Source organism: Aminobacter sp. MDW-2 (genome assembly GCF_014250155.1).
Classification (GTDB): Bacteria; Pseudomonadota; Alphaproteobacteria; order Rhizobiales; family Rhizobiaceae; genus Aminobacter; species Aminobacter ciceronei.
The window spans coordinates 4,538,416-4,596,086 of sequence record NZ_CP060197.1 but is presented as its reverse complement, the minus strand read 5'-3'; the positions used below and the strand labels follow the sequence as shown (position 1 = coordinate 4,596,086).

Sequence of the window (57,671 nt, the reverse complement as noted above, 5' to 3'; positions counted from 1 at the left end):
CCCGACCAGAAGGCCTACACCTTCAAGCTCACTGATACCAAGTGGCACGACGGCAAGCCGTTTACCGCAAAGGACGTGAAGTTCACCATCGAGCTCGCCAAGAACGACAAGGCAGGCTCGGTCTTTGCCGCCCGCCTCGGCGCCATTGAAACCGTCGAGACCCCCGACGACCGCACCGTGATCGTCAAGCTGAGCTCCGCCACGCCGAGCATGCTCGACACGCTGACCAAGCTGATGATGCTGCCCGAGCATGCGCTCGCCGCCATCCCTGTGGAACAGATCGCCAAGAATGCCTGGTGGTCGACGCAGCCTGTCGGCACCGGACCGTTCAAGTTCACCAAATATGTCGCCGACCAGTATGTCGAGCTCGCCGCCAACCCCGATTTTCACGGCGGCAAGCCGGCGGCGGAAAAACTGATCAACCGCTATTTCGCCAATCCGGCAGCGGCCATCGCAGCGCTCCGCGCCGGCGAGATCCAGTTCACCTATGTCGATTCCAACGACGTCTCGACCTTCACCGGCGACAACGCCTTCACCGTCATCGAGGGCGATTCCTATGTCGTCAACTATGTCGGCTTCAACCAGGAAGTGCCTTTGTGGAAGGACCTCAAGGTCCGCCAGGCCTTCATGCATGCCATCAACCGCGACGCCATCATCCAGAGCCTCTATGGCGGCGCCGCAAAACCGGCCAACTGCGTCTATGTCGCCGACCGCCTGGTGCCCCAGGGCATCGACCAATACGCCTATGATCCCGAGAAGGCCAAGCAGCTGCTCGCCGAGGCCGGCTGGGACAAGATCAACGGCGACAAGCCGATCACCATCCTGACCTATTACACCTCGCCGCTCGCCACCAACGTGCTCGCCGCCATGCAGGCGATGCTGGCCCAGGTCGGCATCAACATCGTGCCGCGCGCCGTCGACACGCCGACCTACAATTCGGTCGTCTACCAGCAGTCGGGCAATGCCGGCGACTTCCCGCTGATCTATGCCGGCCTGCAGAACGGCCCCGACGCCTCCAACATCAACATCGGCCTCAACGAAAAGCAGATCCCGCCGGCCGGCGCCAATCTGATGCGCATCCGCATGCCCGAGGTGACCAACGCGCTCGATGCAGCCCTTGCCGAGACGGATGCCGCCAAGCGCGACGCCCGCTACCAGGACGTCTGCAAGGCGACCAACGCCAACCTGCCCTGGGGCACGATGTGGGTCGCCAACCGCTACGGCGTGGCGTCGAGCAAGCTGAAGGACTTCGTCTGGACGCCGGCGCCTGCCGGTGGTCCTTACCAGGCCCACCCGGAAAAGTGGTCGATCGCCGACTAGGCCAACTCCTCCCTCGGGGGGCGGCCATCCCAGTGGCCGTCCTCCCATTTTTTCCGGACGCTTTTTGCTCCCGGAAGCTTGTTCCCCCCGGACGCCAGCTTCTTGCTGGAGCCCGTTTCTTGCTGGATGCCCGTTTCTTGCTGGATACTTGCCGCCGCTGGCCTGGCTATCCCTAGACAGAGAGCCCCAATGCTCCGCTATTGCCTCAATCGCCTGTTGATCGGGCTCGGCATGCTGCTCGCACTGACAGTGCTGATCTTCGTCTTGCTGCAGCTGACGCCGGGCGATCCGATCGACGCCTATATCGACCCCAACGTCGCCATGTCGAAGGAGGCGATGGACGCGCTTCGTGCGCAGCTCGGCCTCGACCGGCCGCTGCCGGTGCAATATCTCGCCTGGCTGTCGCAGGCCGTGCAGGGCAATCTCGGCCACTCGCTGCAGCGTTTCAACGAGACGGTGTCAGGCCTGATCGTCTCGCGCATCGGCCCGACGCTGCTTCTGATGGGCGCCGGCTTGGCGATCGCCATCGTTGTCGGCATCGCCTCGGGCATCGTCAGTGCCGTGCGCCGCAACTCCTTGCCCGACTATTCCTTTTCGGTGCTGGCGCTGCTCGGCATTTCGAGCCCCGCCTTCCTGACCGCCTTCCTTGGCCTGTACCTGTTTTCGGTCAGGCTGAAATGGGCGCCCTCCGGCGGCATGCTGACGCCGGCCAGCGATTTCTCGATCGCCGACCTGTTGCACCACCTGATCCTGCCGGCCTGCGTTCTGTCCATCGGCCATGCCGCGCTGATCATGCGCTACATGCGCGCCTCGATGCTCGAAGTGCTGAACCAGGACTATGTCAGGACGGCCCGCGCCAAGGGCGTCAAGGAGTTCTGGGTGGTGACCAAGCATGCCTTGCGCAACGCGCTGCTGCCCGTCGTCACGCTGATCGGCTCGACGATCGGCCTTGCCGTCGGCGGCGCCATCTTCATCGAAAGCGTGTTCAACTGGCCGGGCATGGGCCTGCTTCTGATTAGCGCCGTCGAAACCCGCGACTATCCCGTCATCATGGGCGCCACCTTGGTCATCGGCGCCTGCGTCATCGTGGTCAACATCCTGACCGACCTTGCCTATGCGGTCATCGACCCGCGCATCCAGGTGGCCTGACATGAGCGTTCTGACCCTGTCCTCGACCGGCCCGATGGCCCGTGCCTATAACCGCTTCACCCAGAACCGGGCGGCCCTGTTCGGCGCGGCGCTGCTTCTGCCGATGCTCGTTGCCGTGCTCACCTATCCGCTGTGGCTGCCCTACAAGCCCAACGACATCGACCTTCTGGCGATGAACGGCGCCCCGTCGTGGAAACACTGGTTCGGCAGCGACGGCGTCGGCCGCGACGTGCTGGCGCGCACGCTGGAGGGCGGCCGCATCTCGCTTCTGGTGGCGGTCTCCTCGGTCGTGCTGTCGACTGCCATCGGCTTCCTCGTCGGCGCGATCTCTGCCTTTGGCGGCCGCTGGGCCGACGCGCTGGCCATGCGCTCGGTCGACCTCGCCATGACGCTGCCGCCTGTCATCTTTCTGCTCGTGCTCGCCTCCATCGTCGGCTCGGGCATCTGGTCGACCGTCGTGGTCATCGCCCTTCTGTCCTGGCCGGTGCTGGCGCGCATGATCCGCGCCCGGCTGCTCGAACTGCGTGAGCGCGAATTTGTCATGGCCTCGCGCGGCATGGGGGCGGGCCTCGGCCATCTCCTGTTCCGCCACGGCCTGCCCAACTCGATCGACATCCTCGTCGTCTACGCCACGCTGCAGGTCGCCAACGCCATCCTGCTCGAAGCCGGCCTGTCTTTCCTCGGCCTCGGCGTGCCGCCGCCGGCCGCCAGCTGGGGCAACATGCTGAACGCCGCGCGCTCGACGGCGGTGCTCGAACAATTCCCCTGGCAATGGCTGTTCCCCGGCGCAGCACTGGTCCTTGTCGTGCTTGCCATCAACTTCATCGGCGACGGGCTGCGAGACGCCTTCGACCCCCGCGCCGACCTCAACTAACCCTCTGGAAGAGAAACAAAAAATGTCCAAATTCTTCGGTGTCGTTCCTCCCGTCGTCACCCCGCTTTACGACGATTTCACAGTCGACTACGCGTCCTACACACGTGTCCTCGAATACCTCATCGACAATGGCTGCCACGGTCTGTTCCCGTTGGGGTCGACAAGCGAGGTGGTGTTTTATGACGATGCCGAGCGCCGCAAGATCCTCGAACACACCGTCAAGGTCGCCAATGGCCGGGTGCCGGTCATTGCCGGCGTCATCGACCCGACCACCGATCGCGTCATCCGCCACGCCCGGACTGCCAAAGACGTCGGCGCCGACGCCGTTGTCGTCACCGCCCCTTTCTACACCATCACCAGCCAGGCTGAGACGCTCGACCACTTCCGCATCATCCGCGACGCCGTCGACATTCCTCTGATTGCCTATGACATTCCGGTCTGCGTCCACACCAAGCTCGCCCGCCAGACGGTGGTGACGCTGGCGAGAGAAGGCACCATCATCGGCCTCAAGGATTCTTCCGGCGACGACGGCAATTTCCGCTACGCACTCAGCGACCTTGCCGACACCAAGGACGTGTTCCTGATGACCGGCTCCGAGATCGTCGTCGACAATGCCTTGCAGATGGGCGCGCATGGCGTCGTGCCCGGCCTCGCCAATGTCGATCCGGCAGGTTATGTCCGCCTGTGGAACCACGCCCAGAAGGGCGACTGGGAAGCCGCGCGCAAGGAGCAGGAGCGGCTCTGCCGCCTGTTCGAGATCGTCTGGGTCGCTGCCGGCCGCGTCAGCGGTGGCGCCACCGGCGTCGGCGGCTTCAAGACCGCCATGCGCAGCCTCGGCGTGATTTCGACCAATGTCATGGCCCGCCCGCGCGCCGCCCTCAACGACGCGGAGACCGCCCGGATCGACGAGATCCTGCGCTCGGTCGGCCTGCTCAACTGAGGTTTCAGATGCGCACCGAACCCATCCTCGAGATCAAGGGCCTGAGAACCGTCTTCCGGGTGCGCGGCCGCGAGATCGCCGCCGTCAACGGCATCGATCTTGTCGTGCATGCCGGCGAGACGGTGGCGCTCGTCGGGGAATCGGGTTCGGGCAAGTCGGTCACCAGCCTGTCGGTGATGCGGCTTTTGGCCCGCGGCATCGGCGCGATCGATGCCGGCGAGATGCTGTTCCGCGGCAAGGACGGCAATGTCCGCGACCTCGTCAGCCTCGACGAGGAAGCAATGCGGCGCATCCGTGGCAACGACATCGGCATGGTTTTCCAGGAGCCGATGACCAGCCTCAACCCGGTCTACAGCATCGGCGACCAGATCTCGGAATCGCTGCGGGTGCATCGCGGCACCGGCCGCAGCGCAGCCCTGGAGGCGGCGGTCGCCCTGCTCGACAAGGTCGGCATTCCCGATGCCCGCCGCCGTGCCGGCCAGTATCCGCATGAGCTGTCGGGCGGCATGCGCCAGCGCGCCACCATCGCCATGGCGCTGGCCTGCGACCCGACACTTCTGATCGCCGACGAACCGACGACGGCGCTCGACGTCACCATTCAGGCGCAGATCCTCGAGCTGCTGCAGGGCCTGCAGCGCGAGCGCGGCATGGGCGTTCTGTTCGTCACCCACAATCTCGGCGTCGTCGCCGAGATCGCCGACCGCGTGGCTGTGATGTATGCCGGCCGCATCGTCGAGTTCGGCCCGGTGACCGAGGTGTTCCGCAACCCGCGCCACCCCTATACGCTTGGCCTGTTGAACTCGATGCCGCGGCTGGGGGCCGCCAGCGCCATGAAGCGCGCCGGCGAGAAGCTGAACGCCATTCCCGGCATGGTGCCGAGCCTCGCCGACATGCCCGCCGGCTGTGCCTTTGCGCCGCGCTGCAGCTTTGCCGTGGCGGCGTGCCGCGACAAAATTCCGGAACTCGAAAGCGTCGCTGCCGGCCATGGCAGCCGCTGCATCCGCTGGCAGGAGATCGCCCGATGACGTCTCAGCCGCTTCTTTCGGTCCGTGGCCTCGCCAAACATTACCAGACGCGCAGCACGACCCTTAAGATCCTCGAAAACATCTCCTTCGACGTCGCCAAGGGCGAGGTTGTCGGCCTCGTCGGCGAGTCCGGCAGCGGCAAGACCACCATCGGCCGCTCGGTGCTCCGGCTGATCGAGCCGACGGCGGGCGAGGTCAGTTTTGACGGCACCGACATCACAAAACTGTCCAGCGCCGAGATGCGGCGCCGGCGGCCGCGCATGCAATACATCTTCCAGGACCCTTACGCCTCCTTGTCACCGCGCATGACCATCGGCGAGATTCTGACCGAGGGGCTGAAAATCCAGGGCATCGGCACCAGGGCGGAGCGGCTGGAGCGGGCGAAGAAAGCGCTCGAACAGGTCGAGCTGCCGGCAGATGCCATCAATCGTTATGCCCATGAATTCTCCGGCGGCCAGCGCCAGCGCATCGGCATCGCCCGGGCGCTGACGCTGGCGCCCGAATTCATCGTCGCCGACGAGCCGGTCTCGGCGCTCGACGTGTCGATCCAGGCGCAGGTGGTCAATCTGTTGCGCGACCTGCAGCAGCGGCTCGGCCTGACGATGCTGTTCATCTCGCACGACCTCGCCGTGGTCGAATATATCTGCGACCGCGTCATCGTGCTTTATCTCGGCCGCATCATGGAGATCGCCACGACGGAGGATCTCTACGCCAGGCCCGAGCACCCCTACACCAGGGCGCTGATGTCGGCGATCCCGTCGCCGGACCCGGAAGCGAAGAAGACGCGCGAGATTCTCAAGGGCGACATTCCGAGCCCGGCCAATCCGCCCAGCGGCTGTGTCTTCCGCACCCGCTGCCCCAGCGCACTCGACGCTTGTGCAACAGCAGCACCCGAGCTGCGCGAGGTCAGGCCGGGGCATTTCAAGGCCTGCATCCGCGATGATCTCTAGCGCAGGACATCGGGCGGCGCTTTTCCCTAGGAGTTGCGCAAAGACAAATGCGCAATTCCAGGAAAACTGTGCGGCGGTTTTGCCAAGGAAGTGCGCAAAAACAAAAGGTTAGACAGGTGTCTGAACCCGTTTCCATCAGCTGTCCAGCGGCTGCCTTGAGCCGCCGTGCTGGGCCGGTATCCCGGGTCGCGCCGTCGCGTCGGTCGTTTCAAAATTGGGGTCTCCGATGAAATTGTGCTTCCTGGGTGTCGGCCATTGGCATGCGACGATGCATGGCGACGCGGCGCTCGCCGCGGGCGCCGAGATTGCATGCGCCTGGGACCCCGCGCCGGAAGCGGCGGCCGGTTTCGCCGAGACATTCGGCTGCCCTGTCGCGCCGAGCCCGCAGGCTGCGCTGGAAGGTGCCGATCTGGCCGTCGTCATGGGCCGGCCGTTCGAAATCGTCGAACGCGGTCTTGAGGTCATCGAGGCCGGTGTACCGCTTCTGCTCGAAAAACCCCTGGGCATTTCGGCTGAAGCCGCCGACGCCCTGATCGCGGCGGCACAGCGCAAGGGTGTGTTTGCCGCGATGGCCTTGCCGCACGGCATGGCGATGCTGGCGGCACTCGGCGATCTCGACGCCGCCGGGCGGCGCGGGCCGATCTCGCATTCGCATTTCCGCCTGATCAACGGGCCGCCGCAACGTTATGTCGACGACGGCGTCGCCTGGGTGCTGGATGCGAAAATCGGCGGCGGCGGCGCGCTCAGGAATCTCGGCATCCACGGCATCAATGCCTTCCTGATGCTGGCGGCCGGGCAGGAGGTCGAGATAACAAGCGCCTCCTTCGGGCGCCCGCTTCACGGCACCGAGGTCGAAGACTATGCGGCCATCGTCTTGCGCGCCGCCGACGGCATGCTCGGGCTGGTCGAAGCCGGCTACACCTACGCCTCGATGAAACGCGGCCTGTTCGAATGGCGGGTGTCCACGGGGAATGCCACGCTGAGCGACCTGGGCGACCGGCTGGCGCTGGCGACCCTCGATGACGAGGGACAGACGGAGCTGCCGGCGACGCCGATCGCCCGCCGGTATCACGACGTCATGGCTGATGCGCTGCAGCGGCTGGCCGACGGCCGGCCGCCAGCGGTGTCGCTTCTCGACGCCAGGCGCGCCATGGCCATCATCGACCGCTGCTACGCGCTGCAAGGAGCGTGACCATGGCTGCCATATCTAGGGGAGGCAAAAATATGCTCGGGATCGGCATCATCGGCGCCGGCCATTTCGGCGCGGCGCATGCGCGTGCCTTGCGTGACGTCGAGGGCGCGCGCCTCGTTGCCTCCTGCCGCAACGATGCCGACGGGCTCGCCGCCTTCACCCAAGAATTCGGCGGCAAGGGCCATCTCGACTATCGCGCGCTTTTGGCCGATCCTGACGTCGACGCCGTGGTGGTGGCGCTGCCGCACCATCTGCACACCGAGGTCGCCATCGCCTGCGCTCAGGCCGGCAAACACATCATGGTCGAAAAGCCGATGGCGCCGACGGTCGCCGAGTGCCGGCGCATCATGGAAGCGGCCAATGTCGCCGGCGTCGTGCTGATGCCCGGCCACACCATGCGCTTCACCTTGCCCTATCTCGCCGCACGGCAGGTCATCGACGAGCGCGGCCTGGGGGCGATGCGTTATGGCTCGAGCCGCATGGTCAAGCTCTGGATGGAAGGCAACCGCCGCGACTGGCACCTCGACCCGGCGACCGGCGGCGGCATGCTGTTCACCGCCGGCATTCACGCGCTCGACCGGCTGCTGGCCTTTGCCGGCCGCCCCGCCACCCATGTCAGCGCCATTGCGGCAACCGCCTTCCACCAGCAGAAGGCCGACGATGTGGCCCTTCTGCTGCTCCGCTTCGGCGACGACGCCGTCGGCCAGGTCGCCAGCATCGGTTACGCCGACGGCGCCTTCATCTCGGGCGACGAACTGGCCTTCGATCGCGGCGTGCTCACTGTCGATTTCTTCAACGGCGTGACCCTCGGCCGCGACCTCACATGGCAGCCGGTCGAAAACTCGATCGAGAGGGATGTCGCCGGCCGCGGCCTCGTCCGCCAGTGGCAGGCCTTTATCAAGGCCATAAGCGACGGCACCACGCCGCCCGTGACAGCCGAAGACGGCCTCCACGTCGTCGCCTGCATCGAGGCCGCCTTCAAGGCCTCGCGCGAACGCCGGGAGGTGGCGGTGGAGTAGGGGGCGTCGAAGCGGTCGGCGCTCCCCTCATGTTCGCGCTGCCATCCGGTCGTCGTGCCACTGGGGCGGCTACGCATAGCGATCGTGGCGGCGCACCCAGTCCATTCCCTCGGCTTCGTTGCGCCCCTTCGGCGTGAGATCGAGCATGTTGTAGGTGCCCATCATCACCTCGACGCCGCGGCCGTAGGTGGAGTAGGTGCGAAAGATCTCGCCCGAACCGTCCTTGTAGAAGGCGCTGACGCCGGGCCATTCCGCGCCGGTTTCCCGCCATTCGCCGAAATTGTAGTCTATGTGTCCGCTGGCGACCTCCTCGGCCGTGAAGCTGACGCGGAAGTCGAAGTTGAAGTCGTTGCCTAGGGATGACACCCATTTGAACTGCCAGCCCATGCGTTTGCGGTAGCGCTCGATCTCGGCAAGCGGCGCGCGCGAGACGGCGATCATGGTGACGTCGTGATGCGCCAGATGCCTGTTCATGCCATCGGTGTGATCGGCCATGTAGGAGCAGCTCGGGCAACCTTCCTTCCATCCCGGCGCGAACATGAAATGCTGCACCAGAAGCTGCGACCGGCCGTCGAAGAGATCGGCCAGCCTGCGCGGACCCTCCGGCGTGTCGAACACATAGTCCTTGTCGATGCGCACCCAGGGCAAAGAGAGCCGCTCGCGGGCGACCTTGTCGCGAAGACGCGTGAGCTCCTTCTCCGCTTTCAACAGGTCTCGGCGGGCAGTCAGCCAGTCATCGTGCGAAACAACAGCGTGTTGCACAGAGTGTTGCATTGTCAGTCTCCTTCGGTTTGGGTGACGGGTGTAGTGGTGTGCTGCGAACGGGCGGAAAGGAACTTCAGCCACGGCGACAGGTGAAACAGGCTCATCAGCACATACATGAGGGCCATGTCGTTGATCGGCGCGAAGGCCGAGGCTGCCGAGCACATCGTCATGCCGGGCGAGCCGACAGCGGAAATCCAGGCCATCAGCGCGCAGGTCGGCGCGACGGCGAGACCAAGCCAACCGGCAGCGTCGATCGTTGCCCTCGGCGACGAAGCGGCCTTTTCTGGTGCTGCGCGCATCGTCATGACAGGTCCTCTCATCCAATTCGCCGGTTCAGCGGTTGCGATACGAACAGGCTAGCGCGGGCACGGGGCAGGTGAGAGTTACAAAGGTGACGGGATTTTTATGGACCAGCTGATCACTGCCGCCGCACAGGCGCTCTCGGCTGGCGACCCTCTCGCTGCGCTGAAACGGGTCGCCTTGCGCGATGACCCGCCGGCGCTGGCGTTGCGTGGCATCGCCATGGCGCAACTCGGCGACCTCGCGCGCGCCAGGGAGCTTCTGCGCAGCGCGGCGCGTGGCTTCGGCCCGAAAGAGCCTTTGGCCCGTGCGCGTTGTGCCTTGGCCGAAGCCGAAATCGCGCTTGTGTCGCGTGATCTCGGCCGATCCCTGCAAACGCTCGATGCGGCACGGACGGTGCTCGAAGCATCAGGTGACCGCAGGAACGCAGCCCATGCCGGCTATCTCCAGGCCCGGCACCTTCTGCTGATCGGCCGCCTGGATGACGCCGAAAGGGTGCTCGCTGCGTTCGACGCCGCTGCCCTGCCGCCGGCGTCGCGGGTCGGGCGCGAACTGGTGGTGGCGGGCATAGCCATCCGGCGCATCGAGACCGGGCCGGCGAGAAACGCTCTGGACCGGGCAAGGCGGGCGGCGGAGGACGCGCGCATTCCGGCGCTCGCGGCCGAGGTCGACCAGGCGGTGCGGGCATTCGCAGCACCCGCGGCGCGCCTGGTCAGCCGCGGCGTCGGGCGGCTCCTCGATCTCGAAGAGGTCGAAAATTTATTGGCCTCCGATATGCTTGTCGTCGACGCCTGCCGCAACGTGGTGCGCAGAGGAACAAAGCTGGTTCCGCTCGCCAGCCGTCCCGTCTTGCTCGCTCTCATGCGTCCGCTCGCCGAGGCATGGCCGGACGATGTTGCGCGCGAAACGCTGCTCAGACGCGCGTTCGGGGCACGGCATGCCGACGAGACGCACCGTGCGCGGCTGCGCGTCGAAATCGCCCGGCTGCGCGAGGCGATCAGGCCGCTGGCGGCGCTGAGCGCGACGCGGGACGGTTTCGTCCTGCGGCCCAGGGCCGATGTCGCCGTGCTGGCGCCGCCCGTCGAAAGCGATCACGGCCAAGTGCTCGCTCTGCTCGGCGACGGCGAGGCCTGGTCGAGTTCGGCATTGGCGCTGGCCTTGAGCGTGAGCCCGCGCACGGTGCAGCGGGCGCTCGAAGAGCTTGCCCATGACGGCAAGGTCGAGGCCTTCGGACGCGGGCGGGCCTGCCGTTGGATCGCCTCAAGCGTGCCCGGATTCCCGACAAGCTTGTTGCTCCCCGCCACCGGCATTTCCGGCTAGTATGAGGACATGAAACATTCGACCGCCGAAATCATCCGGGAATATGGTCCCTTTGCCGATGTGGACGACGTCGCCGGGGTCAGCTTCGACGGCAATCAGGTCTGGTTCGCAAGCGGCGACAAGCTGAATGCCCTCGATCCCGAAAGCGGCGAGATCCTGCGATCGCTTGACGTCGCAGCCCATGCCGGAACCGCATTCGACGGCGAGCACCTGTACCAGATCGGCGATGCCGTGATCCGCAAGATCGATCCCAGGACCGGCGCGGTGATCGCCACGATCCCGGCGCCCGGGGAGGGCGGCGACTCGGGCCTGGCCTGGGCGGAGGGCTCGCTCTGGGTCGGGCAGCATCGTGGCCGCAGGATCCATCAGCTCGACCCCGTAACCGGAAACGTGCTGCGCACGATCGAATCCGATCGCTTCGTCACCGGCGTCACCTGGGTCGACGGCGAGCTATGGCATGGCTCCTGGCAAGACAGCGGCAGCGATCTCCGCCGCATCGACCCCGAAACGGGCGACGTGCTCGAGCAACTCGACATGCCTGCCGGCGTCGGCGTTTCCGGGCTTGAATCCGATGGCGGCGACCGCTTTTTCTGCGGCGGCGGCAACAGCGGAAAAGTAAGAGCCGTTCGCCGGCCAAGGTAGGGTCCCAATCACTACCGTTGACGACCCTGATTACATCGCCGGACTGCAGGCGAAAACTAAATTGCCCGACCACATCGCGCAGCCGTTGTAGTTAGGCGCACGATGTGGTCGGAAGATATTTCGTGATAAATTTGGCCGCTTGACTAGGTCGGCTGACAAAGCGCGTTTATCTTTTTGTTAGTAAGGCTTAGGCGCGACGCAATTGTCCCCTCAGTTGCTTGACTGCCGAGGAAATGGGCAGTCAATCTGGGCGCATGGCTTATGATTTCTCGAGTTTGTCTCATAACGAGTTTGAGGACTTGGCCCGCGACCTCGTAGGTCGCGAGATCGGCAAGCGTTTCGAGGCCTTTGCCGAGGGACCGGACGACGCGATGGACGGGCGACACGCCCTCGCCGACGGCGATATTGTGCTGCAGGCAAAGCACTATCACCGATCGGGTTTCTCGTCGCTGAAATCCAAGATGAAGAGCGAGCGCACGGCCATCGATGGCATGGCGCCCTCGCGCTATATCCTCGTCACGTCGGCTTCGCTCACGCCAAAAAACAAAACGGCATTGGCGGAGATCGTCGGGCCTGCGCTGCAAGGTCCCGGCGACATATTCGGGCCTGGCGATCTCAATGCGTTGCTGCGCAAATATCCGGAGGTCGAGGAGGCTCATCAGAAGCTCTGGGCGCAAAGCACCCCCGTTCTGAAATTGGTGATCAAGGAAGCGTTCGAAGAGGCGCTAGGAAAGCCGGCACCGGTACCTCCTGTCCTCGCCAATCTGCTGCCGCCGGCGCAAGGGACCGCGCCTGATGCGGGTGCCGCGCCGGCGGTGCGCGACACGATCTTTCTGCTCAAGGCCACGCCAATCGACGACGAATTTGCGCTGTGGCTAGGCCCCAAGCTCGAAGCCGAAGGCTATCGCGTTTTCGCCGACATTCTGACGCTGCAGCCGGGCGACAAATTGCGACGGCAGATGAACCAGGCCCTGCAGCACCGTGCGGCGAAAGTCCTCCTCGTCTGGCGCGATGCGACCCTCGCCGACCAGAACGTGCAGGACGAACTCGACATTGCGTTGGACGTAGCGAAGGAAACCGACGATCCGCGCTTCATCATTCCGCTGCGTCTCGAACAGGGGAAGAAGGTCAAAGGTCTCGGTGATGCGGTGCCGGTCGATTTCGTCCGTGGTTGGGGAGAAGGCGTCACCAGCCTGCTCGATACCCTTCAAAGGCAGAAGGTGCCGCGATCCGGCGGTCCGGCCGTGATCGATCCGAATTGGGAAATCTTCCGCCGGCGTGGCGCGGTCCCGCTCGTCGACGAAGCTGAACGCCTGACATCGAACTGGCTGCGCGCCGCGGAGGCCCCTGACGTCATTCGCTACTACGAGAGCAGTGGAGCGATCGACAGCCGGTTGCTTAGTCGGGCAATCGAGCAGTTCAAGTATCCATGCGCCCTGCAGGGCGCGGGCTTTATCACCTTTGCGGACCAGGCCGAGGTCAACGTCGCGTTCGCATCGGCTGGCCGTTTTCAGATAAGGCACAATATCCCGCTGCTGGATTTCGTCGACAGCGGATTTCCGAAACTTGGCATCGAGCGACAGGTCGCATCGAACCTGGTTATTGCGATGATCAAACAGGCGTGGTTCTCGTTCTGCAGGGAGAAAGGATTCGTCGAATATCACTATTCCAACGCTGTTGGCTTCCACGCATCGGCCACGCAGGTGCGGACCGGCCAACGCATTCCGTGGGGCAGGCAAGGGGTCCAGCGGTCCTCGATGCTGCGCAACGTGGCCAAGGGACATATCTGGCAGTTCGGCGTCACCGCGATGCCCTATTTCTGGCCGTTCTGGCATCTGAAACTAAAGGCGCGGGTGTTGTTCAGCCTGGACAACAACACGCCGGCGGGACTCGAGATCGACGATCCCAAGAAGCTACATCGCCTGCGACGCAGCGTCTGCAAGGGATGGCGCAACAAGCAATGGCACGGCCGCATGCTTGCCTTCCTTGAACTCCTGTCCGGTGACAGCGCGAACATCCGCTTGGCGCTCGCGCAGGATGCCGAGCTGGTGATCGAGGCGGCGCCGATGCTGTTTACGTCGCCGGTGAGCACTGTACTTCCTGATGTTCTCGATGCCGAGGAAGAAGAAGCCGACGTCAGCACGTTGGGTCGCCCGGATAACGATGATGAGACCGACGAATGAAGTTTTCCGAGAAATCGCTCCAGGTTGAACATTTCAACGAGCCGCCACTGGAATTCGCCTACGCACAGCGCAGTCCTCACCCGAAGGATGGTCTGTTCCTTTATGGACCTCACGCTAGAGCGAAGAAAACGCGCGAAATCCGTGTTGGGGTGGTCGGCACCAGCGACGGCATCGGGCATTTTCGCACTTGGGCGCGCAAGCTGAAGTCTGTCGTTCCGGTTCCACCGCCCGGAAAGGGTGAGAAGGCAGAGCGCCTGCATCTGGCGAACTTCCCGGGTCTCGAGGAAGCCTTCGGGATATCGTTCGATCCAGATGAATGCAGCGCGCTGTCGATCCAGCTGAAGGACATTGAGCGCGCCACGCGCATCTTCAATCTCAATGAGGCAGTCGATAAGGTCGCCCGCCTCTACATCGATCGTGTCGAGCAGCATCGCCGCAACGACGAGCGATCAATCGACGTCTGGGTGCTCGTCCTGCCGGACATCGTCTATGAGCGCTGCCGGCCGCAATCTAAGCGCACCGGCCTTGCGATGGAGCTGGGCGACTTTAAGAAGCGGCAAAGAGCGAAAGAAAATCTGCCGCTCCTGTCCGCCGTGGGCGCCATCGATCAGACCGACGAAGCGATCTTCGAGGATGTTCCCGACTTCCATCGCAGGATCAAGGCCGAGTTCCTGAGGATCGCACCGACGCAGCTGGTGCGTGAGACGACGCTTGCGCCCGGTGCCTTCCTCAACAAGGCGAACTATCCCGTCCGCAAGACGCAGGATGCGGCAACGGTCGCATGGAATCTCGCCACCGGGCTCTACTATAAGACGCAGCCGAAACCGCCATGGCGGTTGGCGGACGTGCGGCCCGGCGTTTGCTACATCGGCATGGTCTACAAGAGCCTGCCGAACGATCCTGACGGGCACGCCTGCTGCGCAGCTCAGATGTTCCTCAACGAGGGTGACGGCGTCGTTTTCCGCGGCGCCAATGGTCCTTGGAAGACCGGCGACTACGAGTATCATCTCAAAGCACCAGCGGCGAAGGACTTGCTCGAACTCGTTCTGAAAACCTACAGCGAAGAGCACGGCGGTCCCCCGAAGGAGCTGTTCATTCACGGACAGACCTATTTTAACGATGAAGAGTGGAATGCTTTCGTCGCGGCTGCGCCGAAGGAGACAAACGTCGTCGGCGTGAGGATCCGACCAACGGGGGGCGAGACCAAGCTCTTTCGGGATGGCGACTATCCGGTGCTGCGCGGCACAGCGCTCTTGCTCGACGATCAGACGGCGTATCTGTGGACGACAGGCTACGTCCCGCAGCTCGACACCTACATTGGGCCCGAGACGCCCAATCCGCTGCACATCACGGTGATGCGGTCCAAGAAATCCAAACCGAAAATCAGCACCGTGCTGGAAGACATCATGGGTCTCACCAAGATCAACTACAACTCGTGCAACTTCAACGACGGGATGCCGGTCACGGTTCGCTTTGCGAAGATGGTTGGTGATGTCCTGACAATGGGGTCTGCCAAAGGCGAGCAACGCCAACCGTTCAAGTTTTACGTCTGAGAACATAATTCGAAGCTTCAAAACCCGAAGCGCTCCGGGCGTTCAGCGGACGAGGATATACTAACGCAGCACGCGAGGCCTGGTCTACCGACGCTCCTGCGCCGTTTTCGCTGCGTTGTTGCCCGCAGCCCAGGTTCGATAAATCAGACCATCGTCCGCGAGGAAGAACTCACCACCCAGCACCTCCGCCCCATCTTCGACGAGGCGCTTCTTCATGGCGTCTTCGCCGGCAATGGCAACGTCTGCGTTGGCGTATGGTGCGGTGTCGGGCTGAGGGCTGGGCTTGAAGACTTCCCAATTGAAAGCCCCCCTAGGGTAAGCGCTCTGGATCTGATCGCGTCGCGCCTGGGGGCTCTTCGAGAAGCCGACCTTGATGATGTGCTTGTCTTCGAGTTCGTCAATTCGGCGCCCGAGATAAGCAGCGATGTCGCCCGCAAGGCGGAGGATGTACAGGTGCTTTGGACCGTCCGTCTCGCCCACCCAATAAGGCTGTGAGGCCGGCCTCACAGCGCGGCTTGGGCTGAGCGCAGATTCCAGCGTCTGGATTGTGGGGTCGACCGGGTTGGTCTGCCCATAGACAGGAACTTCGTAGACGTCCAGCTCATAGAGCTTTGCCGCCTCGTCTGTCGAGAGCGGTACTCCGCTGGCGCCGATAAACTCAGGGTGGGAGCTGCCGTAGGCTTGCGGAAACAAGTCCTCGACCTGACGCCAATCCTCCGGAATGATCCTCCACGCTCTCGTTGCCTTCACTGCAAAAAGCCACTTCCCACGGGAGTCGGGGTCGCGCTCCTTCTCTGCCCAACGATCCCCGGAAATGAAATCGCGCGCGTGGCCTATCTCGTGGGATATCTCGAGCACCCCGACGACCTTGCCGCGCATGTTTTCCGGGCCTTTTCCCTTGGTCACGTAGATCGCGACCAGCGTCCCCGGCTTCGAGTTGCTCAGGTAGCGCGTCCGTCGGGTCTCGTCGGCGAAGCCGATGCATCCCCAGCTGGCTGGATCGAAGCCCCAGAACGACGTCAACCAGACCTGCCGTCCGTCGGGCAGCGTGTCTGCAGTTGGGGCAAGTTCGGGAACCGACGCCCAATCGAATGCGAACACTTCCTGCTGAGCGGCCTCGATGTCGATGGCTCCGAGCACGCCTCGAATGTATGTCATCGCGTCATCAGCCGGATGCCGCTCCCCCTTCTTCACCAGGATCGTGGTGAGAGGCGGCAGACCGCGATCCGCCAGTTCGTGCAGAATGACTTCGAGATTTCGTCCCAGGCCACGACCTGTTGGATGGTTCCAGCCTACTGCCTCGCCGACCTGCTGATAGGTCGTCCGACGTTTCTGCAGAGCCTTAGCAGCCAGAAATCGAGCGATGGAGAATTGAAGTGCATCCATGCGCTATCCAACTTCCGGAGGCGTGAGGAGCGTGTTCAATTCATCCTCGCCAGTGGGTGCTGATGTACCGATCGATTTCCTCGTTCTTCAGTTGCTTCGTCAGATTGCTCGTCCGAACGTAGAATTCCTGTGTGTCTCCGTCTTTCAGGTAGGCAGGCTTCGGGGCCCGCTCCCTGACGTCGACGATGGCCACCATCTTCTCTTCGTGCGTCGCAAAGCGAACTTCATACAGCGGGGCAAACTCGCTGCCGATCTGTTCGTTGATCAGATTGACCAGGGTCTGCTGGAACCATTCCTTGGTCCTCTTCTCCGGAGACATGGTTGAGAAATCTGGCTCGAGGCCGACGATCTCTTTCTCGTCGGAGACCCCTATCACTAGCGAGCCTTTGCCCGAATTGAGGAAGGCCACGATCGTCTTCAACGCGGCCTTTCGGACCAGCTTGGACTTCGTCGCCTCCTTCAGATCGAACTGCAACGTGCTCTTGTACTCCAGCTCCTGGCCTTCGTCGGCCTTGATGATCTGCTCGATTGTCGGCGGCGGCGGCGGTGGCACGTAAAACGCATCGGGCCATCCCCCGTGCCGATCGATGACCGCATCTATCTCATCCATCAGACGACGGGTTTCAGTCAGGGCGGTGACAACGCGGCGGTAGTGCAGGATGTCGTCCTCGGTCAGGACGCGCCCAAGGCTGGGGTTCTTGCCGCCCTTTCCGGCCCGGTCCTTCAGCCACTTCTCGCAGACCTGATAGCCGCCGACATGGAACTCCCATGTAGCCTTGGGAACGTCTTCAAACCAGCGGCTGGCGTTTATCATTACCTTCCCGTTTTTGTATTCCGGATAACCCTTCTGCACTCTAGCCTCTCCGCTTCCTGCAAAGCGAATTTCTGGGGACTGAACGAGAGGTGTTTGCGCCGGATCTAGTGTATGCAGGGCGATCAATTTTCTCCCTAGAGCGACTGCTTCGCGTAACACGTCGAGTGTTGCCGGGAGGAGAACAATTGGGAAGCCTCGAGATAGGGCCGCACTGAGGCGCGCCCGGTACACAGGCGCATGAAATAGGAAGTACAACCAGGACAGGACATCGTCTGGACCCACCGTTTCGCGTAAGTCACCACTTCCAAGAGCTACAAATTTGAGACCAACTATTTCCTTCCATTTGGCAATGAACTCGGTGCTGAGATTGTTCTGCCTCTCCGCGTCTCCGGCCAGTATTTTGCCGTAGCTGTAAAGAGGGAACAAAGTTGTCCCTCGGTCATGCGTGCCCGTCTTCATCTCGATAAGGTCTTCCGAGATTGACACGCTGAACCGCTCGGGGGATGTCCAAGTGCTGGACGCGACGAGTCCGATGTTTGCACCCTCGATCATATGCTTCATCGTCGGCATGGACCGACTTTTTACAGCATCTTTATGGTAGAATATCTTTCTTACGTCGAACGGTCTGTAAAGAATGTCAAAAATTGGCGAAATACTATCACCTGTAATTTTTACACCGAAATCACCAAGCCTGACGCTATTGACCAATTCATTTTCATTATAGAATATGACGTTAGCGTCATTGTTTGTCTTAATTCCAGCTCCAAACTGCACAAATACATCATCTAAACGCGTATCAAAAAATACGCCGTCATCGTCAGCACCGGAGAAGGACAATGTTTCATCGTCGGGTATAATCTTATCCCATAGAAGGCTGTTGAAATTTTCGTTCAGTAGGATTTCGTATTTCGATTCCCGGCTGCCCAGTAATTCCGTGTTATGGATGGCCGACGGCCGCCTCGCCGACCAGCGCGAATAGCGGTGGATCGCGACCATCTGTGCAATATCAAAAACGTTCTCATCCTCCGCGGCGCCACTAAACTTCTCGTTCGTTCCGCCGTGAAGATTAAGCTCGAATATCGAATCGAAATTCGCAAACAGGTTCTCTCGAACACCTCGAAGGGAAGTCGAAGAAAGTATTACGCCGTTCGTTATATATGAGACTACGCCTGCATCTGATCTCTCCAGGATTGACTGTGCAAGTGAAAGAAATTTTACGTAATCGTCTTGTATGTTGCGCTCAAACTGAAGAGGGTTCCTGTCGCGTATCCGCTCCCCCCGGAAATGCCGATACCGATCCACCAGAGAGCGTGCCGTCTCTCCCAGATTGGCAGAGTAATTTGCGTAAGGTGGATTTCCGACCACAACAGTAAAGGGCGATAGCTTCTTGGCTGTGTTTGAGGCCCGCGCCTCATGCGCCAACGCCTCTGAGATAAAGCCAAGTTCAGAACCCAAATCTCGTGCAGGTTCCAGTGCGTTAGTGAGGAAGATCCGAGCACGCTGTTCAGAGCCAAAATTGTACCCCGTTTCCGACAGCTTCAGCCCAACCTTCATGTGCGCGATGGTGTAAGGTGCCATCATCAGCTCAAATGCAGTCAGCCGTGGCAGCAAATGTGCGGGGACATAGTCGTTCCAGGCGACCTTGATTTCGTCTGCCGACTTGCCCTGCTCTTTCCAGTGCTCTTCCATCCGTTTGTGGATCAGCTCGATGACCTCGACTAGAAAAGTGCCGGTGCCGGTAGCCGGATCGAGGATCTGGACGAAAGGCGCGTCAGGCTTGACATGCTCGGGAATTAAGATGCGGTTGTTCCGCGCTGCGACTTCGGCCCAAGTGCTGGTATCGGCCAGCCCGAGGCGCAGTCCGAACTCGGTGCGAAGGATTTCGTCGACACCGCGGACAATGAAGTTCACCACCGGCCGAGGGGTGTAGAACACGCCGCGCTGCATTCGTTTCTGTGGGTCGTATTCCTTCAGGAAGAGCTCGTAGAAGTGGATGACAGGGTCTTCCTTGGGATTGCGGTCCCCGAAGTCACGCAGGACAGCTTCCATGTTGGCGGCATTCAGCATGTCGACGACATCGCGCACGCCCAACTCGTCGAAATCCATCCCATGCCGCTTGTCGCGACCGCCAAGCTTGAGGAAGCTCTCGAAGAGCTCCTTCAAAAATGGGTTTGTCTTAGGAACCATATCGGCCAGATTGTCTGCTACGAGCAGAGCGCCGGGCCGAGAGATACGTGCAGCTAACATGCCGTAGGCAATCGTCTGGGCGAACATGTCGGCGAAGCCGTCGTTGTCCAGGTCCTGGATCAGACTCTTGCGGAAAGCCTGGAGCATCGTGCGCATCGGTCCCGCATCAGTTTCCGCGCCCAGAAGCTCATTAACCCGGGCACGTATCTCCGAAGCGAGCGCTGCAAGGCGTACTGCCAGCTCCTTCGCAGTCCGGATCGTCTCGTTGAGACGAAGTTCGAAGGCGCCGGACCAGTCCTTTCGCCACATATCCGAATCCTGCTGATCCTCCGGCCAGCGAAGCTTAGACGTCAGAGTCTGGCCGACGTGATCGTTGTGCAGACCGGTGTCCTTCGCATTCCAACCGAGCACCTTCATCACCGGGAGATCGTTGGATGCAACGCCATCGGAAAAATGAACGAACGCAAGCTCCCGATCACCTGAGCGGCCAAAATTTGCAGCAAAGATCAGATCGCTTTTTTCCCACGCCTGCCGATCCGAGGGCTGTGTACCGGCGCGTTTCTTGACCACTAGGCTACGCAGAATACGACGCAGGACGGTGACCGAGAGCGCCTTGTCTTCGAAGGACACGAAGAAGATGCCCCATGGCTGGTTCCTCGCAAGAGGTCGCAGCTGGTGGATCTCCCTGATCTTCGCCGTTTCCTCAGGCTTCAGCCCCAGTTCGCGGGCCTCGTATTCGAACACGACTTCATCGAACCCGTAGTCCTCCCCAATTGGCCAATCCAGATGATCGCGCAAAACATCGATCAGCTTTGGGAAGCTGTTGATCCTGGCCAGTTCCCCCGCAGGAATTCCCATACTTCCGTCCCCCTCAGTTCAGTTCCATCCACGTCTTCAGCACCGGGCCAACGCCGACAGGCGCCTGGACCTTACGAAGGAACGTCTTGGTAATGTGCTTTTCCACCGCCGCCCGGACATCCGACAACTGCAGCCGTTCCATCTCAAGATTTCTCGGAGTCTCAGGCGTCGAGCGTATCGCGTCGACGATGGGTGGGGCATCCTCGACGATCCGCCCGCTCCCGACGTCATAGAGATACCACTGGACGTCGCCGGCCTCAGTCGTCCAGATGTCCTCGCCTGCTTGGTCCGAAGCCGCCCTGTCAAAAGCGGGCCGCGCGTAGCAAAAGAAGACGGCTCGCGTGCCAGGCCTGATGTTTTCCTTGCCGGAGAAGATCGCGTTGGGGAAGCCGTTCAGCATCTCCTCGAGGCCTGGATGTTGCCGCACGAGATCCTGCCATTCGAGGTGGAGCTGCTCGTCCGGACTTTGCTGTCCCTCATATTGCTCATTGAAATTGCGCAGGTCTTCGTATTCGTCGTCCTCACGCAGGAGCTTCCGTCCCTCGATGCCGAGCGTTTTCGAGATTCTCAGAGTCTTGTGAGCAACGCGGCCGTAGAGGCGCAGCAGATCCTCCAGGTCATCCGGCGGCAGGAAATTCCAATAAGCCACGGTGCCCCGCAGCTGTTCCTGGTCCGGGTGATCCTTCAGGATCTTGGCCTCGATCTGAGGATTCATTCGACGATCGACACGGCCAATCCGCTGCATCAGCCGAACCGGGTTCCAGTGAAGGTCGTAGTTGATCAGGCGAGTGGCGTCCTGAAGGTTAAGACCTTCCGATAGAACATCAGTGGAGATCAGCACCCTGATCTCGCGATCTCCCTGCTCCTTGCTCGTGCTCTCGTTATAGTAAGGAGAAAATCGCTGGATGACCTTCGATCGATCGCCCTTGGTGCCGCTGTCGATTTGTTCAACGCCCTCAACCCCCGCTTCGCGGAGCTGGGCGGAAATGTAGCGCGCGGTGTCTCCGAACTCGGTGAAGAGCAGCACCTTGTGCTTTGATAGAACTGGGTCCCTGGTGAGGAGCTGGATGAGCTTCTTCAGCTTGAGGTCCTGGCTCGGCTTGAACTTCTCGAGTTCGTAGAGGAAATCGGCTAGCTGCTCGACGTCGGCAAGTGAGTCCGCGATGATCTCGTCGACCTTGAAGTCCTTGCGATCAAGTCTGTCCTTTTCGACCTCTTCGATCAATTCAGGTGAAATCAGGTCCTCGTCCGCTTCCGGGTCGAACAGATCCTTGTCAGGCTTGTATCCTAGCAGCTTGGCGTGCTTTCGCTTGCATCGCTCAAGCTGGGCCCTTTCGTGCTCGGTTTCGCAATGGACCTCGAGCCAGGCGAGCAACTTGTGAAGCAGACGCCAGCAGGAGAGCCGGAAGGCCTCCGCCGAACTCTCGAAGCGTTTCAAGAAGCTGGTACGAATGAGGGCCACGACCTGCTTGAGGCGACCACGCTCCAGCGCCGTTGCCGCCTCCTCGGTGTCCCCTTTGTAGTAGGCGTACGGGTTGTAGATGCCGAGCACGAAAAGCGGTTCGCGCTTGTTGAATGCATTCGCGACCATTTCCAGAAGTTTGCCGTAGGTCTGTCGAACAGAGTACTCCGCGACCGTGGGCTTGCGCGGCTCTGGGAACATGACCTCCCCGTCGCCCTCGCGCTTCATACTCTCCTTGACGTAGCTCCTGCTGCGCTGGACCACGAGGGAGTCGAACAGAGGGTCCGCGTATAGCCGTTTGGCTACATCCGCGGTATTCAGTTCCAGCTGTTCATCTTCGATCTTGCCGTAGATTTCATTTTCGATCTGCTTTTCCAGCTGCCGAATGTATCCAGGCAGAGAGTGGATGCCGAGCGTACCGCCCGCGAAATAGTCGGGTTCATGGCGCGAGAACAGCTCGACCATGTGCTGAAAGTCGGTCAAACGATTGTTGATCGGAGTGGCCGTGAGCAGAAACACCTGCTTCCCTTGAGTCACATCATAGAGGCGCCAATAGCGCGATTTCCGGCCCTCACTCTCAAGGCCACGGATGCCGGTGTTACGAAAATGATGTGCTTCGTCGATGATGACGACGTCAGCTTGTCCCGCGATCTGATCGAGCTCGTCCTGCATCGACGAACGCATTAGATCAGTGTGGCTGTAGATGCGCAGATTAGCGAAGCCCTTGAAGAGGTGAGGGAGTCGCTTCTTCAGCTCCCGTTCCCAGACAGGCTCTTTTGCGGCCTTGGGAACGAAAAGCGCAACGTTCTTCCCCTCATGAACTACAAAGCGCTCGATCAACATCAAGCCCACAAAGGTTTTTCCCAGGCCCACTCCGTCACATAAAAAGGCGCCTCCATACTTCTCCGCCCGCTTGAGAAGACCTGCATATCCGTCGCGCTGATACTTGGCCAAAACCGGGAAGATATGGGAACTGCGCTTTTCCCATTCGCCGGCTGTCTCCTCATGGCCGAGAAAGTATTGTTGGAGGGAACGCGCATATGTCTCGAACGGCTGATAGTCTCGCGTGTGCCTTTCAACAACTTGGAGCAGTTCCGGAGTGACGTCTTCAGCATCCTCCCAGTGCTCCTCGAACCATTCTTGGAGAACGGCGACGGGCGTGCCGGTGATCTGGACGTTCAGTTCAACGTTCTCGGTCATCCCGGGAAACGTGAAATTCGAAGACCCAACCAGTGCCGATGAGCCGACCACGTCTAGCCGTGCGTGCGTGATGTAGGCCTTCGCGTGGAATTTATCTTTGCGATAGACCCGGCACTCAATGCGCCGATCTCGGATGGCTTCGCTGATCGCGCCGACGCCGCTAAGGAAGTGATTCTTGTTCTTTTCACGATCCAGACTCTCGTCGAGCTTCGACCGAATCTCGACTAGCCCACGTTCGAAGGCCTTCTTCGTCCGTCGGGACACTTGGTCCCCCATTAGAATGCGGATCTTATCGACCTTCTGCCATTCGTCCTGAAGGGCAAGAAGAGAGCCGATCTCAAAATAAGCGGTCGCTATGTCGAAGGCTTTGGAAAGACCGCACCAGTCGCGCAAATAACGCAGGACGCGCCAGTCATCGGTACTATTGTCTACGATAAATAGTTCACTGCCAACCTTGTGGCTTGATCTCTTCGGCACAGCGTCACCTACAATAAGTGGTATCCTGTAATATCCGTATGGGGCTCCGTTTCAAGCCCGGTGCAGATAGCTTCGCTGTCATCCACCACTTTGCCGACGTGCGGCAGTACGCCAAAAGCTAGGAACCACCACGAGAACTGCGGCGTTGTGCGGTGCTATCGGGGGAATGTCGGCTATCGGGCGATGCTCAAAGTCACATGACGAAAGAATGGAACGCATTGCCGCCAAACGACCCGCTCTACGACATGGCCGCACGTTTCCGCGCCGCCCGCCCGCAACCCTTCATCGCAGGACAGCTGCACAACCCTATACCTCCACCCCACCCTTGCCCTGGACGTCGAACATCCACAAGCCACCATCGTCGAGGTGCGGCGGATGATAGGACCGGTCCGCCGGGATCGTTTCGAGCCGCACGCCGGTTTCGTCGGCGAGGTAGTCGCAACCGATGGCCTGGTCGCGGCGGTGCGGGTCGAGGAGGAGGTCGCGGCGCGCGCTGCGCCGGGCCGGGTCGATCATCTTGAGATGATAGAGATTGAGCCCGCTGCGCAATTCCTTGAACCCGGCATTTTTGGGGTGCCACAGATTATGCAGGCCGGTGTCGACCAGGCCAGCTCGGTCTCGCCAGGGTTGATGGAGATCGGCGAGAACTGGACGAGATCGTTCAGCGGCGTGCCGGCGGAACTGGTGACCAATGTGCCTTGCGGCGCCTGGTTGCGTCCGGGGCGGCCGGAGTTGCTGAAGACGGCCCGACAGTCCGCTTCGCCGGCAGGCCTTGGCGCCTTCATTTGCAATCACCCGGCCAAACCTGCGACCCCGGCCGGATCCGCTCAAAAACTCATCGCAAACCCCACCGTTCCCTTGACGCCATAGCTGCCGGCGAAGCTGGTGGAGGCGAGGGCTTCGCCGTGCAGCGTGCCGCCGGCCCAGCGATAGGTTCCGCCGAAGCCGAGTTCGGCGCCGAAACGCTGCGCGGCAAAAGCCGTGTCGAGGCCTGAGACCATGACGCTAGTGCCGTCGCCGAACTGGTAGGTCAGGTTGGCGATGCCGTGGAGCTGGGTTCCGGCCGCTTCATGGTTTGCGGCGATGCCGATGCGGCCCTTCAGGCTGTCGCCGTCCTTGAGCGAGACGACGGCGCCGAACCGGTCGGTGAAGCTGTCGAAGTCGACCGAGGACCAGGCAAGCTGCGCCTGCGGCGTCAGCGACCAGCCGTCGCCGAGCGCGATGTTACGGCCGGCCTCCAGGCTGAGCGATTGGCCGCTGCCGTGAATGTCGTCGCCGACCCTGCCGATGCCCGTGGCATCGAGGTCGCTGCGCAACAGGGCCATCTGCACTTGCCCGTCGACATAAAAGCCGTTTTCGCCAAACCAGCTCAGCGTAGCCCCGATGCCGTAGCTGGTGGTGGCGCTGGATCCGTCGCCGATGCCGGAGAAGATGTCGGCGCCGGCGCGGCCATATTGCACGGTCAGCCCGCCTATCCACATGCCCTGGGCGTTGGCCGCCAGCTGGCCGTCGAGGCCGGCCTGCAACAGCAAGCCGTTGGTGTCGAAGCCGGCGTCGCCGCTGCGCGAACTGGCAGAGATAACGCGGCCATGCGCGCCCTCGATGCGCGCCCAGATCGCGCCCGGCGCGGCGCTATCCGAAGTCGTGCCGCCGATCAGCGCGGCACCGTCCAGCGCCATGTCGTAGCGGGCGCCGACGCGCTGTTTGAGGGTGGGCAGCTCGACCATGCCGAGCAGCAATTGCGGATAGGTTTCGTAGACAGGCAAGGTCGGCGCCAGGCCGGACGAGCGCAGATACCAGTCGCCGTCGGCCGGGTCGGCAATGCCGTTGTGGTACAGGCCATAACGATAGGCGCCGGCGATGGCCGGCCCGGCGAGCGCGAAGGCAGCCGCATCGGAGGTGCCATCGACCTGGATGATGCGGATGCCGTCGGCGGTGGTCAGGCCACCCGTGCCGCCGACATTGACGACGCTGACCAGCGTGCTGCCGCTGCTGTTGCCGCCGATGACGAGCAGGTCCGTCGGCGCGGTGTCGGTGCCGAGTTCGGTGGCGATCTCGAGCGTGCCGCCATGACCGGCATAGTCGCCGGCAACCGTCAGCGTGGTGCCCGGTGTGCGGCCGAACGTCACCCGCCCGGCATTGTTGAGCGACGCGACAGACTGGTCGAAGCCGTCGAGTGCAAGCGTGGCGCCGCCGAGAACCATATGCGCCGAGCCGGCACTGAAGACATTGGCAGCGCCCGCGGCCAGCACGCCTGACGCAACCGTCGTGGCGCCGGCATAGCTGTTGGCGCCGTAGAGGGTCAGCCTGCCCAGGCCATCCTTGGTCAGGCCGCCCGCGCCGGTCATTTCGGGGGCGATGCCGATATCGTGGCCATTGGTGTCGACGATGCCGCCGGCAGTGCCAAGGCTGATCTGTTGAGCGCCGTAGTTGCGGAAGAAGGTCGCGTTATCGGCGATGGCGCGGATGATGCCGCCGTCGAGCGTGACATGTGCCGTGCCCATGCCGCCCCGGAAGCCGCTGGTTTCCACGACCCCGCGGGCACCTGGGGTGCCCAGCACGTCAAGCGTGCCGCTTGCCGCCGCATCCGACATGCCGAGATAGACGCCGCCCTGAGCAAAAACCCGGCCGCCGTCTGCGATGGTCATGGCGCCTATGCCGTAATTGCCCAGGGTGAGATTGGAGCCGGTCATCTCCCAGCTCGACCCCGCACCCGTCACGGTGACGGAGCCGTCGCCACCGGCATTGGCGCCGACATAACCCTGGTTGCTGCTCACCCGGGCGCCGCCCTCGATGCGCAGGACGCCCTGGGCGCCCAGGCCGACAGTCAGCTGGTCGGTCATGGTCCAGGACCCGGCCGATGTCAGCAGCGCCTCGCCATATCCGGCGACGCCGATGATCGCGTCGTGGCTCGAGACGGTGGCGCCGTCCGAGATGGCAATTTCGCCCTGGCCGTAAGTGCCGATGTTGATGCGGCCTGTGGTGACGACGCGGCCGCCATGGGCGACATTCAATGTGCCGCTGCCTTCATAGCCGACATTGAGGTCGTTCTGCTGGGTCCAGGTCGAGGCGTTGCCCTGGCCATCGTCGCCCGACACGGTGACGACACCGACGCTGCCGGGGCTGGCGCCGACATAGCCCGACGCGCTGCTGACGCGCCCGCCTGCGAGAACATCGAGCGTTCCATCGCCGGACTGCCCGATGACGACGTCACCGAGATTGTTCCACCATGAGCCCTGGCCGGACACCGTAACCCAACCGGTGCTGCCGGCCGCATCTCCGACAAAGCCGCCGCTGTCGGTCACCACCCCGCCATCAATGTCGAGGGTGCCGGTGCCCTGACCGCCGACAGTGAGAAAATCCGTGTTGGTCCAGCTGGAGGCGTTGCCCGCGCCATCGTGCCCGCTGACGACAACAGTGCCATTGCCGCCGATATCGCTGCCGAGCGTGCCCTGCCTGTTGGTCAGCGTGCCGCCATCCCAGATGGTCAAGGCACCGATGCCGGTGCGGCCGATCTGCAGATCGTCAGCGCTGGTGATACCAGTCGGATCGGACGGATCGACGTCGCCACTGAGGATGACCTGCTGCGCCGACACCGGCGCGCTCGCCAGCATCAAGGCCAAAGGTGCGGCTGCCATAAGCAGGCAATGGCGGGACAGTTGGAAAGCCCCAAACGGGCGGCGATGCTTCAACATGGAAAACCGAAATGATTCAAATACCAAGCGAGGTTGGGAGGATCATGGTTAAAACTTCGATAATCTGCGCCGGCCGGCACGAGCATAAAGTCGTGGGGCAGAGAGGCTGTGACGAGAGGTCGGGTTCGCGGGGATGGCGCCGGACGCAGAAGGCGGACATAATCGGGACGTGCCCGAGCCGTTGCCTGGCGAACAGAGGGCAGGGCTCTGGATGGTCGGAGACGCGCCATGGATATCCGGTCGCTGTTGACGGAGCTGAGCGACGCTTTCAACGCGCATGATCTCGATCGCATCCTCGCGCTGTTTGCCGACGATTGCGTTCTGGAGATGCCGAGGGGCAATGCGCCGTGGGGCGCGCGCTTCGAAGGCAAACTTAAGGTGCGGGAGGCACTGGCATCGCGCTTTCAGGGTCTGCCTGACGTCCACTACGGCAACACAGAGCATTTCGTCGATGCGGCGGCTGAAACCGGCATCTCGAAATGGACGCTGACGGGCACGACACCGGATGGGGTTCGAAAGGAAGTCCGTGGCTGCGACTTCTACAGCTTTCGCAACGGCAAGGTGATCCGCAAGGACTCCTACTGGAAGATCGTGGAGTGAAGCCTTGGCCAAGGCCGGCGTCGTGCTGCGCTCCACCCGCAACAGGCGGGTCGACGCGATCTTCCCGAGTGCCTGGACGACCACGCGCCTGCCCATAGCCAACGACGCCGGCCGCCGCGGACACGCCCGGTGGGTGGGCGGCTGCTCCGCCCGCCGCTGTCGCCGCGATCCGGAAACGCTGGCGCGTGCGACCTTGCGCGCTGAACTGCCTCGCTGCGCCGGAACAAGCTGCTGATTTGTTAGTCTGCCTAAACAGACGAGCTTTCGATCTAAATTGAGCTAAACAGGCAAGCGCGCTAATCAGGACGGGTCGGAACGCGGTCAGTCCTGCGCCGGCCTGGAGGGAGGAGCCTCCCAGCATATTCTGGAATTTCAACCGTCCGGCGCAGCCGCCGGATCGTTGCGCGTTTCCGTCCTGTTGCACCTGGCGGCCGACTGCCTGCGGCGACGGATGGATTTCGCGCGACCGCTCGCGAACAAAAGGGACCTTCCATCATGAATCTCGCCTCACTTCTCGCCGCCCGCACCGCCGCGGGCAAGCCGGTTCGGGTCGGACTGATCGGCGCCGGCAAGTTCGGCTCCATGGTGCTGGCGCAGGCCCAGCGCATTCCCGGCTACCACATGGTCGCGGTTGCCGACCTCAATGTCGGCAAGGCGCGGGACGCGCTCGAACGTGTCGGCTGGCCGAAGGAGCGCTTTGCGGCGACCAGTGCCGCCGATGCGGTCAAGAACGGCACGACCTTCGTTACCGACGACGTCGCCCGGCTCTTGGCCTGCGGCGAGATCGAATGCGTCATCGAAGCGACCGGCCATCCGATTGCCGGCACGCGCCACGCGCTTGCCGCCATCGAGGCGAACAAGCATGTCGTCATGGTCAATGTCGAGGCCGACGTCATGGTCGGGCCGATCCTGGCCCAGAAGGCGGCGGCCAAGGGACTGGTCTACTCCATGGCCTATGGCGACCAGCCGGCGCTGATCTGCGAGCTGGTCGACTGGGCCCGCGCCACCGGCTTCGAGGTGACCGCAGCCGGCAAGGGCATGAATTTCGAGCCGCGTTACCGCTATTCGACCCCCGACACGGTCTGGGGCTTCTTCGGCTGGTCGGAGGAATATGTCGCCAAGGGCGACTTCAATCCGAAGATGTACAACTCGTTCACCGACGGCACCAAGGCGGCGATCGAAATGGCCGCGGTGGCCAACGGCACCGGCCTCGATTGCCCCGACAATGGCCTGGCCTTCCCGCCGGCCGGCCTGCACGACCTGGCAAAAGTGTTCCGGCCGGCGGCCGACGGCGGCCGCATGGACCGCAGCGGCCTCGTCGACATCGCCGCCAGCCAGGAGCCGGACGGTCGCGAAGTGTTCAACAACATCCGCTACGGCGTCTTCGTCACCTTCAAGGCGCACAATGAATATTCAAAAGCCTGCTTCAACCAGTATGGCCTGCTGACCGACCCGTCGGGCTGGTACGCCTCGATGTGGCGTCCGTTCCACATCATCGGCCTCGAGACGTCGATCAGCGTTCTGTCCGCCGTGCTGCGCGGCGAAGCGACCGGCTGCTCCAAGGAGTTCCGCGGCGATGCGGTGGCGACCGCCAAGAAGGACATGCAGCCGGGCGAGATGCTGGATGGCGAGGGCGGTTTTGCGGTCTGGGCCAATGCCATTCCAGCGACGCGCAGCCTGGCACACCGCGCCCTGCCGATCGGCCTTGCCCACAATGTCAGGCTGAAGCGCGCGATCAAAAAGGACCAGATCGTCAGCTTCGACGACGTCGAACTGGTCGACGATCTCGATGTCGTGGCGCTGCGCCGCGACATGGAAAGCCGCTTCGCGCCGAAGCCGGGCGTGGCCGCCTGATCGTCGCGAGGGAAAGCCGATGTCCGAGGCCCTGCCTTTCGTGGTGATCCCTGAATTCCGGGTCAGGCCGGCGGCCAGGGCAGCGTTCCTCGAGGCTGCCCTGGACGACGCGCGGCATTCGCTTGCCGACGAAGCGGGATGCCGTCGCTTCGACGTGGTCTGCCCCGAGGGCGTGGAGGAGACGGTGGTGTTCTACGAAGTCTATGACGACCGCACAGCCTTCGAAGCGCATCTTGAGACACCGCATCTCAAACGCTTCCAGGCGGCGATGCAGACGCTCGGCGTCGACGAAACGGTCGTCCGTTTTGCCGCCTTGCAGAATGGCTAGAAGGTGAGGGGAGGCCCCACAATGGGCAACAGGCAAGGCAGGCATATCGGGTTCGTCGGCACCGGCATCATGGGCGGCCACATGGCCCGCCGGCTCGCCGAAGCGGGTTTCCGGGTGACGGCCTGGAACCGGACGGCCGACAAGGCCGCGGCACTGGCCGCAGCAGGCGTCGCGCTGGCCGGTAGCCCGGCCGGCGCCGCCAGCGAGGCGGACGTGGTCATCTGCATGCTGAGCTCGGGGCCGGTCTGCGACGAGGTCCTCTTGGCTGCAGGCGGTGTGCTGGAGGCGATGCGCCCCGGCGCGACGCTGGTGGTGATGAGCTCCATTCCGGTGGAGACCGCGCGCAGCCAGGCAGGGCAGGCGGCCGAAAGGGGCGTCCGTTACGTCGACGCCCCGGTATCGGGCGGCGAGACCGGCGCCCGCGACGGCTCTTTGGCCATCATGGCCGGCGGCGCGGCGCAAGAGGTTGCGGCGCTTGCCGATGTCTTTGCGCCGCTGGGCCGCCTCACCCATATCGGCCCGGCAGGCACAGGCCAGCTGGCCAAGCTCGCCAATCAGCTGATCGTCGCCTCGAACATCTGTGCGGTCGCCGAAGCGCTGGTGCTGGCCGAGCGGGGCGGGGCCGATCCGGCCAAGGTGCGCGAGGCGCTGCTCGGCGGCTTCGCCGACTCGACGGTGTTGCGCCAGCACGGCCAGCGCATGGTCGACGGCAATTTCACCCCGGGCGGACCGGCGAAATACCAGCTCAAGGATACCGGCACCGCGCTGGCACTGGCCGGCGCGCTCAAGCTGCAATTGCCGATCGCCGAGACGGTCGACGCGCTGTTTCGCCGGCTCGTCGAGGAGGGCGGCGGCGATCTCGACCACAGTGCGGTTTTTCTGACATTGCAAAACATGAACCAAGCCGGGGGCGCTGGCGCCCTCTAAGATCTGTCAAGGGAGGAAAATGACATGACCATGCACAAAGCCATTCGTGGCCTTCTTGCCGGTGCCGCGATGCTTGCGGCAAGCGTTGCCCAGGCAGCGACGACGTTCACGCTGTCGACGCCCGATCCGGATGCCGCCGAGATCACCGTTGCGGCCAACAAGTTCGCCGAACTGGTGGCGGCCAAGACCAAGGGCGAGGTGACGATCAAGGTGTTTCCGAACGGCACGCTTTATGGCGGCGACCCCTCGGCGGCGGTCAAGCAGCTCGCCGGCGGTTCGCTCGACATGCTGGTGCTTGCCGGATCGCTCTATGCCAACTTCAATCCGAAGTTTTCGGCGATTTCGATTCCCTATCTGTTCGACGACGAGGCACAGCTGCGCGCCTATCTCGCCGGCGAGCAGGGGCAGGAGCTGGTCGCCGACCTGAACGGCATCGGCATCAAGGGCCTCAGCCTGTGGACCCGCCCGTTCCGCCAGATGACCAATTCCAAGCTGCCGATCGAAAAGCCTGCCGATCTCACTGGGCTGAAGTTCCGCGTGCCGAACAACCCGCTCTGGGTCGAGTTTTTCAAGAAGATGGGCGCAGCCCCGACCCCGATGGCCTTCGCCGAAGTCTACAACGCCTTGCAGCTCAAGGTCGTCGATGGCCAGGAAAACCCGATCAGCGTGCCGCTGGCGGCCAAGTTCTACGAAGTCCAGGGCTTCGTCTCGATGACCAACCACATGGCCGACTCCTGGGTGCTCGGCATCAACCCGGCCAAGTTCGACGCCCTGAGCGACGCCGAAAAGGCGGCGATCAACGAGGCGGCGCAGGAAACGGAAGCCTGGAAGGCCGACAACGACGCCGCCCAGGCCGAGACGATCCTCAAGGAGCTGGAGGGCCATGGCATGAAGGTCAATCGCCTGAGCCCCGAGCAGCAGGCGGCCTTCGTCGCCGTGTCGAAGGAGCTCTATCCGGTGTTCGCCGGCCTGGTGAAGGACCAGGCCTTTTTCGACAAGAGCGTTGCCTTCGTCGGCAAGAAGTAACAGCTGGCGCCAAGGCGGCGGGAAGAGGGGCCCGCCGCTGCTTCTGGGAGGAGCATATGGACAAGCCCATGGACGAGCCGGTGGACAGGCCGGTGGACTGGCCGCGCAGCCGTTGCGATGCGACGCTTCACGTCCTGCTGGACGGCCTCGCCGGCCTCGCCATGACGGGCGTGATCGTCGTCGTCCTGGCACAGGTCGCCAGCCGCCTGCTCGGCGTGCCGTTGTCGTGGACCGAGGAAGCCACGCGCTTCCTGTTCGTCTGGATGATCTTTCTCGGCATCGGGGCCGGGTTCCGGACCGTGGAAACGGCCCGCGTCACCGTCTTCATCGGCATGTTCAGGGGCGGGCTGCGCCGCCTGGCGGTTCCGATCTATGTCGCCTCGTCGGTGCTGTTCTTCGTGCTGATGGCATGGACCGGCTGGAAGCTGGTCCAGCAGCAATGGATGATGAACGAAACCGCCGCCACGCTGATCGTGCCGATGTGGGTGATCGGCTCGATCATGCCGATATCGGCCATCCTGGCGATAACAGCCATTTTCGAGTCGCTTCGCACACGCCGCAGGCAGATCGAGCTGCCTGAGCTCGATCTGCAGGTGGGGCAGGCAGTCGACGTCGACGTCAACGTTCCCGACACGGAGCCGAAGCCATGAGCATCGCACTGCTCGTCCTGTTCCTTTTGTTGAGCGCGCTCGGCGTTCCGCTTGCCGTGGCGCTCGGCCTGGCAGCCGTCGCCGTGATCTTCGCCTTCACCTCGACCCCGATCGACCTTTTGTCGCAGAGCATGTTCTCGGCGATGAACTCCTTTCTGCTCGTCGCGGTGCCGCTGTTCATCTTCGTCGGCGTGCTGATGGAGCGGGGCCGGGTCGCCGAGAAGCTGTTCGACTTCGCCGAAGCCTGCGTCGGCTGGATGCCGGGCGGCATGGGCCATGTCAACGTCGTCTCGTCGGTCATCTTCGGCGGTGTATCCGGCTCGTCCGTCGCCGACATCGCCTCCATCGGCGCGATCGAGATCAAGGCGATGGAACGCCACGGCTATCCCAAGGGCTATGCCGTCGGCATGACGCTGTGCACCTCGACCCTGTCGTCGATCATTCCGCCGTCGATCCTGATCGTCATCGCCGGCTCGATCGCCAATGTGTCGATCGGCACGCTGCTGGTGGCGGGACTGATCCCGGGCCTGTTCATCGCTTTCGCCTTCATGGTGTTCAACCATGTCTATGCCGTGCGCCACGGCTACAATCCGCCGTCGCCGATCAACCTGCGCAAGATAATCGTCACCGGCATGGGTGCCATCCTGCCGATGCTGACGCCGGTCATCCTTCTGGTCGGCATTGTCGACGGCTACTTCACGCCGACCGAGGCGGCGGCGATCGCTGCACTCTACACGCTGTTTCTTGCCGTCGTGCTATACCGGACCATCGGCATCGGCGAGCTGCCGGGCATCGTCGTCGAGACGGCGCGCACCTCGGGCACCATCCTGTTCATCGCCGCCACGGCCAAGCTGGCCGCCTGGGTGTTCACCTTCGACGGCCTGCCGCAGCAGGTCGCCGCTTTCCTCGGCGCCGTCAGCACCGGCCCGACAACGGTGCTGATCCTGGTGTTCCTGTTCCTGATCGTCGTCGGCATGTTCATGGACGCGATCGCGGCGATGTTCATCCTCATCCCCGTGCTTCTGCCGCCGGCGGTTTCGCTGGGCGTCGATCCGATGCATTTTTTGATCGTCACCGTCATCACGCTGACGCTCGGGCTGGTGACGCCGCCGGTCGGCGTCTGCCTGTTTGCGGCAGCGCAAGTGGCCAAGATGTCGATCGAGGACGTCATCAGGGGCGCGATGGCGCCGATGTCGATCCTGGTGCTGGCGATCCTGGCGCTGGTGCTGTTTCCGGTGCTGACGCTCGGACCGATCCGCCTGATGGGTCTCTACTGATGGCCCCCCACTGATGGCCCCCCCAATGATGGAAAAGCCCGACTTCATCGTCGTGATGGGTGTCTCCGGCACCGGCAAGTCGGTGATCGCGCGCAGCCTGGCCGAGCGGCTGGGTGTCGACTGGATCGAGGCCGACACCTATCACAGCCCAGAAAATGTCGCGCGCATGCGCAGCGGCCAGGGTTTGACCGACAGTTTGCGCTGGCCCTGGCTCGCGGGCGTGGCGGCAGCCGCCCTTGATCTGCCCGGCCGGCCGGCCGTCGTCGCCTGCTCCGCCTTGAAGCGCAGCTATCGCGATTTTCTGCGCCAGCGCCTGGGCGATGTCGCCTTCGTGTTTCTGGACGGCGAGGCCGAGCTGATCCGGCAACGGCTCGGCGACCGCGCCGACCATTTTGCCGGCCCGTCGCTGCTGGCGAGCCAGCTGGCGACGCTCGAGCGTCCGCAACCAGACGAACGCTTCATCGCACTGCCGATTGCGTGGAGCCCGGATCGCATCGTCGATGTGGCCGCCGCAGCCTTCGCTTGATCAGGCTCCGGCTCAGCTTCAGGTTCAGGCTATAGCGCCGGCGCTGCGCTCCGCGCGCAGCCAGTCGAGAAACGTCCTGACCTTCTTGTGGCGCAGGTGGTCGCGCGGGCAGACGATCCATTGTGTCACGATGCGGATCTCGGGCGGGCTCTTGACCGGGCAGACGACGGCGCCGGCGGCAAGCTCGCGCTGCATCATCAGCGTGCTTTCCAGGGCGATCCCCATGCCGCCGGCGGCAGCGTCGATTGCCATGTGACTGCGATCGAACAGCACCCGGCGCCAGCGGTCCCTGGGCTCGACGCCGGCAAGCGCAAGCCAGCGCGGCCATTGCGCCTGCGATTTGACCGAGTGGATCAGGCGATATCCCAGGACATCCCCGGCCTCGAGGCTGCCGGGCCCGGCCAGTCCAGGCGAACAGACCGGAATGAAGCTCTCCTCGGTCAGTCCCTCGACGAACAGGCCGGGCCACTTGCCGTCGCCATGGCGGATCTCGACATCGACCGCCTCGCGGTTGAAATCGGTCGGTTCGTTGGTTCCGTCCAGCCGCACCTCGAGATCCGGGTTGGCGGCCAGGAACTGCCCGAGGCGCGGAAGCAGCCATTTGTTGGACAGCGTCGGCGTCGCCCTGACAGTCAATGTCGTCACCGAGCGGTAGCCGCGGATGGCGTTGGTCGCCTCGGTGATCAGTTCGGCACTTTCGTCGATGGACTCGAAGAAGCGTTCCCCGGCCTCGGTCAAGACGACGCCGCGCCCGACCTTGGCCAGCAGCGACACGCCGAGCTGCGTTTCCAAAGACTGGATCTGCTGGCTGACGGCCGACGGCGTGACGCCCAGTTCGCCTGCCGCACGCGTAATGCTGCGGCTGCGGGCCACCAGGTGGAACACCCAGATCGAGCGAATCGGAACTTGCGACACAAAGACATCCTAACCCTTGGATCGCACGGTCTTATCGCGCGTCGGCCGAGTCAATGCATGCCCGGCGTGCCGACGCGGCCTGTTTGACCACGCAAGGACTGCACCACGCCCCCTCCCGGGCTGCCCGGCAATGCGCGCCGGAGCAGGCAGCTATGCGTCGAGCCAGACCTTTTCCAGGAACAGGCAGAATGTCGGGTGCATGGCCATGCCTTTCACCTGCGCCGCCGTGTGGTGGTAGAGCTTGCGCCAGAACGGCTGGATGATGATGCCTGAAGACTGGAGGATCGCTTCGATCTCCGCCATCAGGACGCGGCGCTTGTCCGGATCGGGAATTGCCAGTGCTTCGGCGAGCCTGTCGTCGAATGTCTTGTCGGCGAAAGCCGTCTCGTTCCATGTTCCATCCGACTTGTAGGCCAGGCTCAACACCTGAACCGCCAGCGGCCGCATCGCCCAGTTGGTCAGGGAGTAGGGGTATTTTGTCCAGTCGTTCCAGAAGGTCGACCCGGGCAGGACGGTCCGGTTCACCTTGAAGCCGGCCTCGCGAAGCTGCGCGGCTATCGCATCGCCGGTGTTCTTTTCCCACTCTTCGTCGACGGTGATGAGCTCGTGCTCGAAATCGAGATGGCCGGCCTCCGCCATCAGCGCCTTCGCCTTTGCGACGTCCCGACCGATCGCCGGCAGCTTGGCATATTCCGGATGGATCGGGCAGACATGGTGGTTCTCCGCCGGCGTGCCGAGGTCGCCATAGCCGAGTTTGAGCACTGGAGCCGTTTCTCACCGCGCTCTACACGGTGCCGAAGCTCGCTTTGCTGCCGCTGCTGCTGCTGATCTTCGGCCTTGGCGAACTGCCGAGCGTGCTGCTTGTCGGCATGACGGTGTTTTTCCTGGTCTGGATCCAGTGCATGGAAGCGGTGCTCGCCATCCCCGAAAACTACCACGAGGCGGCGCGCTCCTTCGGCGCCAAGGGCTGGAACATGTTCAGGCACGTCACCTGGCCGGCGCTTTTGCCCCAGCTGTTCATTTCGATGCGTATCGCCATCGGCACGGCGGTGCTGGTCATCGTCGGCGTCGAGTTCGTCCAGGCCAGCCAGGGCATAGGTTATCGCATCTGGCACTCATGGTCGCTGTTTCAGGCCAACCGCATGTATGTCGGCATCTGCACCGTGGCGCTGATGGGCTTCCTGTTCAGCTCGCTGGTCCGCTGGCTCGGACGCCTGATGCTGCCCTGGACGGCGTCCTCGACCAAGTCCCGCTAGGTCGGGCCGAGCGTCGACATCGCTCCGAAATGTAGCTGTTCGCTGCGCCGGGTCGCCCGGCGGGCGTCTTCGTCCGCGCTTTGTGATGCCACCCGGCAGGTCGTGGTATCGAGCTGACCTGTGGGATGCCTTGGCATGAACGCCAAAATCTACATCCACGAATATATTGACATCATCGGCGCCAACCGGGCCAACTATTTCAGGCATATGACGACTGGCTGGGGCCAGCACAGTGCCGAACGGCTGCAGAAATGCTTCGGCGTCTGGGGCACGCTTGGCAGCACCGGCCGTTGGCCGCAGGTGGTCAATCTGTGGGAATATGACGGCTGGGACAGCCTGGCTGCCAGCTTCGCCCATGAGACCGCCACCGAGACGATGCAGGACAAGGCGCTCGAGACGTGGTGGCAAACGGCGCGAGAATACCGCAGCGGCGGCTTCGACCGCCTGTTGATCGCCGCCCCTTTTTCACCCGACATAGAGCATCTGTGCGCCGACGAAAGCGTGGTCGGCGCAAAAGTCTTCCTGCACGAGATCGTCACCATCAGGCCAGGCCTGGCGCAGGATTATCTGCGGCTGGTGTCTGAGCATTGGCGAGGCGAGGCGAGGGGACTGGGGTTGCACCTCGTCGGCGCCTTCCGCACCGCCATGCGCAACGACTCCGAGGTGGTGCTGATCTGGGCCATGCGGGAGTGGAGCGACTGGGCCCGCCTCGGCAAGGCCGAAGACGGCGAGCCGTTCCGGACATGGCGCACCAAGACCAAAGACATCGCCATCGACTGGGTCGGTCACCTGATGTGCTCGGCCCCCGCTTCGCCGCTGAGGACCGGGGTGCGGCCCTGAGAGGCTGGACGAAAAAAGGCGGTCGTGGGGCGGGCTCGCCCGGGCAGGCCTTCGTCCCGGCTATCCCGCCCGTCATCGCCGAGGATGCACGCCGTCGCCTGCATCGAAGCCGCCTTCAAGGCCTCGCGGGAACGCCGAGCGGTGGGGAAGGGCGGGGGCTGGGGGGACGGAAGGCTGGAGGCGGTTTTGAGGGCCGGTGAACTAACCCGCTGCGCGGGAGAGCGCGCGCGGTGAGGTAAAGGGCACGAGCCGTCGTTGCGCTTGCATTGAGCGTCGTTCGGCAGCGGCAGAGCATGACGGGCTTCTTCAACAAAGGAGCCTGACCATGCAGCACCCCAATCTCGACGCACCCGTCAGCCCGCTGCGCCAGCGGCTGATCGACGACATGAACATGCGGCGGTTCTCACGGGAGACGCAGCGCAACTACCTGCGCGACATCGGACGTCTGGCCACATTCCTCGGGCGCTCACCGGACACAGCGACTGCCGATGACCTTCGTCGGTTCCAGATCGAACAGCAGGAGGACGGCGTCCCCGTGCCGACGATGAACAGCATCGTGTCGGCGCTGCGCTTCTTCTTCACCCAAACCCTCGACCGCCCGGACTTGGCGCGCAGGCTCGTCCGGCTGGCGCATCCGCGTAACCTGCCCGTAGTGCTCAGCCGCGACGAGGTGGCACGGCTGCTCAACGCCACCACCTGCCTCAAGCACCAGGCCGCATTGTCTGTTGCCTATGGCGCCGGTCTGCGCGTCGCCGAGGTGTCGATGCTGAAGGTCACTGATGTCGACAGCGAACGCATGTTGCTGCGCGTCGAGCGTGGCAAGGGCGGACGCTATCGCAACGCCATGCTCTCCGAGGATCTGCTCGCTCTGCTGCGTGAGTGGTGGAAGGTCGGACGCCAGCAGGGCGTGATGCACCGCGACGGCTGGCTGTTCCCAGGCCAACACGCGATGAAGCCGATCAGCACGCGGCAGCTCTACCGCATCGTCGTCGAGGCGGCGCAGGCCGCCGACATTACCAAGCGGGTCGGGCCGCACACGCTGCGTCACAGCTTCGCCACTCACCTGCTGGAAGACGGCGTCGACATCCGGATCATCCAGGTCCTGCTCGGGCATGCCAAGCTGAACAGCACTGCCCTCTACACCAAGGTCGCGACCCGGACGGTGCGCACGGTCACGAGCCCGCTCGACAAGCTCGGCCTGTTCAGGCCAGCAGAGATCTCGCCCGACGGCTGAACCGTGCGTGCCTCGATCGAGGTCGCCGACATCTTCCGTGCAGCGGGGCCTGCTTACAGGGCCGCCCATGCAGGTCACCTGAGCCTCACCCAGCTCAAGGTCATGTCAGCAATCGAGAACTGCCGCACGGCGGCGCTCGGCGGTCACGTCGAGGCCTGCGAGGACTGCGGCCAGTGGCGGATCGCCTACAACTCATGCCGCAACCGTCACTGTCCGAAGTGCCAAGGCGCGGCGGCGCGGACATGGCTTGCCGAGCGCGAGGCCGACCTGTTGCCCGTCGGCTACTTCCACGTCGTGTTCACGTTGCCGGCCGAGATCGCCGATATCGCCTTCCACAACAAGGCGCTCGTCTACGACCTGCTGTTCAAGGCGGCATCGGAGACCATGCTGACGATCGCCACCGATCCGAAGCACCTCGGAGCTAAGATCGGCATCACCGCCGTGCTCCACACGTGGGGCTCGGCGATGACGCACCATCCGCACGTGCACATGATCGTGCCGGGCGGCGGCATTACGCCAGACGGAGGCCGGTGGATATCGTCGCGCGCGGCCTTCCTTCTCCCGGTGCGCATACTCGGCACGCTGTTCCGACGGCTGTTCCTCACCCGGCTGGTCGCCCTGCATGAGGCCGCGCGGCTCGCCTTCTTCGGGTCGATCGCACACCTCGCCGACCGACGAGCATTCCTGCGGCACCTGTCGCCGGTCCGGAAGAAGCCTTGGGTGGTCTACGCCAAGGCGCCCTTCGCCGGGCCGGAGGCGGTGCTCGCCTATCTCTCCCGCTACACCCACCGGGTCGCGATCTCGAACCGCCGGCTGATCGCCTTCGACGAGGCCAACGTCGCCTTCCGCTACAAGGATTACCGTCGCGCCGAATCTGATCGCCAGCAGGTGATGATACTTGCGGCCGACGAGTTCATCCGCCGCTTCCTGCTCCATGTCCTCCCGCGCGGCTTCCACCGCATCCGGCACTACGGTCTGCTCGCCGGCTCCGCCCGCAAGGCCAGCCTCGCGTTGGCACGCGAACTCCTGGATGTCGCCGCGCCGCCCGACCCCGTTGATCCTGACGAACCTGAGGACTTCCGCCCGCCATGCCCCTGCTGCGGCGGACGCATGATCGTCATCGAGGTGTTTGAGCGATGGAAGCAGCCACGCGGGCCGCCGCACGCCACTGCGACGAACCAGCAGGGTTGGCCATGACCCGGCATGGCATTGGTCCATCAGCCGCAGCCGCTGCGCCTCCGGCAACGGACACGCGCGCGCCCACGGCAAACGCTGACACCGACATGCGTCCACCCGGACCAGTTCCGGGCCGCCAATACCGCGCGATGGAGCAACCAAGCGGCCTGTCCGCATCCACCTCGGCGCTTCCCTTCGGCGGCCGCGCCAACGCCGACATCGGCCGCAGATCGAAATTCCCATAGCCGTCGACTGTGGCCCGCGGGTTCCTTCCTCGGGGACTTTCGTACGCCTGCTGGCGCCCGAAACTCTTCACGATTCCAGACAGACAGCTCTCAGGCACCGACGGCGGGATAGCTGCCGTTTGTCGGGAACGATCAGCGCGGCCGCTACCGATCCGTTGCAGACGATCTGCGAACAGCATAGGCTTTTGCGGCATTGCCGATTTAGATGGCGTCATCGACATTCATGCGCCAGTCCACGGTATCCCCAACTGGCAACAACAATTTCGGCAGCAAGTTTTGTCCAGTTCCGATTCTGTAGACGCCCATCGACGGTTCCAGTAACTGTTTCCCCGGCTTGGGGATATTTGAATGAATCTTTTTATCGACACGACTGATGTGGATGTGGCGACGTTCTTTGCAAAATTGTCGGAGCCGGGAGCGTGAAGATGCTGCTGGAGTGGCCGTTCCCATGAGTCAGCTCACGAGCCTGTGGAATTACCTGAATGCCAGCCCGAACGTGGGCACGGCGATTGTCGGCGTAGCGGCATCATTTGCTGGTGCTTGGGGAGCACAAGTGGCGATTTTTCGCCGGGATCAAAGACGAGAAGTAATAGCGACATTGAGAGCTGTGAACGAGGCGCAAGCCCTGTGTTTTGCCATCTGTAACAGCTTCATGTCTCTAAAAAGTCAGCATTTAGTTGCGATGTTGGCGCGGTTCCGCGAGATCGAAAAAAGGTTCGAATCCTTCCTCAAAGAGAAGCGGGAAGCAGAAGAGAATGGAAAGCCCGAGATATTCGCGTTTCAGGCCGATTTGCAGACGTTGCCGCTCTCAAAGGTACCAATAGATCGCTTGGAAAGAGTCGTCTTTGAAAAGCTCGCCCTCGACACGCGTACACTGGCCTTGGCGATAGAACTCAACAAGGGAATTGATGCAGTCAATACCTCTACGGCGGCCAGAAACGAACAGCTGACGAGCTGGTATGAAGGGCCTCCGATGAGCCACGATAAAATGCTGATCCGCTATCTTGGCATCAAGTTCGAGAATGGAGCCGACGAGAAGTACAAGCAAACGCTCGTCGCCATCGAAAGCTATTGCAACGATTGTATCTTTTTTTCCAAGCTCCTTTCTGAGGCTCTGACTGAGCATGGAAATGGGGTTCGCAGGAAATATCGACATCACATTTTTTGGCGGTTACCCAAAGTGTCGGAAGCTGACTATTCATCCGAAAAAGCGCGGAAACTAATTCCCGACGCCAAGGATTATGAGCAATGGCTGAGTGGGTTTCAGAGCCATCCAACAATAAGGGGACGGATCAAAGGTTTCTTGAGCCGCAAAAAGAATCCTGCCATTCTCTCCGGAAATCCTAAAGCGTAGCGCGACACAACTAGTCCTCGCCTCGAACGTGTTTGACTCGAGGAGGCTTCGACCGTCTTCACACCGCAGGTTTCCGCAAAATGGTCCGCCGCCGGCGATTAATGGAAGTATCCGCTGGATGGAAGTGAACGAATTCCTGAAGCTTAGGACCGCCTTCATCCGACGGCACTACGAGACCGCCACTGGACCGTTCCGGGAGGTCATCCGCAAAATCGAGGCCGAGGAGGACCCATACGAGCCGCCATACAGCGAGGACGCCGAGCCGGCATTTCTTGAGGAATGGATGGAAGCGAAAACATCTCTCGAGGTTGTCGGGGCGACCTGCGTCTCGATGCTATCAGAGGCGTTGAAGCTGTATTTTAAGACGTGGGAAAGGGAACTGGACATCGAGTGCCAGATCGCATTGAAGACGGAGTTCAAGAAGGGCTTCGTCAATGGCTACAAGTCCTGCTTCGGTCACCTGCTGAAGACGGACTGGAGCGACTGCCCGGCAGACTGGGATGTCATCGAACAGATCGCACTTGCCCGCAATGACGCGCAGCATGCTAAGCAAATCCATGACATTGGTTTGGAGCACAGCCCGACTATCCGGGAGAAATACCCGATGCCGTTCTTTCTGAGCGACGTCGAGAAGCGAATGATCGAAATGGACCAGACGCTCGATCCCCATTGGTTCGGCCTCTCGCTCGTGGTGACTGCGGAGACACTCGACGAGGCGACCCGACAGGTCGAAACCTTGGCCGCCTGGATGGAGAAGCCGCTCTTCGACGTGAAGTACGGGCGGCGCTGAACTCACCACTACCGGGACGTGTGGGATAAGGGGCGAGCTTCTTCTTCTCGTTTTCGGGAAGCGGAGTGTCCTCGTTCAAATGCTTGTTGGCCATTCCAATCGGAATACGTAGCGCCTCCATGATCTGTTTCTGAGTCTGACGATCTCCCAAAACGAAGCGCCAACATGCGTCCACCTAGGGGAAAACTCGAGGTACGCTGCGTCATATGCGATGGGCTACCCCATGAAGCAGGGCACCTGCCCCAATGACGAGTGCGACAGCGGTCTTCTTAGTGCTCACGAAGATAGCAATGGCAAGAGCATGGAATGCGGCTGGAGCCAAGATGACTGGGATCGCCAGGTATCGAGGGAATCCCAACATGCAGATTCACTCGTGCTCGAAGCCATCACCAAGGGGTCAAGAACACCGACGGGGCCCAGTACGACTAGTCGATGATTCCTAGACCTAGCAGCGTGAAGGAGGTCGCCACCATAAGGACCATCCATAGAGCCAACCCAAATAACCCAGCGTAAACGCTCGACAAGATTGCGATGATCACGCCCGATCCCTCCGAGCGCCTAAAGCGCCACTCGCGGATTGGGAAAACAAATGGTGCGACGATGGCGGTACCCAAGCTACGCACGCCTAGCATCAGGTAGTCGGGCCAGTCGTGCCAATTTCGGCGCAGCCATTGCAGGCCGTTCCAGGCACCGTAGAGCAAAATTCCGACGATTCCCGTCGCCACCAATCCCTTCCAGGCGGTGCCCAGCCAAGAACCCATTGCCTCATCCATTGGACGCTCGAGGCCTGAAAGCCAAAGCCAACCGATGTAAGCTGCCATTGGGAAGAGGACGGCCATCAACGAAAAGCCGAAGGTCACCAGAGCAGCCTCCTTCGCGCCTTTCGAGTCTCGATAGGCGGTGACGACCTCGCTGATGATCCATATGACCAACGATAACAAAGCCCAAATGATCGCAATCGCCACCCCGATGAAGAATAGGCCCTGGATGCCACTGACCATGGCATCCTTGCCGAACAGTAGCGCGCCTGCGATGACCGCGAGCAGCAGGTTTGTCAGTCCCCGGCCTTCCATGGATTACCCCTCTCAATCCGGGTAAGTATCGCACAAATGCTCTCAACGCGGGAGGTGCGAGATCAAGTTGCAACCGCGTAACGGGGGCAGACCCGGAAGAGTAAGGATGACTTTGGTGGGGGCTCCGAGGCATAAGGCTGAGTGCACTGGTGACCGCCGTAGGCACCTGGATCTTACCAGCTTCCACCAGCAGAAGGCCGACGACATCGCACTTCTGCTCCTTGGCAGCGATGCCGTCGGCCAGGTCGCCAGCATCGGTTATGCCGATGGCGCCTTCATCTCGGGCGATGAACTGGCCTTCGATCGCGACGTGCTGACTGTCGATTTCTTCAAGGGCGTGACGCTCGGCCGTGACCTTAAATGGCAGCCGGTCGAAAACGCGATCGGGTCGCCGGTCGCGGGCTTGTCCGGCAGTGGCAGGCCTTCGTCTCGGCCATCCGCACCACCCCGCCCGTGTCAGCCGAATGCACGTCGTCGCCTGCATCGAAGCCACCTTCACGGCTTCGCGGGAACGCCGGGAATTGGCGGTGAGGTAGGGCAGGGCGCTGGCGGAATGTCTGGAGGCGACTTGGGGCAGGGAGCTGACGGGCGGCTTTGCTGTCAGAACATCGACGGCTGACGATCCTTTTCCGGCATCAAGAACCTCCTCTTACAGGCAGGCCAATTTCCAGCGCTACGACACTCCCTTACCTTAATCAGCAGCCGGAACCACGCGAATTCCGCCGTCTCACGTTTGGGCCGCAAATGTTCATCGAGTGGCTTCACTGCGAGCTTGAGCGGCATTTGTCCTGCCATGCCGCCGATGTCCCGCGTCTCAGAAGCAGGTCATCTTCACATATTTGAAAAATAATCTCGAAATATGTTGACTACAATCCACGCTGATGGCGTATATTTATCATCGGCATGACATGGTAGGGCAATTTTCATGAGTGTGGATGAGAGAAAGCACACGAAATTCCGAGAATTGGCAGAGAAGCGGACCAACAAGGCGCTGGAGGCCGTGCGCCTCATTGGCAACCTCTCAAATCGCCAGACCTACGTTTATGAGGAAGCGGAAGTCCGAAAGATCGTGAAGGCGCTGCGGGACGCGGTGTCGGAGGTCGAAGCGCGATTCAGTACGTCGACAGGCCGAGGGGGCGGCGAATTTAAACTTTAAGGCGGGGGCCATTGTGAGTCACATCAAGCAGATTACTCCGATCACAATCCGCGACATTGACTTCACTGTCTCGCGTCAAATCGAGCAGTGCCCGAAGACGATGATGTTGCGGGAGCTGGTGATGAACGCTGTAGAGGCCGCTGCGAAAGCGCCTGCCAATCGGCGTATCGTGGAGATCAAGGGCAAATTCGTTGCAGAGTGTGGTGAAACCCGAAAACTGGCAATTTGGAACACAGGCCCAGGCTTGAGTAGCACCGAGCTTGACCACATCTGCGACCTTGCCGCTTCGCTCGGGAAAGACATGGCGTTGGAGGGGAACTTCGGCATGGGCGCGAAGGTCGCTTCGCTCCCGTCGAACACCCTTGGGATGCGCTACCGCTCCTGTCGTGACGGTGTGGTCAGTCAAGTGATCCTCGGGAAGCGCGAAGGTATCTACGGAAAGATATGGATTCCGGTCGAGGACTCCTTCGAGGAGGTCGTCGACGTTACCGAGCAGGTCCAGGGCGAGGGAGAGTACCAGCTAGAGGAGGACTGGACGGAGGTTATCCTATTCGGCAACCGTCCGGATCAGGACACTGTTGCTGACCCCTACGACGGCGATCCGAAGCAGGATCGGCAGTGGATTACGACATACCTATACCATCGGTTTTACAGTCTTCCGGCCGGCGTAGAGGTGTATTTGCACGAGGGCACTCATCCGCGCGACGGTCGGCGGCAATTCAAGCCGATTCCGGAGCGTGCTGATGCGTTCGGCCGCGTCGAAGCAGTTGACGTCGGCGAGGGTGTCCATCTTCACTATATCTATGACCCTGCATATCAGGACGGCGGTCACAACAAATCGATATCGGGCTCACTGACATCCTCAGTGAGTACCGCCGCCATCGTATTCCGGGGCGAGATGTACGACGTGCGGAAGGGCCGGAAATGGGCCGCCGATGCCCCAGCTTTCGGCATCCCATTCGGCGCCCGCCATATTTCCATCCACGTCGAACTGCCTGACAACTTCCGTGTTCGGCATGAGCCGTATCGCCGCTTCGTACAACTCGTTGGCAGTGACCAGCGCCAAGTCATGGTCGAGGACTTTGCCGAGCTTGTATTCCGCAATCGGCCGGAATGGCTCGTTGAGATAATCAACTCGCTTGCGCCAAAATCGTCTGCCTCGACCGATGATCTTCGAAAGGAGTTGCAAGACCTGCTGAACGAGCTGCGGGTCAAAACCAAGAGTCCACGCGAGACTGAAGATGGCCTACATCTTGTCGGTGAGGGCGGCGCAAGGGGCGCTCGACCAGAGCACAAGGAAGGCTCGGCTGGTGATAGTAGCAATACACCAATCAGCCCGACCGACCTTATTTTCAATCCCGCTGGGGCGAAGCGAGCCAATATCTCTAAGAATTTGGAGCAGGCCCCCGAGATCATACCGTTGAGGGACGAAGACGAGGTTGCCGAAAAGGGAATCACTGGTAAGGCCGCCCGCTATGTTCGGGAAACGAACCAACTGTTTGTGAATCTCACTTACTCGGCCGTCAGTGCGGCACAGGATCACCTTGCGCTGCGCTACGCGACCTATGAAGACCCCGAGATCGTTCGCGAGTTGGCGCGGCAGTGGTCGGAACGGCTGGTGATGGGCCGCGTGGGCTACGCTGTTGTCTATGCCCAGGCGAAGCAGCTCATCCGAGAATGGACTTCTGACGATGTGAAGAAGGCGCTGGAGCCTGAAAGCTTGAGCTTGGCAGCAGACGGCTGGCGAGACGCGGTTAGTACCGCATATCGGAGCGTCAGCCGCCGTTTGGGCGCTGCGAAGGCTCAAGAGGACTCTGGCGACGAGATAGAAGATGCATTGGCATAACGCAATCCGCAAAGCCGAAACAGTCAACGGCGAAAGATGATGACAAGCACCGAAAGAGTTCGTGGCCTAGGCGGACGCTTATGACGCAGACTGAATGCAGGGAAACACGCGATGCATATTGTCTGCCTGAAAATCTCCGGCTTCCGGGAAGTGCAATCGGCGGACATTGCGCTGGGCCGCCAAAACCCGTTTAACGGGCGAACTGGGGTAAGCACCTGCCGAGCGGGAAAGGCTTGACGTCACCATCCGGTCACATGCCGTTACGGTCTTCATTGCGCACCCAAGCCACGACGCCCCGCATAAAGTCCCAGACGTCACCTTTGCCTGGCTTAACGTAGCCGGTCTTGTCGGGATCGCTACCCATCTTTTCGAGGATCTCAACTGTCCAAGAGGTCTTGGTGATTGAAACACCAAGCTCAGGAAGCCAGTGCTCCAACTCACCTCTGCGAACGACAAACAGCCCATCTTTTTCGAGTGCATCGAAAAGCCGATCGGCAGCTTTTTGTCCCTCTTTGTCGAGTAAGGCGGCTCCACCATCTCGCTTCATGTTCTTGCCAGATGCATCGAATAGGTCCTTAACCGCCTTGCGCTCCGTCTCCAGGCCGCGCTTGCTCGGCTCAGGCACGTTTATCGCGTCAAGCTGCTTTGCCCATTCCTTGCCACCTTCCTTGACCACGTCAATGTCAACGATCCCGACCGTCGGGATACCAAACTTGCGAAGAGGCCCGACGATTTCAGGGACCGTCTGTTTGTTGTGGGCATTAAGAAAAAGGATCGACGGATAACTTTCCTCCGTCTCTTGGAGCCGCTGGTAGATCTCGCCGTAAAAAACACGGTCGTTATCAGATTCACAAACCACCACACCATCATGGAAAAGCGCGGAAGCGACGTTGGAGCTTCGCATTAATGGGTGCCGCAAGAAATCGCGTAGTTGCTCCGTGTTCACCAGCTTTCCGGTCGACCGGCCTTTTCGATAGCCCAGCCGCATTACTCGGACCTTGGAACTTGCCTGAATGCAGCCCATCAAGAAATCGGCACTGTGAGTTGCTGCTAGCAGTACCGAATCCTTCGATTTCGCAATTGCGGCGACGTTCGCACCCAGTTTTCGCGCCAGCGGGGGATGAAGGAAGGCCTCTGGCTCATCGAGCAGAATCGTATGGTAGTCACCCGAAAGGATGGCGACGAGGATGCCGATAAAGGCCTGCACTCCATCACTTTCGCCTGTCACATGGCTGGCGCCTCGAAAGTAACTAAGAGCCTTTGTCGACAGTGATCGTTCGTCTTCTGGGGGGGTATCCGACAGCTTCAAGGAGAAGCGGCCCAGGTTTGAGGGATCGATGACGAGATATCTGCCAAATGCGTCGTAGATCAAATTTTGGAGCGCTTTTCGAACGACATCGTCTTGAAACAGGAACTGAAGAGCATTCTGCGGCTCACCGGTCAGGTCCCCGCCCGGTCGGTCTCCCGACAACTCAAAGCGGGTGCGCCCATCAAGTCGCAGCAGTCCCCAGCGAAGAAAATAGGACGCGGCAAATGCCCAGCTGGCAGGGTCAGTTGCGGCCCTAAGCGCAACCGCTTCTAGCTGTCTCCGGCTATGTTCCGTGGCAATTGGATCTCCATGCGGGCGCCTACTCCAAAGGCGGACCTGATCCGGTTGATGCACATTGCGACTACCGAATGTGTCAAGCCAACTGTCCAGTTTTGCGGGACTTGGCCAATCACCTTCCATACTCTCGATCGTCTTGACCTTCACTCGACCTCCCCCGAACTGAGCGAACGCCAGCGTTTCAATCTCCCTAAGTATGAGGCTCTTTCCGGAATTGTTTGGGCCAACAAAAATCGTCACACCCTCGGTGGGCAATGTAATCGACGCGTTGTCCGTGAACTTAAGCGTAATGGATTTGAGCATAGGGAAAATCTAACGAACATTCTTTCTCTAGCAAAGGCTATTCGCGCTCTGGATGACCCCAGGACCATCGCATGACAGCCTTGCATTTGTCCGGCTCTCTGACCCTTCACGCCCGCCTGCGCGGGCATGGCGTGACGGCGATGGCGCGGCCAATCTGGCTCGATACTTCGTCACGCAGATCAGCACGTTTCCCCCATGCTACCGACGTCTCCGGTTCCGTAGGTATTTGCGCGGCGATCGACATGCCGGCCGATGCAACCGGCGCGCCGGAATGGGTGCATCTGCTGCCTGCCGGCGACATTAGCAAGGGCAAAGATTGCCCTTACGTCTGAACTGAATCGGCGTAGCCGTCCGCATCTCCCGCGCGCCAGCCACCCCGCTCCCCCCCGCCGCCATCGAGCGGCTGCACCGGTGCCCCTGGAAAAATCTTCGGCAAATTGCCGGAGATGATCTTGTCGCCTTCCTTGATGCCTGACGTAGGCGGGGCGCCGTCGGTGGGGCCGACGGCGACGAGGCGCTGTTCGACGCGTGCCGACGGCATTACTGGCTGGAGCCGAGTGTGGTCTGCGGCACCATTAGGGCGTTGGGCAGTTCCCTGATGTGCAGGCGGATGAGGACATATTGGACTGGCAGCAGCGACAGCGGCCTGGCTTTGGCATGGCAGCGGATCGCCGCCATCATGGCTAGCAAGACATGGCCATGCCGGGACTGAACATCCAGCCTATCGCTTCACTTTGCGAAGATGGGCCTGGAGACCGCGCTCGCCGGACGCAATGCCCTCATGCCGAACCTCGCTCGGCGTCACGCCAAACTGCTCGCGGAAAGCCCGCAGGAACTGATTGCTGCTGGAGAAACCCAATCTGTGGGCGATGCTGGTGATCGAACCGGTCTTGCCTTGGTGCGACAGGAGCTGGCGGTAGGCGGCATTCAGCCGCCTGTCGCGGATGACGGCCCGCACCCCGCCGTCCCCGGCGAACATCCGGCAGAGATGGGCGCGCGACACCCGGAACTGCTGCATGAGAAGTGCCAGATCGAGGTCCGGGCGGTGCAGGTTCGCATCGATGAATTGCAGGACACCGCCTTTGCGGCCCAGGCTCAACAACCACCGGCGCTTGGCGACATCATTGTTTCTGCGGCGCCCGGCCGCGGCAGGCCTGAATGGGCTGGACACGTCCAGCCCTGGGGTCCTTGTGCACCCGCCTTAGAGCAATTCCAGGAAAAGTGTGCAGCGGTTTTCCCTAGGAATTGCGTAAAAACAACAAGATAGAGAGATTTCGCGATTCGAAGAAAAGCGGAAACGCTCTAGCTTGCCCATACGGCCGACACGCGGCTCAAACCCATCCGCACCATCTCCCGCGCGCGTCCGGCACCCCGCTCACCCCCCGCTGCCATCGAGCGGCTGCACCGGCGCGCCGGGGAATATCTTCTGCAAATTGCCGGAGATGATCTTGTCGCCTTCCTTGATGCCTGACGTCAGCGTCACCAGCTCGCCGTCGGTGGGGCCCAGGGCGACGACGCGCTGTTCGACGAGATTGTCCTTGCCGACGATGTAGACATATTTGCCGAACTGGCTGGAGCCCAGCGCCGTCTGCGGCACCATCAGCGCGTTGGGCAATTCCCTGATATGCAGGCGGATGCGGACATATTGGCCCGGCAGCAGCGAGAAATCGCTGTTCTCGATCGTCGCGCGGGCGACGATGGTGCCGGTGTTGCGCTCCACCGCATTGTCGATGAAGGTCAGCTTGCCCAAACGCGGCTTGCCGTCGCTGCCGGGGATGATGACCTCGGTCTCGACAGTGCCATTGGCAAAGGCCTTCTGGATCTCGGCCAGCTCGGTCTCGCCGGGGTTGAAGGTGATGTAGATCGGCGAGAGCTGGACGAGATTGTTCAGCGGCGTGCCGGCGGCACTTGTAACCAAAGTGCCTTCGGGGGCCTGGTTGCGGCCGAGGCGACCGGCGAAGGGGGCACGGATCTCGGTGTTCTTCAGATTGATCTCGGCGGTCCGCATGGCCGAACGTGAAATGGCAAGCGCAGCTTCCGCCTGTCGCACGGCGCTGCGGCGCTGGTCGAAGCCGTCCTTGGCCAGATAGCCGTTGTCGGCGAGCTTGTTGCCGCGGGTGAGGCTCGACTTGAGGTATTCGAGCGACGCCTGGTCACGCTCGATCTGCGCCTTGGCCTGGTCGAGGGCTGCCTGATAATCGGTGGCCTCGATCCGGTAGAGCAGGTCGCCTTCCTTGACGTCGGCGCCGTCGGATACCGGCTGTGCCTGCAGATAACCCGACGCCTTGGCGCGCAAAGTGACGTTGCGGATGGCTTCGGTGCGCGCGGCATATTCGAGATAGATCGGAATGGTCTTCTTGACGACGCCGACAACCGGCACCGGCATGGCCTGGGGCACTTGTGCCGAAGGGGCTGCACCGGCAGTGGTGCTGCCGACGCCCCAGCCCTGTTGAGCAAGCAGGTAGCCGCCCGCCACAGCCAGAGCGAGAAGGCTGGCGTTGAGGCCAAGTTTGAAAATGCGCATCTGGATACTCCTGATTATTCGGCCGGCTCGACCGCCTGGGGATGCTGCGAGCGGCGGGCGAAACGTTCACGCCAGGTTTCGAGGACGACGTAGAAGATCGGCACGAAGGCAAGCGTCAGCACGGTGGCGATCAGCATGCCGCCGAAGACGGTGGTGCCGATCGACTGCCGGCTTGCCGCGCCGGCGCCCGACGCCAGCATCAGCGGCACGACACCGAGGATGAAGGCGAAGGCCGTCATCAGGATCGGGCGCAGCCTGAGGCGCGCGGCTTCGACGGCGGCGGCGACGATCTCGACACCTTCCTCGCGCCGGCGCTTGGCAAACTCGACGATCAGGATCGCATTCTTGGCGGCGAGGCCGATCAGCATGACGAAACCGATCTGCGAATAGACGTCGATCTGCAGGCCGCGCAGCCAGATCGCCAGCAGCGCGCCGAGCAGGGCGAGCGGCACGGCGAGCAGCACGACGAAAGGCATCGACCAGCTTTCATACTGCATGGCCAGGACCAGGAAGCAGAAGACGATGGCGAGGCCAAAGACGAGGTTGGCGATCGAGCCGGCGCGGATCTCCTGATAGGTGATGCCGGTCCATTCGAAGGCGAAGTCGCGGGGCAGGGCGGTTGCCGCGACACGCTCCATGGCGGCGACCGCCTGGCTCGAGCTGTAGCCTTCGGCGGCCGCACCGTTGACCAGCGCCGAGGGATAATTGTTGTAGTGGGTGACCGTTTCCGGTCCCGAAACCGCCTTCAGCGCGCCCAGCGTGCTGAGCGGCACCATGTCGCCGGAATGGCTGCGGACATAGAGCCGGGAAATGTCGGTGGCTGAGGCGCGCGCCTGCTGTTCGGCCTGCAGCGTGACGCGGAAGGTGCGGCCGAACAGGTTGAAATCGTTGACATAAAGCGAGCCGAGATAGATCTGCAGCGTCGAGAAGATGTCGGGCAGGTCGAGGCCGAGCAGCTTCGCCTTGTTGCGGTCGAGGTCGTAGGAATATTGCGGCGTCGAGGTGCTGAAGGTGGTGAACAGCGTGAACGGGTTCAGCTCCGGCTGCTTGCGCGCTTCGGCAAGCAGCGCCTGCGTCGCCTCGTCGAGGGCGACCGCGCCGCGGCCGGTCAGGTCCTCGACCTGGAACTCGAAGCCGCCGGTCGCACCCAGACCCTGGATGGAGGGCGGGTCGAAGGCGAGCACCAGCGCTTCCGGAATCTGGATCAGCTTGCCCTGGGCGATGTTCTTGAGCTCGGTCGCACTTTCGCCGGGGCCGCGCTCGTCCCACGGCTTGAGCACGGCGAACTGGACGCCGGCATTGGACTGGTTGGCGAAGGTGAGGAAGGAGAAGCCGACGACGGAGCCGACGGATTCGACGCCGGGCAGGGCGCGCAGGACCTCCTCCGACTTCTTGGCGACGGCCGCCGTGCGTTCCACCGAGGCGCCGTCGGGCAATTGCAGGACGACGAAGAAGTAGCCCTGGTCTTCGACCGGCAGGAAGGTCGAGGGAATGCGCTGGGACAAGGCGTAGGTGGCGGTGAGCGCCAGCGCGAACAGGCCGATGAACGCCCAGCGCCAGCGGACGAAGCTGCGGATGCTGCCGGCATAGGCGTCGGACAGCCAGCGGAAGCCTGAATTGAACCAGCGGAACAGGATGAATTTGGGCGGGCCGCGATGGCGCAGGAACACGGCACTCAAGGCCGGGCTCAGCGTCAGCGAGTTGAAGGCCGAGATGGCGAACGAGATCGCCACCGTCAGCGCGAACTGGTTGTAGAGCTGGCCGGCGACGCCGGGGATGAAAGCGACGGGCACGAAGACGGCGAGCAGCACGCCTGTGGTCGCGATGATCGGGCCGGTGACCTCCTTCATCGCGATCTTTGCCGCCTCCAGCGGCGGATGGCCGTCTTCGAGCTGGCGTTCGACGTTTTCGACGACGACGATGGCGTCGTCGACGACCAGGCCGATGGCCAGTACCATGCCGAGCAGCGACAGCATGTTGAGCGAGAAGCCTAAGAGATACATCACCGTCAGGGTGGCGATCAGCGACACCGGAATGGCGATGATCGGGATGATGGTGGCGCGCCAGCTCTGCAGGAAGATGAAGACGACAAAGACGACGAGCAGCAGCGCTTCGACCAGCGTCTTGATCACGTCGTCCATGGCGGCGGAGACGAAGCGGGTGGTGTCGTAGAACATGTTGTAGGACATGCCCGAGGGGAAACGCTTGGACAGCTCGTCCATCTTGGCCTTGACGCTGCCCTGCAGGTCGAGCGCGTTGGAGCCCGGGGCCTGGAGCACGGCGAGCACGACGCTGTCCTCGCCGTCGAGGCTGAAGGACGAGGAGTAGGACAAAGCGCCAAGTTCGATGCGCGCGACGTCGCGCAGATGGATCGCGGCGTGGGTCTCGGGATCGACGCGCAGGATGATCTCGCCGAACTGCTGGGGGTCGCTCAGGCGGCCGACGGCACTGACCTGCATCTCGAAGGGCGTGCCCGATGGCGCCGGCGACTGGCCGATCTTGCCGGCCGCGACCTGGATGTTCTGCTCCTGGATGACGTTCTGGACGTCGACGGCGGTGACGCCGAGGCTCGCCATCTTGTCGGGGTCGAGCCAGACGCGCATCGAATAACGGCGCTCGCCGAAGAACTGGACGTCGCCGACGCCGGGCAGCCTTTTGATCGGGTCGAGGATCTGCAGATAGGCGTAGTTCGACAAGGTGGTGAAATCGACCGACTTGTCAGGCGAGCTGAGATTGACCAGCACGTTGAAGTTCGGGTTCTGCTTGATGACGGTGACGCCGGTCTGGTTGACCAGAGCGGGCAGGGAGGGGGCCGCCTGCGAGACGCGGTTCTGCACGTCCATGGCGGCGATGTCGACGTCATAACCGACCTGGAACGAGATGGTGATGCGGGCCGAGCCGTCATTCGAGCTCGTCGACGACATGTAGAGCATGCCCGGCACGCCGTTCAGCTGCTGCTCCAGCGGCGTCGTCACCGTGTCGGCCACGACCTGGGCGCTGGCGCCGGGATAGTTGGCGGCAACCACGATCTGGGGCGGGGTGATGTCGGGAAACTGCGAGACGGGCAGAAGGAAGTAGGAGATGGCGCCTGCCAGCACCATGATGATGGCGATCGCCGAAGCGAAGATCGGCCGCAGGATGAAGAAATTGACCATGATGGTTCTCTCCGAGGCGGCTCGTGATGGTCGATGGCTGCCCTGGGAGATGGCAACGAAAAACCGTTGCAGCACACGGAACCGTGCGCTGCTCCTGAACAACCCGATATTGACTTCAGACGATGGATGTTACTATCTAGTAACAGGATAAATGTTACGGATCGGTAACATTGTCAAGGGCGTTCCAGCGACAAGACTGGAAGCGAGGAAACGTTGATGACAGTTGCTGTCAAATGTCCCCCGAGGGAGCGGATCATCGACGCTGCGCGCGACCTGTTCCGGAAGCACGGCATCAAGGGCATTGGTGTCGATGCCATTGCCGAGGCCGCCGACAGCAACAAGATGACGCTCTACCGCCATTTCGGCTCGAAGGACGACTTGGTGTTTGTCTGCCTTAAGGAGGCGGCCGCCGAGGCCGACGCCTTCTGGGAAGGCATCAAGGCGGCCAATCCCGGTGATGCCAAGGCGCAATTGCGCGACTGGGTGCGCTGCGCCGGCGAATTCGTCACCGTCGAACATTGCAATTGCGAGCTCTTGGATGCCGCAGCCCAGCTGGTCGAGATCGACCATCCGGCGCGGCAGTTCGTCGAGGAGCTTCGCAACCTGTACCGCGTGCGCCTGGTCGAGCTGTGCGAAGCTGCGGGTGCTGCCGACGCCGAGCTGATGGTCGATGCGTTGACGCTTCTGGTCGAAGGCGCCAGGACCAACTGGCGCAGCGCCGGGCCTGGCGGCGCTGCGACGCGTTTCGTCAAGGTCGCGGAGATGATCGTCGACGATTTTCTGGCGTAGGCTGGTGGCAGCTTTGGGCCGGATCCAGACACTCCGATCAAGGCGCCTCGACATCCACGAGAATGTTCTGCGCAAATGGGGGCGCGGGACCGATCTGCAGCATGCGTTTTTCGGTCATGGGCACATGACACCGGAGCAGCAGACCGGCGGGCCGCCGTCTCGATCGCAACCTGTTCCAATGGAACGGCGCTGTGGGCCTCCCTCATCGCCTTCATCGCGGCGGACGCGGATTGCGTGCTTGTCCTCATCAATGGCATTTTAGCTGTCTCTGTAATATGGTTGTCACAATTCGGTTTGCTGACATCGGCATCCTGTCATCAGCAACCGATCCGCGCTCGAACCGATTGCGGTGGGCAATGCAGGCTGGGACCGATCCGAACAATCCTGCTTTGCCCTATGGCGAGGAGCCGGAAGGGTTCAGGCTCGCACGCATAGGCGACCTGCAGGATCTGGAAGGCGGCGTGTATTGGCCGCGGCTCCAGCCGCACTTCCTCAAGCCTCATTTCAAGCTGTTGCGCTATAGGATTCAGGAAAGGACCGGGGCCGACCGGACCCCGAAATTCTTCTCGGTCCGGGGCGCGAGCGGGGTCGGCGATCTGGACGTCGCCTATGTTGCGGATCGGCTCGCCGCGACGCTGACTGTCACCGGATCCGGCATACCCGACTACTGCCTCACCGCCGTGAGCAGGGGCGCCTTGAAGTTCGGCGGCGCGCCGGGCGCTCGGACGGTGCCTGGAATCGACCGCAGCGTGGGCCTGGTATACCGCGGCGAGCCCGGAACGACGCTGTCCGCGACCGGGAGCCACGAGCGACTTTCGGTTTGGATCCCTGCGACCAGCCTGAACCAGCGATTGGCTGCGTTGCTGGGTGGGCCCGTGACGAAGGACATCGCCTTTGAGCCGGTCTTCGACTGGGGTTCGGTGCCGGCGCAGCGCTTGAGGCGCCTCATGGAGCTGATGGTGGAGGAGCTTCGCGCGCCGACACCCTTTGCGGGCAGCGAACTCGCCAGCCACTCCTTCATCGACCTCATGCTCTACACACTGCTGCGCGCACTCCCTCACAACCATTCGGATCATCTTGCCCGGGCAGGCAGCCCCGCTGTCCCGGGAATCATACGGCGGGCGGAGGCCTATATCCACGCCCATGTCGAAGAGCCCATCGCGCTGCACGAGGTGGCGGAGGCCGCGGGGTGCAGTGTACGCAGCCTGCAGCTTGGCTTCCGGCGGTTCCGCGAGACGACGCCCCTGGAAGCGATCCGCCTCGCCCGCCTCGTCGCGGTGCGCGACGCGCTCAGGACCGGCGACATCGCGGGCACGGTCACCGATCTCGCCCTTCGGTTCGGCTTCACCAATCCCAGCCGCTTCGCGCACGACTACAAGGCGGCATTCGGTGAGGCCCCACGCGACGCCTTGCGTCGCGGTGCAGGACATCGACGACACGGCAGGTGACAAAGGTGCCACGCAGGCCCGTGGGCGGTTTGCCGCTTTCGCGATGTTTGCGCGATCTGTCCTGCTCTTTCGTTTTCCGCATAGAACGCAGTCTTAACGTTGCGTTAACTTAGGCCCGTCGCGCTCAGTCCGGCTCTCTTGCCGTTGAGCAGCGCAGCCGCCCCTGCGGCTGCCAGGCAACCGACACTATGACACCAAGCGCAACTACCAGTTCGCTTAGGGAGGGCTGATCATGAAACGCGCGCTATCTGCACTTCTTGCATTGCCTGTACTTCTTGCATCGCTCGTACTTTCGCATGCGGCACAGGCGGATACGAAAACAGTTGTGGTCAAAAAGAAAGCGGTCATATCTGAGGAAAGCCCGCCGGCTCTCGACAAAAGGCCCACCGGATCGGTCAGGCCCGCATCCGATGCAATCACAGGGCCGGCCGATCAAACCGGCAAAAACCCGTCCTATCCTCCAGCACTGTGGTTCACGTTCTAAGCAGCGCGGCGCGTCCTTTGGGGCGTGCGAACGACGTTTTGACACGTCGAGTTGACTGATGACGGCACGCGTCAGCTTCGCTGATCTGGAGCGATGTGTCGCGTGCGGTGATCGACCACAGGGCGTTTGGCCTGCTGACCCCCGCGCCGATGGTTGGGGCGGCCGGTGGAAGCGCGCTTCATGCTGCAGCGAGCCGGCGCAGGATGTACTCCACCCTCTCATCGGCAGGCAATGGCGGCACGGTTTCGAGAGGGAAGCCGAGGGACCGGTACACGTCGATCAGCAACGCATGGATCCGGTGTTGTGCACCGGTGTCTTCGGTCCGCGCATAGTCCCTGGCGAGCGGCAGCAGGTCGAGGACGAACACCTTCCGGTAGGAGGCGGTTTTCAGCGCTTCGATCAGTTCCGGCTCCGGCTCGAGCGACAGGAAGCGGTAGTAGGCCAAGGCATCGGGCAGCGCGCGGTCGAGGAAGCAGACCTCGTCCGGGTCGAGCATTCCTTCCTGCTCGATCTGCATCTTGAGAACGCCCTTCTGGAACTCGCGCTGGTTGGCCCGTATCTCGGCGACCGTCCGTCCGGTGACGCGCTGCGTGTCGATGAAGTGCCGTGCGTGCTCGATCGTGGTGCGATAGCCACGCTTGGCGAGCAATTCGATGGTCGTCGTCTTGCCTGAACTCGGTCCGCCGGTGATCACGTACCAGTTTGTCATGGACGGCAGCCTGACACGCGGCGGCGATCGCGCCCTTGATCGGGATCAATTGGCAGCACAGGCATCGTGCTGGTCCAGACCTCTCTTCCCAGTCCCGCGAGGCAGGCATGGTCAGCCATGCGAAACTTGCCGAGACATATGCTCTGCAGGTCGGTGACTTCGAGGGTGACGGTTTTCACGCTCGGACCTCGGGGTCGGCAGCCGAAGGTCGAATCATGCCGGCCGCCTTGTGGGAGAGGTGGTTGCAGTCGTCTGATGCTGTTCCAACC

General features: G+C 62.3%; 49 protein-coding genes and 2 pseudogenes (1 of these 51 running past the window's edge). 34 read left to right on the top strand and 17 right to left on the bottom strand.

The window, feature by feature from the left end; genetic code table 11:
* From H5P29_RS22640 to H5P29_RS22605, 8 genes are all read left to right on the top strand, one after another.
* Positions 1–1,320, top strand: partial view of an ABC transporter substrate-binding protein gene (locus H5P29_RS22640; RefSeq protein ID WP_154387293.1) — the 3' portion only. Its footprint begins 267 nt before the window's first position; 1,320 of the gene's 1,587 nt are visible here — the last part of the coding sequence; its start codon lies off the left edge, out of view; its stop codon occupies positions 1,318–1,320.
* A 189-nt stretch (positions 1,321–1,509) separates the two neighbouring features.
* Positions 1,510–2,469 (top strand): ABC transporter permease, encoded by a 960-nt coding sequence (locus tag H5P29_RS22635; RefSeq protein WP_067963766.1) that lies wholly within the window; start codon positions 1,510–1,512, stop codon positions 2,467–2,469.
* A complete protein-coding gene (locus tag H5P29_RS22630) occupies positions 2,435–3,343 on the top strand; it encodes an ABC transporter permease (protein WP_185910173.1) in 909 nt (302 codons plus the stop codon). Before H5P29_RS22635 ends, H5P29_RS22630 begins: the two co-directional genes overlap by 35 nt.
* A 22-nt stretch (positions 3,344–3,365) precedes the next feature.
* Positions 3,366–4,283, top strand: a complete 918-nt coding sequence (locus H5P29_RS22625; RefSeq protein ID WP_154387295.1) for a dihydrodipicolinate synthase family protein — start codon at positions 3,366–3,368, stop codon at positions 4,281–4,283.
* 8 nt (positions 4,284–4,291) lie between these two features.
* The gene (locus H5P29_RS22620) at positions 4,292–5,308 is read left to right on the top strand and encodes an ABC transporter ATP-binding protein (RefSeq protein WP_154387296.1); all 1,017 of its coding nucleotides are present in this window, start codon (positions 4,292–4,294) and stop codon (positions 5,306–5,308) included.
* On the top strand, positions 5,305–6,258 hold the full coding sequence (locus H5P29_RS22615; protein ID WP_154387297.1) for an ABC transporter ATP-binding protein: 954 nt from the start codon (positions 5,305–5,307) through the stop codon (positions 6,256–6,258). The genes H5P29_RS22620 and H5P29_RS22615 overlap by 4 nt, the downstream gene beginning before the upstream one ends.
* A gap of 226 nt (positions 6,259–6,484) precedes the next feature.
* The gene (locus H5P29_RS22610) at positions 6,485–7,450 is read left to right on the top strand and encodes a Gfo/Idh/MocA family protein (protein ID WP_154387298.1); all 966 of its coding nucleotides are present in this window, start codon (positions 6,485–6,487) and stop codon (positions 7,448–7,450) included.
* 32 nt (positions 7,451–7,482) lie between these two features.
* Positions 7,483–8,469, top strand: coding sequence for a Gfo/Idh/MocA family protein (locus tag H5P29_RS22605; RefSeq protein WP_154387299.1), 987 nt, complete (start codon positions 7,483–7,485; stop codon positions 8,467–8,469).
* Positions 8,470–8,538: 69 nt separating this feature from the next.
* Here H5P29_RS22605 and H5P29_RS22600 read toward each other — a convergent pair whose 3' ends face one another.
* Both H5P29_RS22600 and H5P29_RS22595 read right to left on the bottom strand, forming a co-directional pair.
* Positions 8,539–9,231 carry a thioredoxin family protein gene (locus H5P29_RS22600; RefSeq protein ID WP_185910419.1) on the bottom strand — a complete coding sequence of 231 codons (693 nt, stop codon included), beginning with the start codon at positions 9,229–9,231 and terminating at the stop codon, positions 8,539–8,541.
* Between the two features lie 14 nt (positions 9,232–9,245).
* Positions 9,246–9,539 (bottom strand): hypothetical protein, encoded by a 294-nt coding sequence (locus tag H5P29_RS22595; RefSeq protein WP_154387301.1) that lies wholly within the window; start codon positions 9,537–9,539, stop codon positions 9,246–9,248.
* A gap of 100 nt (positions 9,540–9,639) precedes the next feature.
* Between H5P29_RS22595 and H5P29_RS22590 the strand changes: the two genes are divergently transcribed.
* The 4 genes from H5P29_RS22590 to H5P29_RS22575 all read left to right on the top strand — a co-directional run bounded on the left by H5P29_RS22590 (position 9,640) and on the right by H5P29_RS22575 (position 15,232).
* Entirely contained in the window at positions 9,640–10,854 is a 1,215-nt protein-coding gene (locus H5P29_RS22590) for a helix-turn-helix domain-containing protein (protein ID WP_154387302.1), read from the top strand.
* Positions 10,855–10,863: 9 nt separating this feature from the next.
* Positions 10,864–11,496, top strand: coding sequence for a PQQ-binding-like beta-propeller repeat protein (locus tag H5P29_RS22585; protein ID WP_154387303.1), 633 nt, complete (start codon positions 10,864–10,866; stop codon positions 11,494–11,496).
* A gap of 254 nt (positions 11,497–11,750) precedes the next feature.
* On the top strand, positions 11,751–13,679 hold the full coding sequence (locus tag H5P29_RS22580) for a toll/interleukin-1 receptor domain-containing protein (RefSeq protein ID WP_154387304.1): 1,929 nt from the start codon (positions 11,751–11,753) through the stop codon (positions 13,677–13,679).
* Positions 13,676–15,232 carry a hypothetical protein gene (locus H5P29_RS22575; protein ID WP_154387305.1) on the top strand — a complete coding sequence of 519 codons (1,557 nt, stop codon included), beginning with the start codon at positions 13,676–13,678 and terminating at the stop codon, positions 15,230–15,232. The genes H5P29_RS22580 and H5P29_RS22575 overlap by 4 nt, the downstream gene beginning before the upstream one ends.
* An 84-nt stretch (positions 15,233–15,316) precedes the next feature.
* Here H5P29_RS22575 and H5P29_RS22570 read toward each other — a convergent pair whose 3' ends face one another.
* From H5P29_RS22570 to H5P29_RS22550, 5 genes are all read right to left on the bottom strand, one after another.
* Entirely contained in the window at positions 15,317–16,618 is a 1,302-nt protein-coding gene (locus H5P29_RS22570; RefSeq protein WP_154387306.1) for a hypothetical protein, read from the bottom strand.
* Between the two features lie 40 nt (positions 16,619–16,658).
* On the bottom strand, positions 16,659–20,477 hold the full coding sequence (locus H5P29_RS22565; protein WP_154387307.1) for a type ISP restriction/modification enzyme: 3,819 nt from the start codon (positions 20,475–20,477) through the stop codon (positions 16,659–16,661).
* A gap of 13 nt (positions 20,478–20,490) precedes the next feature.
* On the bottom strand, positions 20,491–23,616 hold the full coding sequence (locus H5P29_RS22560; protein ID WP_154387308.1) for a helicase-related protein: 3,126 nt from the start codon (positions 23,614–23,616) through the stop codon (positions 20,491–20,493).
* A gap of 306 nt (positions 23,617–23,922) precedes the next feature.
* Positions 23,923–24,447 carry a hypothetical protein gene (locus tag H5P29_RS22555; protein WP_185910172.1) on the bottom strand — a complete coding sequence of 175 codons (525 nt, stop codon included), beginning with the start codon at positions 24,445–24,447 and terminating at the stop codon, positions 23,923–23,925.
* Positions 24,444–27,254, bottom strand: a complete 2,811-nt coding sequence (locus H5P29_RS22550; RefSeq protein ID WP_185910171.1) for an autotransporter outer membrane beta-barrel domain-containing protein — start codon at positions 27,252–27,254, stop codon at positions 24,444–24,446. Before H5P29_RS22550 ends, H5P29_RS22555 begins: the two co-directional genes overlap by 4 nt.
* 285 nt (positions 27,255–27,539) lie before the next feature.
* On the opposite strand from H5P29_RS22550, the gene H5P29_RS22545 reads away from it, so the two are divergent.
* The 9 genes from H5P29_RS22545 (at position 27,540) to H5P29_RS22505 (ending at position 34,499) form a co-directional block, all read left to right on the top strand.
* Entirely contained in the window at positions 27,540–27,911 is a 372-nt protein-coding gene (locus tag H5P29_RS22545; protein WP_154387311.1) for a nuclear transport factor 2 family protein, read from the top strand.
* Between the two features lie 4 nt (positions 27,912–27,915).
* Positions 27,916–28,146: a hypothetical protein gene (locus tag H5P29_RS22540; RefSeq protein WP_154387312.1), complete on the top strand. Its 231-nt coding sequence runs from the start codon at positions 27,916–27,918 to the stop codon at positions 28,144–28,146.
* A 260-nt stretch (positions 28,147–28,406) separates the two neighbouring features.
* Complete coding sequence (locus H5P29_RS22535) at positions 28,407–29,765, top strand: NAD(P)H-dependent oxidoreductase (protein ID WP_154387313.1); 1,359 nt, start codon at positions 28,407–28,409, stop codon at positions 29,763–29,765.
* Positions 29,766–29,784: 19 nt separating this feature from the next.
* Positions 29,785–30,093 carry a putative quinol monooxygenase gene (locus H5P29_RS22530; RefSeq protein ID WP_154387314.1) on the top strand — a complete coding sequence of 103 codons (309 nt, stop codon included), beginning with the start codon at positions 29,785–29,787 and terminating at the stop codon, positions 30,091–30,093.
* 21 nt (positions 30,094–30,114) lie between these two features.
* Entirely contained in the window at positions 30,115–31,020 is a 906-nt protein-coding gene (locus H5P29_RS22525) for an NAD(P)-dependent oxidoreductase (protein WP_154387315.1), read from the top strand.
* Positions 31,021–31,050: 30 nt separating this feature from the next.
* Positions 31,051–32,046, top strand: a complete 996-nt coding sequence (locus tag H5P29_RS22520) for a DctP family TRAP transporter solute-binding subunit (protein WP_371818656.1) — start codon at positions 31,051–31,053, stop codon at positions 32,044–32,046.
* A 56-nt stretch (positions 32,047–32,102) separates the two neighbouring features.
* Positions 32,103–32,696, top strand: a complete 594-nt coding sequence (locus H5P29_RS22515; protein WP_371818581.1) for a TRAP transporter small permease — start codon at positions 32,103–32,105, stop codon at positions 32,694–32,696.
* Positions 32,693–33,973: a TRAP transporter large permease gene (locus tag H5P29_RS22510; protein ID WP_154387317.1), complete on the top strand. Its 1,281-nt coding sequence runs from the start codon at positions 32,693–32,695 to the stop codon at positions 33,971–33,973. Before H5P29_RS22515 ends, H5P29_RS22510 begins: the two co-directional genes overlap by 4 nt.
* A 25-nt stretch (positions 33,974–33,998) precedes the next feature.
* On the top strand, positions 33,999–34,499 hold the full coding sequence (locus H5P29_RS22505) for a gluconokinase (RefSeq protein ID WP_154387318.1): 501 nt from the start codon (positions 33,999–34,001) through the stop codon (positions 34,497–34,499).
* A 24-nt stretch (positions 34,500–34,523) separates the two neighbouring features.
* Here H5P29_RS22505 and H5P29_RS22500 read toward each other — a convergent pair whose 3' ends face one another.
* Positions 34,524–35,414 carry a LysR substrate-binding domain-containing protein gene (locus H5P29_RS22500; RefSeq protein WP_185910170.1) on the bottom strand — a complete coding sequence of 297 codons (891 nt, stop codon included), beginning with the start codon at positions 35,412–35,414 and terminating at the stop codon, positions 34,524–34,526.
* A gap of 150 nt (positions 35,415–35,564) precedes the next feature.
* Positions 35,565–36,188 (bottom strand): annotated as a pseudogene (locus tag H5P29_RS22495) (ABC transporter substrate-binding protein); the annotation flags it as partial.
* A 17-nt stretch (positions 36,189–36,205) separates the two neighbouring features.
* Between H5P29_RS22495 and H5P29_RS22490 the strand changes: the two are divergent.
* The 4 genes from H5P29_RS22490 (at position 36,206) to H5P29_RS22475 (ending at position 39,941) form a co-directional block, all read left to right on the top strand.
* Entirely contained in the window at positions 36,206–36,670 is a 465-nt protein-coding gene (locus H5P29_RS22490) for an ABC transporter permease (RefSeq protein ID WP_185910168.1), read from the top strand.
* 135 nt (positions 36,671–36,805) lie between these two features.
* Entirely contained in the window at positions 36,806–37,510 is a 705-nt protein-coding gene (locus H5P29_RS22485; RefSeq protein ID WP_154387644.1) for an NIPSNAP family containing protein, read from the top strand.
* 325 nt (positions 37,511–37,835) lie between these two features.
* A complete protein-coding gene (locus tag H5P29_RS22480) occupies positions 37,836–38,744 on the top strand; it encodes a tyrosine-type recombinase/integrase (RefSeq protein WP_154387634.1) in 909 nt (302 codons plus the stop codon).
* Between the two features lie 3 nt (positions 38,745–38,747).
* Positions 38,748–39,941 carry an IS91 family transposase gene (locus H5P29_RS22475; protein ID WP_185910167.1) on the top strand — a complete coding sequence of 398 codons (1,194 nt, stop codon included), beginning with the start codon at positions 38,748–38,750 and terminating at the stop codon, positions 39,939–39,941.
* Between the two features lie 425 nt (positions 39,942–40,366).
* Here H5P29_RS22475 and H5P29_RS22470 read toward each other — a convergent pair whose 3' ends face one another.
* The gene (locus H5P29_RS22470; RefSeq protein ID WP_154387358.1) at positions 40,367–40,615 is read right to left on the bottom strand and encodes a hypothetical protein; all 249 of its coding nucleotides are present in this window, start codon (positions 40,613–40,615) and stop codon (positions 40,367–40,369) included.
* On the opposite strand from H5P29_RS22470, the gene H5P29_RS22465 reads away from it, so the two are divergent.
* Together H5P29_RS22465 and H5P29_RS22460 are read left to right on the top strand one after the other, a co-directional pair.
* Positions 40,614–41,519 carry a hypothetical protein gene (locus H5P29_RS22465; RefSeq protein ID WP_154387357.1) on the top strand — a complete coding sequence of 302 codons (906 nt, stop codon included), beginning with the start codon at positions 40,614–40,616 and terminating at the stop codon, positions 41,517–41,519. The two genes, H5P29_RS22470 and H5P29_RS22465, sit on opposite strands and share 2 nt — an antisense overlap.
* Positions 41,520–41,637: 118 nt before the next feature.
* Positions 41,638–42,309 (top strand): hypothetical protein, encoded by a 672-nt coding sequence (locus H5P29_RS22460; protein ID WP_154387356.1) that lies wholly within the window; start codon positions 41,638–41,640, stop codon positions 42,307–42,309.
* 425 nt (positions 42,310–42,734) lie between these two features.
* Here H5P29_RS22460 and H5P29_RS22455 read toward each other — a convergent pair whose 3' ends face one another.
* Positions 42,735–43,382, bottom strand: a complete 648-nt coding sequence (locus H5P29_RS22455; protein WP_154387355.1) for a hypothetical protein — start codon at positions 43,380–43,382, stop codon at positions 42,735–42,737.
* Between the two features lie 172 nt (positions 43,383–43,554).
* On the opposite strand from H5P29_RS22455, the pseudogene H5P29_RS22450 reads away from it, so the two are divergent.
* The 3 genes and pseudogenes from H5P29_RS22450 to H5P29_RS22440 form a co-directional block, all read left to right on the top strand.
* Positions 43,555–43,918 (top strand): annotated as a pseudogene (locus H5P29_RS22450) (gfo/Idh/MocA family oxidoreductase); the annotation flags it as partial.
* Between the two features lie 389 nt (positions 43,919–44,307).
* A complete protein-coding gene (locus H5P29_RS22445; RefSeq protein ID WP_154387354.1) occupies positions 44,308–44,538 on the top strand; it encodes a hypothetical protein in 231 nt (76 codons plus the stop codon).
* A 13-nt stretch (positions 44,539–44,551) separates the two neighbouring features.
* Positions 44,552–46,384: a hypothetical protein gene (locus tag H5P29_RS22440; protein WP_154387353.1), complete on the top strand. Its 1,833-nt coding sequence runs from the start codon at positions 44,552–44,554 to the stop codon at positions 46,382–46,384.
* A gap of 250 nt (positions 46,385–46,634) precedes the next feature.
* Here H5P29_RS22440 and H5P29_RS22435 read toward each other — a convergent pair whose 3' ends face one another.
* Entirely contained in the window at positions 46,635–48,293 is a 1,659-nt protein-coding gene (locus tag H5P29_RS22435) for an ATP-dependent endonuclease (protein WP_154387352.1), read from the bottom strand.
* A gap of 71 nt (positions 48,294–48,364) precedes the next feature.
* On the opposite strand from H5P29_RS22435, the gene H5P29_RS22430 reads away from it, so the two are divergent.
* Entirely contained in the window at positions 48,365–48,625 is a 261-nt protein-coding gene (locus H5P29_RS22430; protein WP_154387351.1) for a hypothetical protein, read from the top strand.
* On the opposite strand, the gene H5P29_RS22425 is transcribed toward H5P29_RS22430, so the two are convergent.
* The 4 genes from H5P29_RS22425 to H5P29_RS22410 form a co-directional block, all read right to left on the bottom strand.
* Entirely contained in the window at positions 48,616–48,834 is a 219-nt protein-coding gene (locus tag H5P29_RS22425) for a hypothetical protein (protein WP_154387350.1), read from the bottom strand. The two genes, H5P29_RS22430 and H5P29_RS22425, sit on opposite strands and share 10 nt — an antisense overlap.
* Before the next feature lie 180 nt (positions 48,835–49,014).
* The gene (locus tag H5P29_RS22420) at positions 49,015–49,464 is read right to left on the bottom strand and encodes a helix-turn-helix transcriptional regulator (protein WP_154387349.1); all 450 of its coding nucleotides are present in this window, start codon (positions 49,462–49,464) and stop codon (positions 49,015–49,017) included.
* Between the two features lie 204 nt (positions 49,465–49,668).
* A complete protein-coding gene (locus tag H5P29_RS22415; protein ID WP_154387348.1) occupies positions 49,669–50,817 on the bottom strand; it encodes an efflux RND transporter periplasmic adaptor subunit in 1,149 nt (382 codons plus the stop codon).
* Positions 50,818–50,831: 14 nt separating this feature from the next.
* Positions 50,832–53,972, bottom strand: a complete 3,141-nt coding sequence (locus H5P29_RS22410; RefSeq protein ID WP_154387347.1) for an efflux RND transporter permease subunit — start codon at positions 53,970–53,972, stop codon at positions 50,832–50,834.
* 216 nt (positions 53,973–54,188) lie between these two features.
* Between H5P29_RS22410 and H5P29_RS22405 the strand changes: the two genes are divergently transcribed.
* The 3 genes from H5P29_RS22405 (at position 54,189) to H5P29_RS22395 (ending at position 56,693) form a co-directional block, all read left to right on the top strand.
* Complete coding sequence (locus tag H5P29_RS22405; RefSeq protein WP_154387346.1) at positions 54,189–54,761, top strand: TetR/AcrR family transcriptional regulator; 573 nt, start codon at positions 54,189–54,191, stop codon at positions 54,759–54,761.
* 356 nt (positions 54,762–55,117) lie between these two features.
* On the top strand, positions 55,118–56,209 hold the full coding sequence (locus H5P29_RS22400) for an AraC family transcriptional regulator (RefSeq protein ID WP_185910166.1): 1,092 nt from the start codon (positions 55,118–55,120) through the stop codon (positions 56,207–56,209).
* 232 nt (positions 56,210–56,441) lie between these two features.
* Positions 56,442–56,693 carry a hypothetical protein gene (locus tag H5P29_RS22395; RefSeq protein WP_154387344.1) on the top strand — a complete coding sequence of 84 codons (252 nt, stop codon included), beginning with the start codon at positions 56,442–56,444 and terminating at the stop codon, positions 56,691–56,693.
* Positions 56,694–56,871: 178 nt separating this feature from the next.
* On the opposite strand, the gene H5P29_RS22390 is transcribed toward H5P29_RS22395, so the two are convergent.
* Positions 56,872–57,402 carry an AAA family ATPase gene (locus tag H5P29_RS22390; protein WP_154387343.1) on the bottom strand — a complete coding sequence of 177 codons (531 nt, stop codon included), beginning with the start codon at positions 57,400–57,402 and terminating at the stop codon, positions 56,872–56,874.
* Between the last annotated feature and the right edge of the window lie 269 nt (positions 57,403–57,671).

Excerpts from the sequence above, each read along its gene's own strand:
- H5P29_RS22400 (WP_185910166.1), top strand. The coding sequence starts at position 55,118 with ATGCAGGCTGGGACCGATCCGAACAATCCTGCTTTGCCCTATGGCGAG.
- H5P29_RS22590 (WP_154387302.1), top strand. The coding sequence starts at position 9,640 with ATGGACCAGCTGATCACTGCCGCCGCACAGGCGCTCTCGGCTGGCGAC.
- H5P29_RS22525 (WP_154387315.1), top strand. The coding sequence starts at position 30,115 with ATGGGCAACAGGCAAGGCAGGCATATCGGGTTCGTCGGCACCGGCATC.
- H5P29_RS22575 (WP_154387305.1), top strand. The coding sequence starts at position 13,676 with ATGAAGTTTTCCGAGAAATCGCTCCAGGTTGAACATTTCAACGAGCCG.
- H5P29_RS22415 (WP_154387348.1), bottom strand. The coding sequence starts at position 50,817 with ATGCGCATTTTCAAACTTGGCCTCAACGCCAGCCTTCTCGCTCTGGCT.
- H5P29_RS22635 (WP_067963766.1), top strand. The coding sequence starts at position 1,510 with ATGCTCCGCTATTGCCTCAATCGCCTGTTGATCGGGCTCGGCATGCTG.
- H5P29_RS22510 (WP_154387317.1), top strand. The coding sequence starts at position 32,693 with ATGAGCATCGCACTGCTCGTCCTGTTCCTTTTGTTGAGCGCGCTCGGC.
- H5P29_RS22505 (WP_154387318.1), top strand. The coding sequence starts at position 33,999 with ATGATGGAAAAGCCCGACTTCATCGTCGTGATGGGTGTCTCCGGCACC.
- H5P29_RS22620 (WP_154387296.1), top strand. The coding sequence starts at position 4,292 with ATGCGCACCGAACCCATCCTCGAGATCAAGGGCCTGAGAACCGTCTTC.
- H5P29_RS22410 (WP_154387347.1), bottom strand. The coding sequence starts at position 53,972 with ATGGTCAATTTCTTCATCCTGCGGCCGATCTTCGCTTCGGCGATCGCC.
- H5P29_RS22470 (WP_154387358.1), bottom strand. The coding sequence starts at position 40,615 with ATGGGAACGGCCACTCCAGCAGCATCTTCACGCTCCCGGCTCCGACAA.
- H5P29_RS22595 (WP_154387301.1), bottom strand. The coding sequence starts at position 9,539 with ATGACGATGCGCGCAGCACCAGAAAAGGCCGCTTCGTCGCCGAGGGCA.
- H5P29_RS22570 (WP_154387306.1), bottom strand. The coding sequence starts at position 16,618 with ATGGATGCACTTCAATTCTCCATCGCTCGATTTCTGGCTGCTAAGGCT.
- H5P29_RS22465 (WP_154387357.1), top strand. The coding sequence starts at position 40,614 with ATGAGTCAGCTCACGAGCCTGTGGAATTACCTGAATGCCAGCCCGAAC.
- H5P29_RS22395 (WP_154387344.1), top strand. The coding sequence starts at position 56,442 with ATGAAACGCGCGCTATCTGCACTTCTTGCATTGCCTGTACTTCTTGCA.
- H5P29_RS22455 (WP_154387355.1), bottom strand. The coding sequence starts at position 43,382 with ATGGAAGGCCGGGGACTGACAAACCTGCTGCTCGCGGTCATCGCAGGC.
- H5P29_RS22435 (WP_154387352.1), bottom strand. The coding sequence starts at position 48,293 with ATGCTCAAATCCATTACGCTTAAGTTCACGGACAACGCGTCGATTACA.
- H5P29_RS22430 (WP_154387351.1), top strand. The coding sequence starts at position 48,365 with ATGACAGCCTTGCATTTGTCCGGCTCTCTGACCCTTCACGCCCGCCTG.
- H5P29_RS22550 (WP_185910171.1), bottom strand. The coding sequence starts at position 27,254 with ATGGCAGCCGCACCTTTGGCCTTGATGCTGGCGAGCGCGCCGGTGTCG.
- H5P29_RS22405 (WP_154387346.1), top strand. The coding sequence starts at position 54,189 with ATGACAGTTGCTGTCAAATGTCCCCCGAGGGAGCGGATCATCGACGCT.
- H5P29_RS22390 (WP_154387343.1), bottom strand. The coding sequence starts at position 57,402 with ATGACAAACTGGTACGTGATCACCGGCGGACCGAGTTCAGGCAAGACG.
- H5P29_RS22585 (WP_154387303.1), top strand. The coding sequence starts at position 10,864 with ATGAAACATTCGACCGCCGAAATCATCCGGGAATATGGTCCCTTTGCC.
- H5P29_RS22485 (WP_154387644.1), top strand. The coding sequence starts at position 36,806 with ATGAACGCCAAAATCTACATCCACGAATATATTGACATCATCGGCGCC.
- H5P29_RS22610 (WP_154387298.1), top strand. The coding sequence starts at position 6,485 with ATGAAATTGTGCTTCCTGGGTGTCGGCCATTGGCATGCGACGATGCAT.
- H5P29_RS22580 (WP_154387304.1), top strand. The coding sequence starts at position 11,751 with ATGGCTTATGATTTCTCGAGTTTGTCTCATAACGAGTTTGAGGACTTG.
- H5P29_RS22515 (WP_371818581.1), top strand. The coding sequence starts at position 32,103 with ATGGACAAGCCCATGGACGAGCCGGTGGACAGGCCGGTGGACTGGCCG.
- H5P29_RS22480 (WP_154387634.1), top strand. The coding sequence starts at position 37,836 with ATGCAGCACCCCAATCTCGACGCACCCGTCAGCCCGCTGCGCCAGCGG.
- H5P29_RS22520 (WP_371818656.1), top strand. The coding sequence starts at position 31,051 with ATGCACAAAGCCATTCGTGGCCTTCTTGCCGGTGCCGCGATGCTTGCG.
- H5P29_RS22625 (WP_154387295.1), top strand. The coding sequence starts at position 3,366 with ATGTCCAAATTCTTCGGTGTCGTTCCTCCCGTCGTCACCCCGCTTTAC.
- H5P29_RS22545 (WP_154387311.1), top strand. The coding sequence starts at position 27,540 with ATGGATATCCGGTCGCTGTTGACGGAGCTGAGCGACGCTTTCAACGCG.
- H5P29_RS22425 (WP_154387350.1), bottom strand. The coding sequence starts at position 48,834 with ATGCCGTCGGCACGCGTCGAACAGCGCCTCGTCGCCGTCGGCCCCACC.
- H5P29_RS22535 (WP_154387313.1), top strand. The coding sequence starts at position 28,407 with ATGAATCTCGCCTCACTTCTCGCCGCCCGCACCGCCGCGGGCAAGCCG.
- H5P29_RS22630 (WP_185910173.1), top strand. The coding sequence starts at position 2,435 with ATGCGGTCATCGACCCGCGCATCCAGGTGGCCTGACATGAGCGTTCTG.
- H5P29_RS22530 (WP_154387314.1), top strand. The coding sequence starts at position 29,785 with ATGTCCGAGGCCCTGCCTTTCGTGGTGATCCCTGAATTCCGGGTCAGG.
- H5P29_RS22445 (WP_154387354.1), top strand. The coding sequence starts at position 44,308 with ATGAGTGTGGATGAGAGAAAGCACACGAAATTCCGAGAATTGGCAGAG.
- H5P29_RS22615 (WP_154387297.1), top strand. The coding sequence starts at position 5,305 with ATGACGTCTCAGCCGCTTCTTTCGGTCCGTGGCCTCGCCAAACATTAC.
- H5P29_RS22565 (WP_154387307.1), bottom strand. The coding sequence starts at position 20,477 with ATGGGAATTCCTGCGGGGGAACTGGCCAGGATCAACAGCTTCCCAAAG.
- H5P29_RS22605 (WP_154387299.1), top strand. The coding sequence starts at position 7,483 with ATGCTCGGGATCGGCATCATCGGCGCCGGCCATTTCGGCGCGGCGCAT.
- H5P29_RS22460 (WP_154387356.1), top strand. The coding sequence starts at position 41,638 with ATGGAAGTGAACGAATTCCTGAAGCTTAGGACCGCCTTCATCCGACGG.